The sequence below is a fragment of the Nostoc sp. genome, from assembly GCF_036917535.1.
In the GTDB taxonomy this organism is placed as follows: domain Bacteria; phylum Cyanobacteriota; class Cyanobacteriia; order Cyanobacteriales; family Nostocaceae; genus Nostoc.
The window spans coordinates 57672-115342 of the sequence record NZ_JBALDA010000068.1 but is presented as its reverse complement, the minus strand read 5'-3'; the positions used below and the strand labels follow the sequence as shown (position 1 = coordinate 115342).

Annotated in this window: 47 protein-coding genes and 3 pseudogenes (2 of these 50 cut by a window edge); 38 read left to right on the top strand and 12 right to left on the bottom strand. The window is 41.4% G+C overall.

Annotation, left to right across the window (positions count from 1 at the left end; all coding sequences use genetic code 11):
• From V7K56_RS22740 to V7K56_RS22645, 20 genes and pseudogenes are all read left to right on the top strand, one after another.
• Nucleotides 1–409: the 3' end of a nif11-class peptide radical SAM maturase 3 gene (locus V7K56_RS22740; protein WP_334913814.1), read on the top strand. Its footprint begins 854 nt before the window's first position; only the last 409 of its 1263 coding nucleotides appear in the window; its start codon lies off the left edge, out of view; the stop codon is at nt 407–409.
• Nucleotides 410–415: 6 nt separating this feature from the next.
• Complete coding sequence (locus tag V7K56_RS22735; protein WP_334913812.1) at nt 416–592, top strand: hypothetical protein; 177 nt, start codon at nt 416–418, stop codon at nt 590–592.
• A 105-nt stretch (nt 593–697) separates the two neighbouring features.
• Nucleotides 698–1942, top strand: a complete 1245-nt coding sequence (locus V7K56_RS22730) for a calcium-binding protein (protein WP_334913810.1) — start codon at nt 698–700, stop codon at nt 1940–1942.
• Between the two features lie 425 nt (nt 1943–2367).
• Complete coding sequence (locus V7K56_RS22725) at nt 2368–4377, top strand: tetratricopeptide repeat protein (RefSeq protein WP_334913808.1); 2010 nt, start codon at nt 2368–2370, stop codon at nt 4375–4377.
• 227 nt (nt 4378–4604) lie between these two features.
• Nucleotides 4605–6590, top strand: a complete 1986-nt coding sequence (locus V7K56_RS22720) for a tetratricopeptide repeat protein (protein ID WP_334913806.1) — start codon at nt 4605–4607, stop codon at nt 6588–6590.
• Between the two features lie 3 nt (nt 6591–6593).
• Entirely contained in the window at nt 6594–7622 is a 1029-nt protein-coding gene (locus V7K56_RS22715) for an NAD-dependent epimerase/dehydratase family protein (protein ID WP_334913804.1), read from the top strand.
• A 10-nt stretch (nt 7623–7632) separates the two neighbouring features.
• Nucleotides 7633–8898: a class I SAM-dependent methyltransferase gene (locus V7K56_RS22710; protein ID WP_334913802.1), complete on the top strand. Its 1266-nt coding sequence runs from the start codon at nt 7633–7635 to the stop codon at nt 8896–8898.
• 39 nt (nt 8899–8937) lie between these two features.
• Nucleotides 8938–9735 (top strand): sugar phosphate nucleotidyltransferase, encoded by a 798-nt coding sequence (locus tag V7K56_RS22705; RefSeq protein WP_334913800.1) that lies wholly within the window; start codon nt 8938–8940, stop codon nt 9733–9735.
• Complete coding sequence (locus V7K56_RS22700; protein WP_334913798.1) at nt 9732–10385, top strand: PIG-L deacetylase family protein; 654 nt, start codon at nt 9732–9734, stop codon at nt 10383–10385. Before V7K56_RS22705 ends, V7K56_RS22700 begins: the two co-directional genes overlap by 4 nt.
• Before the next feature lie 39 nt (nt 10386–10424).
• Nucleotides 10425–10964, top strand: coding sequence for a dTDP-4-dehydrorhamnose 3,5-epimerase (gene rfbC, locus V7K56_RS22695; protein WP_334913797.1), 540 nt, complete (start codon nt 10425–10427; stop codon nt 10962–10964).
• Nucleotides 10965–11146: 182 nt separating this feature from the next.
• Nucleotides 11147–12031, top strand: a complete 885-nt coding sequence (locus V7K56_RS22690; RefSeq protein ID WP_334913795.1) for a hypothetical protein — start codon at nt 11147–11149, stop codon at nt 12029–12031.
• A 40-nt stretch (nt 12032–12071) separates the two neighbouring features.
• The gene (locus V7K56_RS22685; protein WP_334913793.1) at nt 12072–13010 is read left to right on the top strand and encodes an NAD-dependent epimerase/dehydratase family protein; all 939 of its coding nucleotides are present in this window, start codon (nt 12072–12074) and stop codon (nt 13008–13010) included.
• 14 nt (nt 13011–13024) lie between these two features.
• Nucleotides 13025–14365 (top strand): DUF4910 domain-containing protein, encoded by a 1341-nt coding sequence (locus V7K56_RS22680; RefSeq protein ID WP_334913791.1) that lies wholly within the window; start codon nt 13025–13027, stop codon nt 14363–14365.
• Between the two features lie 644 nt (nt 14366–15009).
• Entirely contained in the window at nt 15010–15177 is a 168-nt protein-coding gene (locus V7K56_RS22675) for a CopG family transcriptional regulator (RefSeq protein WP_094348841.1), read from the top strand.
• A gap of 622 nt (nt 15178–15799) precedes the next feature.
• Nucleotides 15800–16002: pseudogene (locus V7K56_RS22670) on the top strand (ShlB/FhaC/HecB family hemolysin secretion/activation protein); the annotation flags it as partial.
• 82 nt (nt 16003–16084) lie between these two features.
• Entirely contained in the window at nt 16085–18559 is a 2475-nt protein-coding gene (locus tag V7K56_RS22665) for an S-layer family protein (RefSeq protein WP_334913789.1), read from the top strand.
• A gap of 77 nt (nt 18560–18636) precedes the next feature.
• A complete protein-coding gene (locus V7K56_RS22660) occupies nt 18637–21192 on the top strand; it encodes a CHAT domain-containing protein (protein WP_334913787.1) in 2556 nt (851 codons plus the stop codon).
• Nucleotides 21193–21385: 193 nt separating this feature from the next.
• The gene (locus V7K56_RS22655; protein ID WP_334913785.1) at nt 21386–22240 is read left to right on the top strand and encodes a DUF928 domain-containing protein; all 855 of its coding nucleotides are present in this window, start codon (nt 21386–21388) and stop codon (nt 22238–22240) included.
• A 130-nt stretch (nt 22241–22370) separates the two neighbouring features.
• Nucleotides 22371–25130 (top strand): CHASE2 domain-containing protein, encoded by a 2760-nt coding sequence (locus tag V7K56_RS22650; protein WP_334913783.1) that lies wholly within the window; start codon nt 22371–22373, stop codon nt 25128–25130.
• Nucleotides 25127–26428 (top strand): hybrid sensor histidine kinase/response regulator, encoded by a 1302-nt coding sequence (locus V7K56_RS22645; RefSeq protein ID WP_334913781.1) that lies wholly within the window; start codon nt 25127–25129, stop codon nt 26426–26428. The genes V7K56_RS22650 and V7K56_RS22645 overlap by 4 nt, the downstream gene beginning before the upstream one ends.
• A gap of 60 nt (nt 26429–26488) precedes the next feature.
• On the opposite strand, the gene V7K56_RS22640 is transcribed toward V7K56_RS22645, so the two are convergent.
• Together V7K56_RS22640 and V7K56_RS22635 are read right to left on the bottom strand one after the other, a co-directional pair.
• Nucleotides 26489–26722: a hypothetical protein gene (locus V7K56_RS22640; RefSeq protein WP_334913779.1), complete on the bottom strand. Its 234-nt coding sequence runs from the start codon at nt 26720–26722 to the stop codon at nt 26489–26491.
• A gap of 78 nt (nt 26723–26800) precedes the next feature.
• Entirely contained in the window at nt 26801–27388 is a 588-nt protein-coding gene (locus tag V7K56_RS22635) for a hypothetical protein (protein ID WP_334913777.1), read from the bottom strand.
• A 61-nt stretch (nt 27389–27449) separates the two neighbouring features.
• Here V7K56_RS22635 and V7K56_RS22630 point away from each other — a divergent pair.
• Nucleotides 27450–27646: pseudogene (locus tag V7K56_RS22630) on the top strand (IS1 family transposase); the annotation flags it as partial.
• A 228-nt stretch (nt 27647–27874) separates the two neighbouring features.
• Here V7K56_RS22630 and V7K56_RS22625 read toward each other — a convergent pair.
• A complete protein-coding gene (locus V7K56_RS22625) occupies nt 27875–29527 on the bottom strand; it encodes a mechanosensitive ion channel (protein WP_334913775.1) in 1653 nt (550 codons plus the stop codon).
• Between the two features lie 367 nt (nt 29528–29894).
• Here V7K56_RS22625 and V7K56_RS22620 point away from each other — a divergent pair, with 367 nt between their 5' ends.
• Complete coding sequence (locus V7K56_RS22620; protein ID WP_334913773.1) at nt 29895–30347, top strand: SRPBCC family protein; 453 nt, start codon at nt 29895–29897, stop codon at nt 30345–30347.
• 164 nt (nt 30348–30511) lie between these two features.
• Here the strand turns inward: V7K56_RS22620 and V7K56_RS22615 are convergent, their stop codons facing one another.
• From V7K56_RS22615 to V7K56_RS22605, 3 genes are all read right to left on the bottom strand, one after another.
• The gene (locus V7K56_RS22615) at nt 30512–31333 is read right to left on the bottom strand and encodes a SirB1 family protein (RefSeq protein WP_334913771.1); all 822 of its coding nucleotides are present in this window, start codon (nt 31331–31333) and stop codon (nt 30512–30514) included.
• Between the two features lie 361 nt (nt 31334–31694).
• Nucleotides 31695–32573 (bottom strand): hypothetical protein, encoded by an 879-nt coding sequence (locus tag V7K56_RS22610; RefSeq protein ID WP_334913769.1) that lies wholly within the window; start codon nt 32571–32573, stop codon nt 31695–31697.
• Between the two features lie 406 nt (nt 32574–32979).
• On the bottom strand, nt 32980–33393 hold the full coding sequence (locus tag V7K56_RS22605; protein ID WP_334913767.1) for a heavy metal-responsive transcriptional regulator: 414 nt from the start codon (nt 33391–33393) through the stop codon (nt 32980–32982).
• A gap of 654 nt (nt 33394–34047) precedes the next feature.
• Between V7K56_RS22605 and V7K56_RS22600 the strand changes: the two genes are divergently transcribed.
• From V7K56_RS22600 to V7K56_RS22570, 7 genes are all read left to right on the top strand, one after another.
• Nucleotides 34048–34872: an SDR family NAD(P)-dependent oxidoreductase gene (locus tag V7K56_RS22600; protein WP_334913765.1), complete on the top strand. Its 825-nt coding sequence runs from the start codon at nt 34048–34050 to the stop codon at nt 34870–34872.
• A complete protein-coding gene (locus V7K56_RS22595) occupies nt 34856–36220 on the top strand; it encodes a flavin-containing monooxygenase (RefSeq protein ID WP_334913763.1) in 1365 nt (454 codons plus the stop codon). Before V7K56_RS22600 ends, V7K56_RS22595 begins: the two co-directional genes overlap by 17 nt.
• 206 nt (nt 36221–36426) lie before the next feature.
• Complete coding sequence (locus V7K56_RS22590; RefSeq protein WP_334913761.1) at nt 36427–36585, top strand: hypothetical protein; 159 nt, start codon at nt 36427–36429, stop codon at nt 36583–36585.
• Nucleotides 36586–37136: 551 nt separating this feature from the next.
• Nucleotides 37137–38585, top strand: a complete 1449-nt coding sequence (gene atpD, locus V7K56_RS22585; protein WP_334913759.1) for a F0F1 ATP synthase subunit beta — start codon at nt 37137–37139, stop codon at nt 38583–38585.
• A gap of 238 nt (nt 38586–38823) precedes the next feature.
• Nucleotides 38824–39243: an ATP synthase F1 subunit epsilon gene (atpC, locus tag V7K56_RS22580; RefSeq protein ID WP_334913758.1), complete on the top strand. Its 420-nt coding sequence runs from the start codon at nt 38824–38826 to the stop codon at nt 39241–39243.
• 148 nt (nt 39244–39391) lie between these two features.
• Nucleotides 39392–41503 (top strand): SPFH domain-containing protein, encoded by a 2112-nt coding sequence (locus V7K56_RS22575; RefSeq protein WP_334913756.1) that lies wholly within the window; start codon nt 39392–39394, stop codon nt 41501–41503.
• A gap of 306 nt (nt 41504–41809) precedes the next feature.
• A complete protein-coding gene (locus V7K56_RS22570; RefSeq protein WP_334913754.1) occupies nt 41810–43588 on the top strand; it encodes a serine/threonine-protein kinase in 1779 nt (592 codons plus the stop codon).
• Nucleotides 43589–43598: 10 nt separating this feature from the next.
• Here the strand turns inward: V7K56_RS22570 and V7K56_RS22565 are convergent, their stop codons facing one another.
• On the bottom strand, nt 43599–43898 hold the full coding sequence (locus V7K56_RS22565; RefSeq protein ID WP_069071048.1) for a 30S ribosomal protein PSRP-3: 300 nt from the start codon (nt 43896–43898) through the stop codon (nt 43599–43601).
• Nucleotides 43899–44115: 217 nt separating this feature from the next.
• On the opposite strand from V7K56_RS22565, the gene V7K56_RS22560 reads away from it, so the two are divergent.
• Nucleotides 44116–44385 carry a DUF29 domain-containing protein gene (locus tag V7K56_RS22560; RefSeq protein ID WP_334913752.1) on the top strand — a complete coding sequence of 90 codons (270 nt, stop codon included), beginning with the start codon at nt 44116–44118 and terminating at the stop codon, nt 44383–44385.
• A 90-nt stretch (nt 44386–44475) separates the two neighbouring features.
• Here the strand turns inward: V7K56_RS22560 and V7K56_RS22555 are convergent, their stop codons facing one another.
• Nucleotides 44476–45552, bottom strand: a complete 1077-nt coding sequence (locus V7K56_RS22555) for a WD40 repeat domain-containing protein (protein ID WP_334913750.1) — start codon at nt 45550–45552, stop codon at nt 44476–44478.
• Between the two features lie 305 nt (nt 45553–45857).
• Between V7K56_RS22555 and V7K56_RS22550 the strand changes: the two are divergent.
• From V7K56_RS22550 to V7K56_RS22520, 6 genes and pseudogenes are all read left to right on the top strand, one after another.
• Nucleotides 45858–45965, top strand: a pseudogene (locus V7K56_RS22550) (hypothetical protein); the annotation flags it as partial.
• A gap of 41 nt (nt 45966–46006) precedes the next feature.
• Entirely contained in the window at nt 46007–46822 is an 816-nt protein-coding gene (locus tag V7K56_RS22545; protein ID WP_334913748.1) for a TIGR01548 family HAD-type hydrolase, read from the top strand.
• 74 nt (nt 46823–46896) lie between these two features.
• The gene (locus V7K56_RS22540; protein ID WP_334913746.1) at nt 46897–48288 is read left to right on the top strand and encodes a cytochrome P450; all 1392 of its coding nucleotides are present in this window, start codon (nt 46897–46899) and stop codon (nt 48286–48288) included.
• A 431-nt stretch (nt 48289–48719) separates the two neighbouring features.
• Nucleotides 48720–50108 carry a cytochrome P450 gene (locus V7K56_RS22530; protein ID WP_334913744.1) on the top strand — a complete coding sequence of 463 codons (1389 nt, stop codon included), beginning with the start codon at nt 48720–48722 and terminating at the stop codon, nt 50106–50108.
• Between the two features lie 144 nt (nt 50109–50252).
• Entirely contained in the window at nt 50253–51167 is a 915-nt protein-coding gene (locus V7K56_RS22525; protein WP_334913742.1) for a hypothetical protein, read from the top strand.
• A gap of 91 nt (nt 51168–51258) precedes the next feature.
• Nucleotides 51259–52398, top strand: a complete 1140-nt coding sequence (locus tag V7K56_RS22520) for a sulfotransferase family protein (RefSeq protein WP_334913740.1) — start codon at nt 51259–51261, stop codon at nt 52396–52398.
• 38 nt (nt 52399–52436) lie between these two features.
• Here the strand turns inward: V7K56_RS22520 and cysC are convergent, their stop codons facing one another.
• The 4 genes from cysC to ruvB all read right to left on the bottom strand — a co-directional run bounded on the left by cysC (nt 52437) and on the right by ruvB (nt 56487).
• Entirely contained in the window at nt 52437–52970 is a 534-nt protein-coding gene (cysC, locus tag V7K56_RS22515) for an adenylyl-sulfate kinase (RefSeq protein WP_334913737.1), read from the bottom strand.
• A gap of 51 nt (nt 52971–53021) precedes the next feature.
• Nucleotides 53022–54299, bottom strand: coding sequence for a glycosyltransferase (locus V7K56_RS22510; RefSeq protein WP_334913735.1), 1278 nt, complete (start codon nt 54297–54299; stop codon nt 53022–53024).
• Nucleotides 54300–54388: 89 nt separating this feature from the next.
• Entirely contained in the window at nt 54389–55192 is an 804-nt protein-coding gene (locus V7K56_RS22505) for a tetratricopeptide repeat protein (protein WP_334913733.1), read from the bottom strand.
• 194 nt (nt 55193–55386) lie between these two features.
• A complete protein-coding gene (gene ruvB, locus V7K56_RS22500) occupies nt 55387–56487 on the bottom strand; it encodes a Holliday junction branch migration DNA helicase RuvB (protein WP_334913731.1) in 1101 nt (366 codons plus the stop codon).
• A 206-nt stretch (nt 56488–56693) separates the two neighbouring features.
• On the opposite strand from ruvB, the gene hisF reads away from it, so the two are divergent.
• Both hisF and V7K56_RS22490 read left to right on the top strand, forming a co-directional pair.
• Nucleotides 56694–57467 carry an imidazole glycerol phosphate synthase subunit HisF gene (hisF, locus tag V7K56_RS22495; RefSeq protein ID WP_334913729.1) on the top strand — a complete coding sequence of 258 codons (774 nt, stop codon included), beginning with the start codon at nt 56694–56696 and terminating at the stop codon, nt 57465–57467.
• A gap of 99 nt (nt 57468–57566) precedes the next feature.
• Nucleotides 57567–57671: the 5' portion of a hypothetical protein gene (locus V7K56_RS22490; protein ID WP_094348875.1), read on the top strand. Its footprint extends 87 nt past the window's final position; only the first 105 of its 192 coding nucleotides appear in the window; it begins with the start codon at nt 57567–57569; its stop codon lies off the right edge, out of view.

Sequence of the window (57671 nt, the reverse complement as noted above, 5' to 3'; positions counted from 1 at the left end):
GACCTTGCATGATATTATTGAAGGTGCAGAAGAACTACGCTTCAATCTGGGAGCAGGAACACCTGAAGGCACAAAACACCTCTGGGGTTTCTGTAAAACCTGCGAATATGCGGAACTTTGTCGTGGGGGTTGCAGTTGGACTGCCCATGTTTTCTTTAATCAGAGAGGTAATAATCCTTATTGTCATCATCGCGCTCTTGTTCATGCCAAACAAGGTATGAGAGAGCGTGTAGTTCCCAAAGTAAAGGCGCAAGGATTGCCATTTGATAATGGCGAATTTGAGCTAATTGTCGAGTCTACAGATACTTTATTGCCAGCAAACGACCGATTACACTTTACTGCTGACAGCATTCAGTGGTCAGAAAGTTGGCAACAAAAACCTGAATTTCACCACTCTATTGTCAGATAATAAATCATGGCAGAAAATTCAGAAATTATCACAATTTCAAAGAACAAAACTAACCTTGAGCTTGAGTCATTACCATCTCAAGAAGTAGAGAAAATCCCACTACTTCCACGTTCAGCTTGGAATAGTCAATTAAGCTATTTAAAAGTGCTGTTAAAAGCAAAGCAAGTCCTAGATAAAAGCTGATAGATTCATTAGAGATATCAAGAGATTTAAGTCGTAATTTAGGAGAGAATTACTCACCTATTTACGCGCAAATTTGTTAATTCACAAAATCAACACAGGTTTTTTATGGCATCAAGAATAAGTCTAAGACTGACACCTCAAAAATTACTTTCTTTCAATGGTAGAGTTAATCTCAATAATAGACCCGATCCTAAGCCTGATCCTAGTCCTAATTTTGCTACCGCTCAAGGGGATTCTACTTTTTCTAACTATAGTGAAGATCCTTCAAGCATTTTAACTGCTACCCAGACAGACGCGTTAGTTCAAGGTGGCGTGGCTGCTGCTATTGCTGATGCTCAAGCAAGTTTTGACCCAACTTTTTCATCACTTTTCACTCAAGCTGCTGTCGTTGGATTAGATGGTCAATTTGAAGGTACTTCCAACAGCGAAGCAAAGGTACTTGCTAGTTTTGCGGTTGGCAGTAATGAAGATTTCTCTTTTGATTTTTCAGCAAATTTAGAACTGACAGCTAAAGAAATTGAAAATCCTGACGTTGAATATAACAAGGGTCAGTCTACAACCACTTTTTTGGTATTAGATACCACAAATCCTAACAAGGCTGAAATTTTAGATTATTTTGGCATCCAGGGTAAATTAATCACGTCCAAGCAAATCGGCAATCTAACATTTGGTCGTAGTCGCAATGTCACAATCGACAGTCGTGATAAAGATTCTGATATTGATGGCGACAATGGTACTGACTTCCTGAATGGTAATGCTGTTGGTACTTATGAACGGAATTTTAATAGCGATACCAATCTAACCATAGTCAAAATTAATACTAGTTCTGTTGAATTGGCAGGAGATACTTTAATCGGCAACCTGGGTAGAGATGTTATCTATGGCACCATTCGGAAGGATAATCTCAGGGGAACCAACGGGGCAGACAAACTTTATGCCAGCTTAGGGGATGATAAGCTATCTGGAAACAGAGGTAATGATGTTCTCGACGCCGGTCAAGGTAATGATTCGCTAAATGGTGGTGATGGAAATGATACACTATATGGCGGTTTAGGCAATGATACACTATATGGCGGTTTAGGCAATGATGTCTTAGTTGGTGGCGATGGTAATGACACATTTACTTTCAAACGTACCGATACCTTGTTTAAAAAAGACTTTGATGTCATTCAAGATTTCAAGGTTGGTATTGATAAGCTTGTATTAGATGGCTGGGTAAATCTAGGTAATGTTACAGATACCACAGATGGCGCTCTCCTCACCTTAAATTCTTTTTCTTTCTTGAATAGTCCTCAACAAAGCATACTATTTTCAGGTGTGAGTGCCAGTGACATAAACTCGGTAATATAATTTGCTTAAGACTAATTACTCTCTAAGAAAACTACTCTGATTTTGAATAATTCTCACCTAAAAAAGTAGAGCTATTTCGTTCTCTAAAAGATTAGAATTTACAAGCATATTAGTCCAAACAATCAATCAGGTGAGTAAAAAATATGATTGAACAATAAAATGTTAATAGCTTTTCTAGGAGAGACTTTGCCAATAATAACCCCTATGGTGTATGTACCGAAATTTACTTAAATTGGTAATTTTAAAATTACTAATTTAAGGCTATTTTCTCGTACATACTGTTGACAAAATCTCTCCTTTTTATAATGAAATAGTCATACTTGATTAACAGGTAAAATATTTATTTTATTAATAATTATTATCTAATTTCTGAAGCTATACTAAAATCTATAACAATAACAATCTAATATCAAACTAATCAAGTTATGGATACTACAAATATTTCAGAATCTAAAGTTAAATCTCTTATTCAAATTGCGATCCAGAAACATCAGTCAGGTCAAAAGGATGATGCTGAATCGCTAGATAAAATAGAAGTAGCTGAAATCCTCGAATTAGCAATTCAACAGCAACGAGACAATCGTTTAATGGAAGCAGAACTGCTATATATTCAAGTTCTGGAAAAACAACCTGGCAACCCTGAAGCTTTATATGGTTTAGGGTTGTTGGCGCAGCAGATGGGGCAATACCAAACTGCTGAACAGTGGCTAAGTGCGGCTTTGCAAGTTCAACCAAATTCTGTTAATACTTGGTTCAGTTTAGGTAATTTGCGTTTAGTTCAGGAACAGTTTTCAGAAGCAGAGAAAGCTTATAAGCAAGCTTTAGTTTTGTTACCTAACTCATTGCCAATTTACAATAACTTGGGCTATACTCTGCAACAACAAGGATTATTTGAAGAAGCAATTAATTATTATCAAAAAGCTCTAGAGTTAAAGCCAGATTTTATAGAAGCAGAGATTAGTTTGGGTAATGCGTTACACTCTCAAGGCAAGCTATCCAGCAATCAAAAAATGCACTATGCACAATTAAATAATCAATTGGGTGTTGCCCGGAAAAAAGCTCTTGATTTTAAAAATGCTGTTACTTGTCACAAGCAAGCGATCGCACTACAACCAAATTTGCTAGAAGCTCATTATAACTTGGCTTTGGCACTGCAAGAACAAGGGGAACTAGAAGAGGCGATCGCATCCTATCAACGAACCTTAGAACTTAATCCCAACTATGGAGAAGTCTACCTCAACTTAGGCAAAATTTACCAACAGCAGAATAATTTAACAGAGGCGATTTCTGCTTATCAACAAGGGTTAAAGCTGATTAATCCCCATTATGCCAAAGCATTAGCAGCTAACCAAGCACTTGAGAACACAGATGAAATACTAGTAACTCCTTTGTATATTAAAGGAGAAGTGCAAATAGGTAAGTATTACTTTCCACTAATCCCTCCAGTATCAGAAACAAAAGACAAGCGACCTTTTTGGAGTGTGGTTATTCCTGCATATCAACGTACTGACTATCTGCTAGAATGTTTGGTCAGCGTCCTTGCTCAATGGTCAGGTATTGAGGAAATGGAAATTCTTGTAATTGATGATGCAAGTACACCACCTCTGTATCAACTAGTAAATGCGATCGGGCGAGGAATAGTACGCTATTACCGCAATCCGCAAAATCTTAGACAGCAAGGAACTTGGAATGCTGGAGTTAGTAATAGTCGAGGATTTTGGATTCATTTACTTCATGATGATGACTATGTATTGCCAGGTTTTTATACTCGGCTCAAGCAAAGTCTAGAAGGTTGTCCAGATTCCGTTGGAGCAGCTTTTACAGGTTATGAAAATATCAATGAGAAAAGAGAAATTACTTTCCGCCAACAATTGTACGGGCAAAATAGAGGTATAGTTTCAGATTTCTTGCAATTTATTGGTGTAGCAAATCCATTGAATCCGCCTGCTGTTGTGATTCGTCGAACAACTTATGAACGGCTAGGTGGATATCATCCAGAATTAACTTCTACTCTCGACTGGGAACTTTATAAACGGATTACCAGCTTCTATGATTGGTGGTACGAGTCAGAAATTTTAGTTCATTATCGCGTGCATTCCCAAAGTATGAGAACTGAACTTTCCTTATCTGGAGATCGGGTAGCATCTATCCGTCGTTCTATTGAGATATCTGAGAGCTATCTTCCAGCCGATATTTGTGCAGAAATTACAGCACAATCACGTAAACATTACTTCATTAATTGTTTAGCAGATACAGAAGTTCCTCTTGAGGCTGGTCATTTGACTGGCGCTTTTCGCACCCTTGAAGAGATTCTCAAAATTGATCGGTCTGCTGAGTCACTAGCACAATTATTTGCTTGGCTGAGAACAGATATTGCCAGTCCCCTGAGAAATGAGATCGCCTTCAGGTTGACCTCTCTGACTTTAAATAATTAAATGTCAAAACCTTAACTGAAATACTGGGAGTTCGTCGATTTTTTTAAGTTAGAGAAACTGGTAAATCACGGAAAAATAAGGATTTGGGAAAACTTAGGTTTTTGGATAATAGCGATCGCAATCTGGGACAAACACTATAACCCTTACTTTTTCGTTACCTCTTTTTTAGAACTGCCTAGAAAATAAGCGAACCGGGAATAAATACTAATACAAAAATAATTAATAAAATGACAACAATTACTGAATCTCTGCAAATAGCATCGAAATATCATAGAGCCAATGATTTAATCAAAGCTGAACAAGTGTACCATCAAATTTTGGAAAAACAACCTAACCATCCAGAAGCTTTATATGGGTTAAGCATGCTGTCACAGCAGGTCGGTCAGTTTCAAAATGCTGAACAGTTGTTGAATACACTCCTCCAGATTCAGCCTAAATCCGTTAAGGCTTGGTTCAGTCTAGGTAATTTACATCAAGCCCAAGGTCAGTTACCAGCAGCCGTGGAAGCATATCAGCAAGCTATATCGCTACAGACAGATTCAGCGCCACTTTATAATAACCTTGGCTATACCTTGCAACTACAAGGCAACTTGGAAGAGGCAGTTGCTTGCTATCAAAAAGCCTTAGAGTTACAGCCCAACTGTAGTGAGGCTGACTCGAATTTGGGCAACGCACTGCACGCTCAAGGAAAACTCTCTTGCCAACAACAGGCTGAATACGCGGCATTAAACAATGAATTGGGCAGAAGCCGAAAACAAGCGAGAGATTTAAAGACTGCTGTGGCTTACTATCGAGCTGCGATTGCTTTACAGCCTGATTTTCTTGATGCTCACTATAACTTGGGAGTGGCGCTTCAACAACAAGGTGATTTTGAAGAGGCTGTAGCCTCTTATCAAAAAGCATTGGAACTCAATCCTCACAAAGCAGAAGTTTACTTCAAACTAGGCCAAATTTACCAAGTTCAAAACAAATTACCAGAGGCAATATCTGCCTATCAACAAGGGTTGAAGCTGATCAATCCCCATTATCTCAAAGCATTTATCACCGATCCAGGAACCGAAAAAACTGAGGAAGTACCTATTACACCCGAGCTTCCCCAAGGAGAGGTAATTGTGGGAAACTATAAGTTTCCTAAGATTCCAGCAGTCGCGGTTAGTGAAAAGAAGAGGCCATTCTGGAGTGTGGTAATTCCTGCATATAAACGTACTGATTATCTTTTCGAATGTCTGACCAGTGTTTTAGCACAATGGACTGGAGAAGAAGAGATGGAAATTCTGGTAATAGACAATGCCAGTACGCCACCACTGTTTGATCTAGTGAATGCTATTGGTAGAGGTATAGTAAAGTACTACTGTAATTCGCAAAATCTTGGCTTGGTGGGAAACCATAATACAGGTATTGCCCTCAGTCGAGGTCAATGGATTCACATACTTCACGATGATGATTATGTTCTCCCTGGTTTTTATTCCCAACTCAAACAGAGTCTGGAAGATTCTTTAGATTCTGTTGGAGCAGCTTTCACAGGTTATGAGAATATTAACGAAAGAGGGACGTTTATTTCCAAAGGTGATATTTTTGACTGGTGTGGAGAGCACAGAGGTATTATTCAAAATTGGCTTGAGCAGATTGGAGTGGGAAATCCGTTAAGACCTTCGGCAATAGTTATTCGTCGGGAAACCTATGAAAGATTAGGAGGATATTGCCCTGAGTTAACCGATCTTACCGGGTGGGAACTGTGTAAACGTATTGCTACTTTTTATGATTGTTGGTATGAACCGGAAATTTTGGCTTGTTATCGCGTAGATACAAGTTGGTACACTAATAAAATGTCGAATGAGCTTTTTTTGACAGGAAATCACGCAGTATTTCTTCGCCGTGCTATCGAGATTACAGAGAGCTATCTTCCTGCAGATCTTTGTACAGAGATTACAGCAAAAGCCCGTAGCTATAACTTTGAATATCTTCTAGAAAGCAAGGTAATCATTCCTCTAAAAGCCGGTAGTCTGACTGGTGCTTTGCGTATGCTCCAAGAAGCTTTAAAAATAGATCGCTCTCCGGAAGCGGTAGCAAAGTTATTCGCTTGGTTAACTCAAGATGAAGCTGCTCCCCTACGAGAAGAAATCATTGCTAAGTTGCTACCACTACCTATAGATAATACCCAAGACAATATTCTTACTGAATTAAAACCCCCACAAACTGCGATCATAGCTTAGGATATGAAAATACTTGTAACTGGAACTGAAGGTTATATTGGCTCATTATTAGCTCCTCTGTTGATTCAAGAAGGTCATGAAGTTATTGGTTTAGATACTGGCTTCTATAAAGTAGGTTGGCTATATAACGGCACCAAGGTAACTGCCAAAACCCTCAACAAAGACATCCGCCACATTACAACAGAAGACCTGCAAGGCGTAGAAGCAATAGTTCACATGGCAGAACTCTCTAACGACCCTTTAGGTCAGTTAGCCCCTGATATCACCTACGATATCAACCACAAAGGCTCAGTACATATAGCGAAACTGGCGAAAGCAGCTGGAATCCAACGCTTTGTCTACACTTCATCATGCAGTGTCTATGGTTTTGCCACTGAAGACTACGTTAGCGAAGAGTCTACCATCAATCCCCAAACAGCTTATGCCAAATGCAAAGCACTTGTCGAACAGGATGTGAAACTCCTTGCTGATGATAGCTTTTCTCCCACCTTTCTCCGAAATGCTACAGCCTATGGAGCCTCTCCAAGAATGCGTTTTGATATTGTCTTAAACAATCTAGCAGGTTGGGCATGGACAATTAAAGAAATCAAGATGAACAGCGACGGTACACCTTGGCGTCCCTTAGTGCATTTATTGGATATCTGCAAAGCAATTATCTGTACCTTAGAAGCTCCGCGTGATGTAATTCACAACCAAATTTTCAATGTCGGCGATACAAATAGCAACTATCAAGTCAAACAAATTGCTCAAATAGTTGCAGAAGTTTTTACAGATTGTAAATTGAGCTTTGGTAAACACGATCCTGATAATCGCAGCTATCGGGTTTTATTTCATAAAATTAACCAAAATTTACCAGGATTCAAATGTGAATGGGACGCCCAGCGCGGTGCCCAACAACTATATAATGTCTTCCAGCAAATTGATATGAGTAGAGGAACATTTGAATTTAGAGGCTTTACTCGCCTGAAACAACTGGAATACCTTATTCGCACTCAGCAAATCAATCGAGATTTCTTTTGGCAGACTGTTTAAAATATAAGTTATGAATTTACTACAGCCAAAAAATAATCAACTAATAACTGGTAACTGTCTATTCTGTGGAACAAGGTTACACCATACCTTCGTAGATTTAGGTATGTCTCCTCCCTGCGAAAGTTATCGTAGTCTCAAACAACTCAATGAAGCAGAGCCATTTTATCCTCTGCATGTCTATGTTTGTGAGAAGTGTTTTTTAGTTCAACTTCAAGAATACATTAGTCCAGAAAATATTTTTAGCGACTATGCTTATTTCTCTTCATACTCTGATAGCTGGTTACAACACGCCAAAAAATACGTTGATTTGGTAGTAGAACGTTTCCAATTAAACCAGGAAAGTCAGGTAATAGAAATTGCTAGTAATGATGGCTACTTGCTGCAATACTTTGTTGCCAAAAGCATCCCGGCGCTGGGAATAGAGCCAGCAGCAAATGTTGCTGAGGTAGCAATTAAAAAAGGTATTCCTACAGTTATCAAATTTTTTGGTCAGGAGACAGCAAAAGAACAGGTTGCTAAGGGCAAACAGGCAGATTTATTACTCGGAAATAATGTCCTTGCTCATACACCATATCTCAATGATTTTGTCAAAGGAATGAAAATTATCCTCAAACCGCATGGTGTAATTACTATGGAATTTCCCCACCTAATGCGGTTAATCGAAGAAAATCAGTTTGATACTATTTACCACGAGCATTTCTCTTATTTTTCATTTCTTACAGTAGACAAGATTTTTGCTGCTCACGGTTTGACAATTTTTGATGTAGAAGAATTAACTACTCATGGTGGTTCTTTGAGAATTTATGCGCGCCATAATGGAGATTATTCTAAACCTATTAGCGACCAAGTATTAGAACTGAAAAATAGAGAAGAAGCGGCTGGTTTTACGCAATTAGAATACTATTTTTCTTTTGGAGAACAAGTTAAAGAAACTAAACGCAACTTATTAGATTTTTTGATCGAAGTTAAGCGGGAGGGAAAATCGATTGTTGGTTACGGTGCTCCAGGTAAGGGAAATACTCTCTTAAACTATTGCGGTATCCGCACAGATTTTCTTGACTATACAGTAGACCGTAATCCTTATAAACAGAATCAATTTTTACCAGGAACTCATATTCCAATTTTTCATCCAGACAAAATTGCCGAAACCAAGCCTGACTATATACTAATTTTGCCCTGGAATCTGAAAAATGAAATTATGACACAAATAGCTTACATTCGGGATTGGGGCGGTCAATTTGTTGTACCAATTCCTGAAGTTAATGTCTACTCTTAAGTATTTAATATTTTTACTTGTAAAAAAGGGGTAATTGAAATGAAAGTAGTTTTATTTTGTGGTGGTTTAGGAGCGAGAATGAGAGAGTATTCAGAAAGTATTCCTAAGCCAATGGTGAATATTGGTTATAGACCAATATTATGGCATATCATGAAATACTATGCTCATTATGGGCACAAAGATTTTATCTTATGTCTTGGTTACAAGGCTGACCTAATTAAAAGCTATTTTTTGAATTACAATGAATGGCTTTCTAATAACTTTAGCCTTTCTAATGGAAGCAAAATTGAGTTGTTTAATCGGGATATTCAAGATTGGAATATCACATTTGTAGATACAGGGTTAACTGCCAATATTGGACAAAGATTCAAGGCAGTAGAAAAATATTTAGAAGGAGAAGAAGTATTTTTAGCTAACTACAGTGACGGCTTGACAGACTTACATTTACCAACTTATATTAATAATTTTTATCAGCGTGATAAAATCGGTAGTTTTTTGTGTGTTAGACCAAGCCAAACTTTTCACCTAGTTGATATGAACGAGGATGGTTTGGTAGAAAATATTCAAGATGTAAAACAATGCGATATTTGGATTAATGGAGGATATTTTATCTTTAAAAAAGAGATTTTTAACTATATAAATTATGGTGAAGAACTTGTCCTTGAGCCTTTTCAAAGATTGATTGCCAAAGAAGAGCTTTTTGCGTATAAATACACTGGCTTTTTCGGAGTAATGGATACGTTTAAAGAGAAACAACAGTTGGATGATATGTATGCTCAAGGTAAAAGACCTTGGGAGGTTTGGGGAGATCAACAACTAAAAGTCGACCATGTATGATCCAACTTAGGTTGAATAAGACAGAAGAATCTGAGTACAAAATTCTTTGTCTCGGTTCTCATTGTGATGATATCGAGATTGGTTGTGGAGGCACAATCTTAAAGCTGATAGAGAATTACCAACATGTTGTTATCTATTGGGTTGTCTTTAGTTCCAATGACCAAAGAGCAGAGGAAGCAACCACAAGCGCTAGTCTCTTCTTAAAAGAAATTCCAGTCAAGAAAATTATCATTAAAAATTTTCGAGATGGCTTTCTACCTTTTCAAGGGATAGAGGTGAAGGAATGCTTTGAACAGTTGAAGCAAGAATTTTCACCAGATATAATCTTTACTCATCATCGAGATGATCGCCATCAAGATCATCGCTTAATTTCTGACTTGACTTGGAATACCTTTAGAAATCATTTAATTTTAGAATATGAAATACCCAAATATGATGGTGATTTGGGTATTCCTAATTTCTTTGTCCACTTAAATGAAACACTCTGTCGTCGAAAAATTCAATATATTTTGGATGCGTTTGCTACCCAGAATAATAAGCAATGGTTTACAGAAGAGACTTTTCGTTCAATTCTCAGAATTCGCGGGATTGAATCAAATTCACCGAGTAAATATGCGGAAGCATTTTATTGCCGAAAGATATTTTTCTAAAACATTAGAATTTGAATTTAATCTCAGGTTTATAAATTTATGATATTTACGGAAACTAAAATAAAAGAAGCATTTATTGTTGATTTAGAACTGCACCGAGATATTCGGGGCTTTTTTGCTCGGAGTTTCTGTACTCAGGAATTTCAAGATCGTGGCTTAAAACCTACTATTGCCCAATGCAATTTATCTTTTAACTATAAAAAAGGAACATTGCGGGGTATGCATTATCAAATGTCTCCTTCTCAGGAAACAAAATTGGTGCGTTGTATCAGGGGGGCTATTTATGATGTAATTATCGATTTGCGTCCAGATTCTCCTAGCTATTTATCTCATATAGGTATAGAGTTAACTGCTGAAAATCGTCTTGCTCTCTATATCCCAGATAGGTGTGCTCACGGTTTTCAAACTCTGAGCGATGAGACGGAGGTGATGTATCAAATGGGTGACTTTTATGCACCAGAATGTGCTGGCGGGTATCGCTATGATGATCCAGCTTTTGGTATTGAATGGCCTCTATCTGTGACTGAAATTTCGGATAAAGATCGGGCTTGGAGTTTATTTGAATCGAAAAAATTGTAACGCCTACGGTAATGTAAGACTTTTAAGATCAATTTAAAAATATATAATATAGTTGCTGAGTAAATATAGGATTAGGAGCGCACAGAGGCGCACAGACACAGAAAATCAGAATTTGAAAAATTAAATTTTGAGTTTCATACTTAACACTGTGTTCAAACTTTGTTACAGCAGATGAGGGCGAAGTGAATACAATTTATTTTGATTCGATTTTTAGTGATGAAATCAGACGCAAGTATCTTTATAATGGACAAGTGTTTGTCTTTTCTCCTTGCGCCAGTGCGATCGCTCTATGTAATTTTGCTCGCGGTATGCTTGAAGAAGCATTTGCCCCTTTAGATCCCAGAGAAGCACAACATAGCCTGCCTGTAGAGAAATATGTAGAGATTTTAGCACAACTCAAGCCAGCTTTTATCCATCACCCTGAATCTAAACAACTGATTCAAGGTATCTTGAAAGAAAGTGGATGTGACTTGAACAAAACCTATTTCGATGTACCTCGCCTGAGAACAGCAACCAGCGATCGCTATCTGACTGCTGGTATTGCTTACGCTTTCCATCCTCATCGTGACACCTGGTACTCTGCTCCTCAGTGCCAGATCAACTGGTGGATTCCTGTCTACGATATTACCCCAGAGAATGCGATGGCATTCCATCCGCGCTACTGGAGTCAAGCAGTTAAGAATAGCTCAAGAGATTATAACTACGCTCAGTGGATTAAAGAAAGTCGCAAAAATGCAGCACAGCACATTAAAACAGATACGCGCAAGCAACCCCATGCGGAAGAAACTTTAGAAATGGAGCCGCAATTGCGCTTAATTACACAAGTCGGTGGCATGATTCTCTTTTCAGGAGCGCAGATGCACTCAACTATTCCCAACACATCAGGCTATACCCGTTTCAGTATTGACTTTAGAACCGTACATTTTGATGATGTCATAGCTCAAAAGGGTGCGCCAAATATTGATTCAGCTTGTACAGGAAGTTCTTTAGGCGACTTCTTACGAGGCACTGACTTCTACCCAATTACTGACACATTGTTGTTGTCTACAACAAACAATCTCCTGTAAAATAACTTTTGTTTTCCAAACTCCAGTGTGTGAGCAATAAATGGTGAACTATGTTGAAAAATTGTCTGGACGAACAATACTGATTACAGGTGCTAGCGGATTTCTCGGATCTCATTTAGTCCGTCATTTATGCCACAATGGTGCAGAAGTACATGCTGTTTCTCGCAGTTTTCATACTTCTGATATCAGCTGCTTGCGATGGTGGCACGGTGACATGGAAGACATTAAGTTTGTTCAAAATCTTTTCCACAGTATTAAGCCTGACGTAATCTTCCATCTATCCGGTCTTGTGACAGCAGTTCCTAATCTAGAATTTATATTGCCTACCTTTCACAGTTTACTGACTAGTACTATTAACTTACTGACGGTAGCTGCCGAAATTGGCTGTAGTCGCATTGTGTTAATAGCTTCTTTAGAGGAACCAGAACAAGATCGTCCTGAAGTAGTTCCTTCTTCTCCTTACGCTATTGCTAAATTTGCTAGTAGTACTTATGGTCGGATGTTCCATCGACTCTATCAGACACCTGTAGTTCTTGTTAGACCCTTTATGACCTATGGGCCAGGGCAAAATGTGTATAAGATCGTTCCTTCTGTTATTCTTTCCTTGTTGCAAGGGCAAGCTCCAAAACTTAGTAGTGGAAAACGTCAAGTTGATTGGATTTATATCGATGATGTGATTGCAGGACTTCTCGCTGCAATACAAGTTCCTAATATAGAAGGTTGTACATTCGACTTAGGTTCGGGAGAACTAGTACCCATTCATGCAGTTGTGTCCCAGCTTGTTAATCTGGTCAACCCTCAAATCCAGCCACTATTTGGTGCTTTACCTGAGCGGCCGATGGAAAGAATAAGAGTAGCTGATACAGCTTATACATACGATAAACTCGGTTGGCAACCTTCAATTCCTTTAAAGAAGGGCTTAGAATTGACTGTAAATTGGTATACAAAATATCAACAAAAGATTGAATACACCAGTTAACAAGGATTCTACTTATGGTTGCAGATAGACTTCAGAATAGTAATTTAGTTGAACTAAAAAGTTCTCTTAATTTAAAGGATATCAGTCGAGAAATTTACCAACTAATTACTGATTTATATCCCATTTGCCGTAGTATTACAGGTAATGGTTTTCGAGAAACTTTAAAAGTTCTCCAGCAGTATATTCCTTTATCAGTTCATGAAGTGCCGACAGGAACAGAGGTATTTGATTGGACAGTCCCTAATGAATGGAATATTAAAGATGCCTATATTAAAAACTCTCAAGGCGAAAAAATTGTAGATTTTACTAATTCAAACTTGCACGTTGTTAACTATAGTATTCCCATACATCAAAAATTATCTCTTCAAGAACTTAAATCACATCTATTTACACTTATCGATTATCCTAATTGGATTCCTTATCGAACTTCATATTACAAGGAAAGTTGGGGTTTTTGCCTGACTCACAATCAGTATTTGCAACTAGAAGATGAAGAATATGAAGTATGTATTGATTCTTCTCTAAAACCAGGTTATTTGAGTTATGGTGAGTATTATATTCCAGGGGACAGTACTGATGAAGTCTTAATTTCTTGCCATGCCTGTCATCCTTCACTGTGTAATGATAATCTTTCGGGAATTGCGATCGCTACTTTTATCGCTAAATATTTAAGTCAAACTACACCAAGATATTCCTATCGATTTCTCTGGATTCCTGGAACCATTGGCTCAATTACATGGTTGGCTCTCAATGAAGCTAAAGTCAATAACATTAAACATGGCTTGGTATTAACTTGTTTAGGAGATTCAGGCAACTTTACTTACAAAAAAAGCCGTAGAGGTGACACTGAAATCGATAAAGTTGCTGCTTATGTACTCAAAAACTCAAAACAAGATCACAAAATTATAGATTTCTTCCCTTATGGCTATGATGAGCGACAATATTGCTCACCTGGATTTAATTTAGCTGTAGGTTGCTTCATGCGATCGCCTCATGGTAGTTTTCCTGAGTACCACACCTCAGCAGATGATTTAAATTTCGTTCAACCCCAATATCTTGCCGAGTCATTCTCTCAATGTAATTCGATATTGTATATCCTCAACAATAACAAAATCTACTACAACAAAAATCCCAAATGTGAGCCACAGTTAGGAAAAAGAGGAATATATCGGACAGTTGGTGGTAACAAAGATAGCGGGCTAAATGAAATGGCAATCTTGTGGGTTTTAAATTTATCTGACGGTCAGCATACTCTATTAGATATTGCAGAAAGGTCGGGAATGTCATTTGATGTGATTAAATCTGCTGCCGATACATTATCAACACATGACTTATTAACAATTAAAACCAACTAAGTTTGAAAAATATTGGGGTAATGAAATTCGCTACGACACAATCGTAGGCAAGTTCTTCTTACCAGGTAGTCTAAAAGAAAATCCAAGGTTTAAAACCCAATAGGCTTGGCTTTGTGAAAAATTGTAGGTTGCGTTAAGCAAAGCGCAACCCAACAAAGGCTCGAAAATATTGGGTTTTCTTCCTCAAACGTTACTTGCTAAGAAAGCGGGAACGCTAAAAGCGAACAAGTCGGGAAACCGCAAGAGCACAGTGGCTTCCCAACCTACACAGTTTAAGGTTTTTAGCGCTAACTGAACTGTATTGGTTTAAAACCCTTGGAGGTGGGTTTGATGTCTGTAGCAGCAAATTCTATTTGCTAGGGCTGCCAACTTTTTCTATGTTATTATCCTCAATTTTTCTGTGATAATACTTATTGTATATTGATATATTTAATGTTATTTTTACATTTTACTTGTAATTACTGCCTGGAAAATAGCTTAACTTTATAATCTAGAATATACTTCAATTCTTCACTATTGCTTGGAAAAACATCCTATTTAACTTCATGATTACTTCAAATAAATGTCATTACTTATACCATTGTAAGAGCAGTTTAGATGATTGATATTAGAGAAGTAGTTTCAAAACATACCTTATCTAGTACATGAATAAAAAATGGGCTGTTAAACGACTTACAATTAATCTCACATCAGGTGAGGCACAGAAGCTTGAACAATACTGTTCAACAACGGGGAGACCAGCAACTGATGTAATTCGGGAGTTAATTCGCTCTCTTTATCCTAAAGATGAAAAAGCTTCTGAAACCTCGTGAATCAGACTGCAAAAAAATCAAACAGGATAGGTACATCTTAATTTGTCAGTGAAATATACTGCTTAACAGTTATCAGCTAACAGTGAATCCCTATAACTAAAGTTAGGGAATTTAAATAAGAATACTCTTTTACAAAGTTCAGAGCCAAGGAAATCTTCGCTCTGACTTTTGCTTTGGATATAAGTAGATGGGCGTAAATATTTATCGTTAGAATAAGGCAGGATAGCGCAGCGTAAAGGCTTCTCCTGACAGAGACGCTTTGCGAACGCCAACGGCATGGCTTCTCTACGAGACGCTACGCATAGCTTGCTTCTCCGAAGGGGTACGCTTAGAGCGAGTCCACGAGCATCGGCAGAAGGCAGTAGGCAGTCCCGATCAAAAAATTTCATCACCAAGCATGAAAATGCCAACCGAGATTTATCTATATAGATACTCATCGAAGAAGCATTTTCACGTCAGGAGGGAAGAGGGTTTTAGCCTCATTTCTGGTCGAGCGCATTGAAGTTTTGGGCAGTACAGTTTTTAAAGCAGAACAGTTTGCCGCTGTCACGGCGCCCTTTGTAGGACGAGAACTGACATTTGCACAGCGCCAGTTCAGCCAAACTGAGTTAGGTATTGATAAATTGACATTGGCAAAGGCTGGAATGTCAATGGCAAAAATCCATCACCAAGTACGCTTGTTAGTACTGGGTTGGGGCTGTTGTGGAAATAGAGCGATAAATTCTCAGCTAGGCTTGGGGCATTCCCCTGATATCAGTAGACGATGAAAAGCGATCGTTTCAGGAAAATGGACTGTATTTTTCAGTGAGTTATTCAGCGTTTTGAGGGAAGCGATCGCCGAGTTGATGGTTCAAGACCATACCGTTTTGGGCAACCTAATATACAAGGTATAAATAAAGGCTTGGCAATGACAACAACCTCCATTCGCTTGGGTCTATGCAGTAGAATAGTGCCGTTGATGGTAATGCCACTTTGGTGCAGCTCTGTGAGTGCTCAGGTAACTTCCGATGGCAGCTTGAATACTACTGTCTCCCAAAGCGGTAAAAACTTCACCATTACTAACGGTAGTGCCGCCAACAGTAACTTATTTCATAGTTTCCAGGAGTTTTCGGTTCCCACTGGCGGTTCAGCTACTTTTGATTTAGCGAATACGCCCAACATTTCCAACATCTTTAGCCGTGTTACTGGCGGTAATATCTCTAACATTGATGGCTTGATTCAGACGATTAACGCCAAAAACCCTGTTAGTCTCTTCTTGATCAACCCTAGTGGGATAATCTTTGGAGCCAATGCTCAACTGAACATTGGGAGTTCGTTTATTGGTACAACTGCCAGTAGTATTAAATTTGCCGATGGCGCTGAGTTTAATGTAATTAATTTTAAATCTGCCCCGTTGTTAAGTATTAATGTTCCTATTGGGTTGCAACTGGGTAACAATCCCGCACCCATCAACATTCAGGGCACAGGACACTCTTTAATTAATTTCAGTGGACCGGCTTTGGTTCCTCCGATTCCCAGTTCTACAAAACTCCAGGTACAGCTGGGAAACACCCTAGCTTTGGTGGGTGGCGACCTACATCTAAATGGGGCAATCCTGACCGCCGAAAGAGGACGAGTTGAATTGGGTAGTTTAAGCGGTGCAGGATTGGTCAATCTGATACCAACCCTACATGGCTATACACTGGGATATGGGGATGTGCAAAGCTTTGGCGATATTCAGCTAGCACAGCGATCGCTATTAGATATCAGCGGCGTGAATGCAGGTTCCGTTCAAATTCAGGGTAGGCAAATTCAATTCACCGATGGCTCTTTGGTACTGGCGCAAAATTTTGGCAATCTCCCTGGTGGTGACATTCGCCTCCAGGCTACAGAGTCCATCGATCTGATTGGCAAAACAGCTGATGGCACAATTCACAGCGGAGTGCGTAGTGTTGCTCTGGGTGTTGGAGCTAGTGGGAATATCAGCGTGATTACTCCCAGGCTTACCATCAATCGGGGAGCGGGGTTAAATAGCATAACTCTTGGAGCAGCTACCAGTGGCAATATTTACATCAATGCAACCGCCATTGAACTGTCAGGCTTTTCAGTCACTAATCCTGCTGACGTGACCACAATTAACACTACTACACTAGGCACCGGAAATGCTGGTGATGTTTTCGTCAATGGTAATAGTCTACTAATATCAAGCGGAGCCTCACTATCTTCGGCTACCTTTAGCAGTGGTTCTAGTGGAAAAGTGACGATTCGCAACGCCAACACCACGGTGATGGGAGAAAGTCCCTCTGGAATTTATAGCAACATTAGCTCAACTACATTTGCAACCGGAAGTGCCAAAACTTTGACCCTGGATACTGCTAAATTGCAAATTCTGGATGGGGGAGCAGTTGCCACTACCTCATTTTTTGCAGGTAATGGGGGAGATTTGAGCATCAACGCTACTGAATCGATCGTCATCAGTGGTCAAGGTCGGGCGACCAATAGTAGCATTAACGCTTCCAGTATCCGACTTGATCCGTCATTGCGGAAACGATTTGGTCTGCCAGATATGTTAACAGCGAATGCCGGCACTGTGAGCATTACCACACCGAACCTAACGCTGACAAATGGCGGGACAGTCAGTGTTACTAGTCAAGGTAGTGGAAATAGTGGCAATATTAATATCACAAGCGATCGCATCCAATTGCAAAATCAAGGCTTAATCCAAGCACAGACAGAATCTGGTAATGGTGGCAACATCAGCTTACAAGTTGGTAAATTGTTGCTGATGCGCGATCACAGCAATATTACTGCCACAGCAGGCGGTAATGGTAATGGGGGTAACATCAATATCAATGCACCGATCATCGCTGGATTAAAAAACAGCAACATTATTGCTAATGCCGTGAAAGGTCGGGGGGGTAATATTCAAATCGCCACACAAGGGCTTTTCGGACTGAAGTTTCGTCCTCAACTGACACCAGACAATGACATCACTGCTAGTTCCGAATTTGGGGTTAGCGGCACGGTTCAAGTCAATACTATTGGCGTCGATCCAAATTCTGGTTTAGTAGAACTGCCAGCAAATGTTACAGATCCATCTGAGCAAATTGCCACAGGTTGTTCGGATACTCAAGGCAGTCGCTTTGTGGCAACGGGACGGGGTGGTGTGCCGCAAAATCCCAATCAGCAAGTAACGAGCGACCGCACTTGGTCTGATATCCGCGACCTCAGAGCATACCGCAAAACTGGTAATGTCACTGCCCAAACGCCTACATCACCAGAGGTTATCGTCGAAGCCACTTCCTGGCATCACAACGCTAATGGCCAAATTGAGTTAGTTGCAGCACCATCTCCCGCAAATATACAGCCTCAATTAACTTGTGCTGTGGTTCCTAGAAGTTAATTTGCTCCAGGAATTTAAACATAGTAGCCATTGCAATTACTTTACTAAATAAACTCTTAAACCATCAGTAACTACCTGTGACTTTTCAAATTAAAAAATGTCGTTGGCTATATATTAGTTTGAGTATTTTGAGCTTGTGTTTGGCAGTGACAGTAACACCTGCAAAAGCATTTGTGCAAGTACCGACAACTTCTACCCTGAATGTGTCAGCATCTACTCAACCTAACAATTGGCTGGAACAGGGACGGAACCTCTACCGTTCAGGACGCTTTGCAGAAGCAGTGACGATTTGGCAAACGGCAGCACAACAGTATCATACCCAAGGTGATCGCCTGAACGAAGCTTTAAGTTTAAGTTACCTCTCACTGGCACAACAGGAACTTAATCAATGGCAAGCAGCCCAACAGTCTATTGAGCAAAGTCTGAAACTATTGCAAACCTCTTCTGCTGATGCAATTCTTTGGGCACAAGCACTTAATACCCAAGCAAATTTGCAATTGCACACTGGCAAAGCTGAAATCGCACTTGCAAGTTGGCAACAAGCTCAAAAATTTTATGACCAAGCAGGCGATAAAATGGGAAGCTTGGGTAGTCAAATCAACCAGGCACAAGCTTTACAAACTTTGGGATTTTACCGCCGTTCTAAACAACAGTTAGAGGTACTGACTCAAAAACTCCAAGGGATGCCGGATAATGAAATCAAAGTCAGTGGACTGCGATCACTTGGTTTAGCTCTGCAAATAACTGGTGACTCTAGTAAAAGTCAACAGATTTTAGAGCAAAGTTTAGCGATCGCTCGCCAAATTTCAGCCCAACCCCAGTTAAGTTCTATTTTGATCGGACTGGGCCAAACTGCTGTTGACTTGCAAGATCCAAAAGCTGCATTAGATTACTTTGAACAGGCTCAACTCTTAACAACTAACCCAAGCGATCGATTACAAGCGCGTTTAGCTCAGTTCAAACTTTTCCTCAATTACGACAAACTAGAGTTTGTTAACTCACTCGCACCTCAACTACTCCAAGAACTCCGGGAACTGTCCCCCAGTCACACCTCACTCTACGCAGCAATCAATTTTGTTGCTACCCTCAATTACCAGTCAAATTCTCACCCAATCCTACCCCTAAAAGATTTGGCGCAACTGATGGCAATCACAGTCAAATCTGCACAGCAAATCCAGGATACTCAAGCTGAAGCTCATGCACTACATCAGTGGGGAAAACTCTATCTTCGTACACAGCAGTTATCACAAGCACAAGAGTTAACTCAGAAATCCCTTAACATTGCCCGCCAACTCCAAGCTAACGATATCATTGCTCAATCTGCTCGGCAGGTGGGACAGTTGTATAAACAACAAGGCGATCGCTCAAAAGCAATTACCGCCTATACAGAAGCAGTCAATGCTTTAAAGGTACTGCGGGGAGATTTGGTAGCTATTAACCCTGATGTCCAGTTCTCTTTTCGCACCAGTGTGGAGCCGGTCTACCGGGAACTGGTTGATTTACTTTTAGAGGAGCGACCGAGTCAAGCAGAACTGATACAAGCTCGTGAATTGATTGAGGGACTGCAAATTGCGGAACTGGATAACTTTTTTCGGGAAGCCTGTTTAGATAGAACTCAACAGATTGATCAAATCGATCCCACTGCAACCGTCATTTATCCGATCGTCCTACCAGATCGTTTAACAGTAATTCTTTCCAAAGCAGGGCAACCACTCCGTTCCTATGTTATTCACAAATCTCAAGCTGAAATTGAGCAGACTCTAGACAATTTTTTGGTTGCTCTTAACCCTGTCTCAGATTCCAAAGACCGGGATCGATTGTCCCAACAGATTTATGATTGGTTAATTCGCCCAGAAGAAGCAGATCGAGCATTCATTGATACCAAGACATTGGTGTTTGTTTTAGATGGTCGATTGCGGAACATTCCCATAGCAGCTCTTTTTGATGGTAAGCAATATCTGATTGAGAAATATGCTGTGGCGCTCTCACCAGGATTGCAACTGATGGCAACGCGATCGCTTCATCAAAACCACATCAATGCGATCGTCGGTGGCATTAGCCAATCTCGCGCTGGTTTTAGTGCTTTACCCGCCGTGGAATCAGAAGTGAAACAAATCTCCAAGGCAGTATCTTCCTCTGTGTTGCTGAATCAGGAATTCACCAGTCAAGCCGTTGCTAAACGTGTGAAATCTAGTAGTGCAAGTATTGTTCACCTAGCAACCCACGGACAGTTTAGTTCCCGACTCGAAGACACCTTCTTGCTCACTTGGGATGGAGAAGTCAATGTTAAAGAGTTATCTGAACTCCTGAAAAATCGGGGTAGCGATCCATCAAAAGCGATCGAACTGTTGGTACTAAGTGCCTGCGATACAGCAGCAGGAGATGATCGCGCCGTCCTAGGACTAGCGGGTTTAGCTGTCAAATCCGGTGCTCGCTCAACTATCGCTACGCTATGGCCCGTCAAAGATCGGGCAGCTGCGATGCTAATGACTCGCTTCTATGACCAACTGCGACAACCCAAAATTACTAAAGCCGAAGCACTAAGACAAGCACAAATTAGCCTAATTCGCCAAACTGATTTCCACGAACCGTTCTTTTGGTCTGGCTTTGTTTTGATCGGCAACTGGATTTAGCTAAGTAATATAACGGAGTTAATCGCAGACAAATTAGGCTATTTTTTACATTGTTTTAACTCAAGCTCGCTTATACTGCAAGTAGAAGTTCTCTGACTTTACTATTACTTATACTTATTCTCTGAGCTTCTGACCATAGTCGAAAAAACGTATTTTGTTTGTATCACATTTCAATGACATAAGGAAAAACATCATGAAACGTCAATATTTAGCTAGTACATTGAGCGTTATCGCTCTGATCGCTAGCAATGCATGGACAAGTGCTCATGCTGTTACATTTACCCCACCCGCCAACAGTGGCTCTCCCAGACAGGCAACTGGAGGAGCTTCTCGCGGTAGTATGTTTACACCTACTGTCGGTAAAGGTACGCCCAGACAGGCGACTGGAGGAGCTTCTCGCGGCAACCTCTTTACTCCTGCCGCCGGCAAAGGCGCTCCCCAACAAGCAAGTGCGGGTGCTTCTCGCGTTGGTACTTACTACTTGAATCCAGCGACTACAAGTACAACACAACCAGCAGCGCTAATTGCCCTCTTGCCTCAAAACTTCTATGGCACAACAGTATCAGAACGTCCCACAATATTGGTGTATCTCCCGGCTTCCAATGCCCAGGAAGCAGTATTCAGCCTCAAGGATGAAGCTGGCAATATGCAATATCAGATGAACATTTCAGTTGCAGGGAGAACTGGGATAATCGCGATCAAATTACCAGCTAATGCCCCCGCTTTAGCTGTTGGTAAAAACTATCAATGGTTTCTAGCACTCAAAGTAGATGGGCAACTCAGTCCAAGTACGCCCTACGTCGATGGTTGGGTTCAGCGTATCCAGCCCAGCGCTGAGTTGGCAACAGCAATCCAAGAGCAAGACGCTCTGAAGCAGGCTACTGTTTTGGGTAAAAACGGTGTTTGGTATGACTGTGTGGCAACACTTGCATCGGTATACACCGCTCAACCTAACAATGCAACTCTCCGCAAACAATGGGAAGAACTTCTATCCTCAGTAAGTTTGAAGGAGATTGCAACAGCGAACTTATTAGCATCTACTAACTAATGGCAGTTTGGGCATTGGGCATTGGGTTAAGAGTAATTGTGCCCCTGTTCTTTCTTCCATCCAGTCCCCATTACCCCTTATTTTCAGAGGGAACGCCGAGTTCCATAATCCCCATTTATATAGTACAAATATGTGGCGCAAATTCCGGGCTTTTGTCCAACGCACTCGCAGCGTTTTGATTATTACTCCTAGCGTTGCCTTGATGGTTATGGTTGGGCAATCGTCGGGACTTTTCAATTTACCGGAATGGAAAATTCGTGATGAATGGGTTCGTCAGCGATCGCCTGTGGCGATCGCTGATGAAATTGTGATTGTCACAATCGATGAGCGCGATATCCAATCGGTGCGTAAATGGCCAGTTCCAGACTGGGCGCTAGCACAATTACTAGAAAAAATTCGAGCGCAGCAGCCTAGAGCCATTGGCTTGGATCTCTATCGAGATTTACCGGAAGGAAACGGACACGAGCAACTTGTTCAAGTTTTTCGCAACACTCCTAATTTGATCGGAGTTGAGAAAATTACTGGCGAACGCGTCAATCCCCCGCCGGAATTGAAAAAACAGGATCAAGTAGGATTAGCAGATTTAGTGTTAGATGGCGATCGCTTTGTACGTCGCGCCCTCCTGACAGCTGAAGATGCCAAAGAGAACAACACCATTAAAGCCGGACTAGCAACCCTTGTAGCCCTAAAGTACCTCGAATCTGAAAAAATTAGCTTAGAAAGCATTGACCCCCAAAAACAAAAGTTTCGGTTGGGTAAAGAAATTTACCTGCCACTGCAAAATCAAGAAGCAGGTTATACCGATGCCGATTTGGGAGGTTATCAAATTCTGCTCAATTGGCATGGAACAGATGCCGCATTTCGGACAGTTGCGATGCGCGATGTGTTAGCAGGTAGAATTCCAGCAGATTTGATGCGCGAGCGCATGGTATTTATTGGGTCAATTGCCTCCAGTACCAATGATTTCTTCAGCACACCCTTCTCTTCTTGGATATCTACTCAAAAACCGACTCCAGGTGTGGTTGTTCATGCCAATATTGCTCATCAATTAGTACGAGGAGCAAAAACAGGAAAAGCCAGTCTGCACGCTTTTTCTGGCATTTATTTATCACTTTGGATTGTATTGTGGTCTGTCATTGGTTCTACAGGTAGTTGGTTGTTATCCAGTAGTAAGCTGCGGATTCCCGGCGGCAAAATTCTTTGGGCAACAGTAGGCATCAGTGGAGCCTGTATATTGTGTGGGTATGGGATGTTTTTGTATGGTATTTTAATTCCGGTAACACCCGCCTTAGCCGCGTTTATTGGTAGTGTGATTGCAACAACCAATGCCTATAAACATCGGAAGTTAGAAGAAACAAATCGCCAACTGGAAATTGCCAACAGTAAACTATTAGATTATTCCAAAACCCTAGAGACGAAAGTCGAAGAACGAACTCATGAATTAGTTGAGGCAAAGCAAGCTGCCGATGCTGCCAATCAGGCCAAGAGTGAGTTTCTCGCCAATATGAGCCATGAACTACGCACACCTCTAAATGGCATTCTTGGTTTTGCCCAGCTATTAAAAGGAGCGCCAAACATGACAGCTAAAAACCTAGAAGGAGTCAGCATTATTTCTCAATGCGGCTCGCATCTTTTGATGCTGATCGATGACATTCTCGATCTCTCGAAGATAGAAGCGAGGAAATTGGATTTAGTTGTCACTAGCGTCCATCTGCCAAGTTTCTTACATGGTGTAACTGAGATTTGTGGTATCCGAGCTGAACAAAAAGGGATTGGATTTAATATCTTAATTAGCGATCGCCTACCACTTGCCATTGAAGTCGATGAAAAACGGCTGCGGCAAGTATTAATTAACTTACTGGGTAACGCGATCAAATTTACAGATAATGGGAGCGTAATTTTCCAAGTAGAGTTATTAGAGACTGAGCAAGAGTCTTCCCCATCTCCAATCGCCAAGATTCGTTTTCAGATTGAAGATACTGGTATTGGAATGTCACCACACCAATTGGAGAAAATCTTTTTGCCCTTTGAGCAAGTGGGTGAAGCAGGACAGCGATCTGAAGGTACTGGCTTGGGATTGGCGATTAGCCAAAGAATTGCGGCATTGATGGAGAGCCAAATTCAAGTGCAGAGTCATCTGGGCGAAGGAAGTCTGTTTTGGCTAGATTTGACAGTACCAGTACCACTCGATCATGACTGGTATAGAAAAGCAATTGTCCCAACACCCCAGAAAATTACCGGGATTCGGGGTAACGCGCCTCAGATTCTAATCGTCGATGATGATCACAACCACTGTTCTATGTTGACCAATCTACTGCAAGAAATTGGCTGTCGAACCCTAGAAGCAACCGATGGCAAACATGGGCTACAGGTGGCAATTGAACACAATCCAGATGTGATTCTGCTCGATTTAGCCATGCCCAATATGGATGGTTTTGAGTTAATGGTTCACCTGCAAGCGAATCCACAAACCTGTTCTATTCCAATTATCGTCTCTAGTGCCAGCGTCTTTGAGTCAAATCGTCAGCGGAGTTTAGAGGCAGGGGCAACAGCATTCCTACCCAAACCTCTCCAGATTGAGGAACTACTCAATAGACTGCGATCGCTGTTGGGAGTGGAATGGATGTATGCCGAATCTTCACCTCCTAAAGATGAGCAGATCGGTGCTAGTGAATGGGTACTACCATCCCAAGATGTTTTGCAACAACTCTATCATTTGGCAATGATGGGAGATATCTCGACGATTGAAGGAATGTTAAAAGAACTAATTGAGCAAAATAGTCAACTAGCTCCCTTTGCAGCAGAGTTAAGCAAACTCACTGCCAATTTCCAAACTGGAAAAATCCGTAAGTTACTCAAATCATTTGTCACAACGGAGTTACATCCATGATTGCTGTTCCTCTCTCGAAACCCATACATATTCTATTAGTGGATGACAATCCAAACAATCTCAAGGTGTTATCTGAAGCGATTCAGAGGTGTGGCTGGAAAGCCCTGATGGCAACAGATGGAGAGTCAGCGATTGAACAAACAGAATATGCTCATCCCGATCTGATTCTGTTGGATGTAATGATGGCAGGTATTGATGGATTTGAAACTTGTCGCAGACTGAAAACCAATCCCATTACTCAGAATATTCCAGTAATTTTCATGACTGCTCTATCCGATTCTACAGACAAGGTGGCCGGACTGGAAATAGGTGCGGTTGACTATATTACCAAACCTTTCCAACAGGAAGAAGTCATTGCCCGTTTAAAATTACACCTAAAAATTTCCCATCTCACCCGCACATTAGAAGAACGGGTGCAAGAACGCACTACAGAATTAACTCAATCTTTACAGGAGTTACAGCAAACTCAACTACAAATGATCCAGAGTGAGAAAATGTCCACTTTAGGGCAGATGGTTGCAGGTATTGGTCATGAAATTAATAATCCGGTTGGTTTTGTTGGCGGAAATTTATTTTATATTGAGGAATATGTAAATAATCTGCTTCGCCTGGTGAACCTGCAACGGCAGAAGCTACCGCAGCCAGACCCGGAAATTGAAAAGCTTGTTAAAGAAATCGACTTGGAGTATCTGGCAGAGGATCTACCGAAACTACTGGTATCAATGCACCAGGGAATTACCCGTCTTAAAGAGATCAGTCTCTCTCTAAGAACTTTTACTCGCGCAGATATTTCATCTCAGGTGGAGTTTCAGATTCACGAAGGAATAGATAGCACCTTAATGCTATTGAAACATCGACTCAAAGGCAATGGTGATCGCACTAAGATCCAGGTTGTCACACAATACGGTGAGTTACCTCCCATCAGTTGCTATCCCGGACAACTGAACCAGGTATTCATGAATATCATTGCCAATGCCATTGATGCATTTGATGAACTCCATCAAAATCATTCCGATCAAGAGATTGCTGCTTCTTTGAACATCATCACTATCACGACATCGGTTGATTCCCAACAACAAACCGTCACAATTTGCATCCAAGATAACGGCCCCGGTATGCTTACTGAGGTGCAATCTCGAATTTTTGAGCAATCTTTCACAACCAAGCCCGTAGGTAAGGGAACTGGGCTGGGATTAGCGATCAGCTACCAAATTATTGTTGACAAACACAACGGACAAGTCAACTGCTTGTCAGTACCTGGTGAAGGGACAAAATTTATTATTACTCTACCTATGTAATATAAAATACATTTTATTATCAAAAATTCCGCAACTCTACATAACTACACTCGATTTAGCCTATAACCTGAGTAAAACTTTACCTCCAAGCTTTGATGTGCCAGGAATTTTCTCAAAAAGCTTCATGACATCTGCGTCAGAGCGAGGTAAGTCTCCCACCCGAACACCAGCACGATATCTCAGTCTATTTGCAATCTTGGGCATTTCTTGGGCTAATTCGGCAGCTGTCTTTGGTAAATTTTGCAAAGCATCAGCCATAACTGTGTTCTTGATTCCATCAACTACCTCATTCATCCCGACTTGATATTTCGAGTTCCTACTCAAACTGCGAGTTTTTAAGCTCTAACTGATGATTCGGGAACAGAATGCCAATCAGTATGGAAATATTCCATGTCCTTCTGTTCTTTTATCACCACTGTATAAGCCATCCCACCACCTTTTGCCACCAGCAACAAAATTAGCCAATGGAATTTGATTACCATGCGGGTCTTTGATGATAAAGTCATCAAACCAAAGACAAATATCAAGGTGTTTATCATTTCCTTCTTGAAATAAAGTGATAGAATGGCTCAAACCTTCTGGCTCCCACAAGCAGTCTACACTTAAGCGATCAGCCCACCGTGAGAAATCCTTTTGATGAATATCGAAGAACTCCCAACCATAAATGGGCTGCCCTCTAAAATTCTGAACCACACGAAGCAATTGGTCAATGGTAAAGGGAACGACTTGAGCTGTGTCATCATCCCATCTCCCCAGTCTTAAAGAAGCTGCAATACGTCCTATAGGTGCAAATATAAACTGCACTCTCGAATCTTCTGGCGGATTGCCTTGTTCAGGAAGCGTTAGAACCTCAAATGTAGCTGCGGCTACTCTATGTTGGTCAGAGACTTCAAAACCAAGCACAGTTGCTTCATTCAATGCAACACTCAATCCATCGATGTCTTCTTGTGTCAATTTCATTGTTCTATAAAATATCTTTAATTGAAACGTTATGGGGATAATTATAAAGTGTTGAAAAAGTTATTTTTATATCACAAATGGATACCAAGTTTATCCATATTTTATTGATGATAGAGACTAGATTGTCAAGAAAACATATATGATACGGATTGAAGGAGAAAATACAAGATTAAGGCATTATCTGGTTCGTCTTCATCGTTAAGATATTATGTTATTCGCGCGTTAGAAGAAATGCTTAGGTTTTCAATTAAATGGTGATATTATTTATAACTCTTGAAACTTCGACTTCTGAACTCGAAGGCCAGAGCTTGGAACTCGAAACTTTGAGATGGGAACGTGAACTTTCAAGTTCTACACTCAAACACCGAGCTTCTAAGCTCTAACTTTCAACCTTTTAGGTAAAATTGCCGAGAGATTTTCTCCACTATTGATGCTTATGGCTGCACTTTTCCAGATTTACAGACGAAATTGCGCCTTGATCAATTTTTAGTTTCTACCTTTGAAAGAGTTTAGCCATTCTTGAACTTGCTCGCGGGCAATATCGCGCCCTCCAAGACCAAAAGCTAGGGCAATAGCAACTGCGATCGCACCTAGTAAAAGTCCAAAAGCTAAATTTACAATATCACTGGCAACTCCAATCTGTTGCAGTGCCATTGCCGAGACTAAGGCAATAATTGCAATCCGCGCCACTTGTCCCAAAATCTGGGCCTGACGTTCGCCGGAACTGGTAATGATATTAAAAGCTAGATTTGCTAGGAATAAGCCAATGGCAAAGATCACCAATCCTGCCAAAATCCGCCCGAATATAATCACAATACCAGACACTAATGCTGTCAGAGCTGGAATATTCAAGATATTCACCGCCGCCACTGTGGCAAACAGCATGATACCCACTAAGGCAATAATGCCTACAATTTCCGATGGAGTACGGGTTGGAGTAGGCTCAACTGTTGGTTCTGTTGAAATGACGATTCGTCTACTGGGTGTTGTCAGACCCAAAATAGTGAAAATGTTATTAAACCCTAAATTGGTGAGGATACTTGTAACCAAGTCCGCGATAAACCGCCCGACGAAATAGGCAACAATCAAAATTGCCACGGCTGTAAAGATGGCAGGTAGGGCGTTGAGAACCTGTTGCAGCATAGCGATCGCAGGTATTGATATCGCATCAATTCGCAAGGCATTCAGCGCTGCGATCGCTACAGTAATCAAAATCAAAACATAAACAATTGTGCCGATAATACTCGATAGAGGTTGCACTCCTGCACTTGCAGATAATCCCAACCGACTACCTAAATAGTCAAGACCAGTTGTTGCCAGCAAGTTCGTTACAATCCGCCGTACTACATTAGCGATAAACCAGCCAACTACAGCAATCAAGATCGCCGCTAAAATATTCGGCAGAATTAGCAGAACTTCTGTAATTAGAGCTTGTACTGGTTGTAGAGCCTGCCTGAGTCCGAGAGTGTCTAAAACTGGGGCGAGAAACAGTAAAAATATAAACCAATACAGAGCATTGCCTATCGTCTCACTCAAAGACAGCTGATTCAGGCTGGGTGCTCTGTCTTCTGGTTCTGGATTCAAACGCTCATCTAGATTAAATGCCTGTAATGAACGTATAGTGATAAGCTTCACAATGGTCGCCAAAAACCAGGCTGTTACTAAAAGGATTCCTGCACCAACCAACTTTGGCAAAAAGCCAATAAGTTGATTGAGAAAATTATTCAGGGGTTGAGAGGCTATTTCCAGATCCAACGTCTGTAAAACAGCTACCGCAGTTAACAGGATAATGCTCCAAAAAACTAAGCTGGAAATTAATTTCTCCACTTGAGGAACATCTTGACGACCCGTTATCCCAGAAGCAATGCGGTTATCTATGTTTGTGCGCTTGAGGATTCCTTGCGTCAGTGCCGCTGCGATCGCTGCAATCAGCCAACCTACTAGTAAGATTGCTACCGCCCCTAAAAGACGAGGCGTAAACAGAATCAACTGTTGTACAATTCCTTGCACATCAGCAATTCCTTGATTCACTGCTGGTTGTATTGGTTGCAGGCTGGGCGATTGTGCCAAAAATTCCTGCACTCTCGTGGACAAAGCAACTCCTATCACCTGGGTTACTCCTTGCCAAGTTGTATTCATGGTTTTCGGGAATTAAGCTTAAGTATTGGCCGCAAACACTAAGTCAGTGTTTTGCCTATCAATTTACCAGTAAAAACATACATATTTACTCATATTTGATTTAATATACGAGCACTGGCCAAACAGGGCATAGAGAAGAGATAAGGTAGATCAAGAAGAGGGGAAAGACAAGGAGAGAAGTCTGAGCGCCGGCTTCCGGCGTTGGCGTAGCCCGCCGTAGGCATCAGAACTTCGGAGAGAGACTTATTCAATAATTCCCCTTTGTCCCCCTTGTCCTCCTTGTCTCCTCTGCTTCCCTGCTCCCTCATCTCCCACTTTGCTGAATTTTGCGTTACTCTAATTGCAGCAACAGCACCAGAGATGTGGAATGTCCCAAGTTTTGTCACAATCGATTCAAATTGATGCTACAGCTACGGTGGTGGAGCGCTGTATTAGCGATTTAGCTCTCATGCATCGCTGGCTCAACCCCGTCCTGCGTTGCGAACCTGTGGGCAAAACTTGGAGTACCGATGTCGGTAGTGAAAGTCGTTTTATCATTCAAATTCCTCTACTCAAACCCACGTTGAATAGCGTAGTTGTAGAACGACAACCGGGTTTGGTAGTCTGGGAATTTCAAGGGTTTTTTCAAGGGCGCGATCGCTGGGAATGTCAACCCACAGAAAAGGGAACGCGCCTACTCAACTGCTTTGAGTACAATATCCCTAACCCTTTAGTTAGTTGGGGTTTTAACACCTTTGCTGCATCTTGGACAAAAGAAGATATGCAAGCCCAACTGCGCCGACTCAAACGAGTTGCAGAAGAACAACAACATAATTTGTAATTTGTAATTGGGCAAACAGGGCATGAAGAAGAGACAAGGTAGACAAGGAAGAGGGGGGAGACAAAGGAAGACTTGCTCAATAATTCCCCCTTGTCCTCCCTGCCCCTCTGCCCCCCTGCTCCCCCTGCCTCCCCTGCCTCTTCTGCTCCCTCATCCCTCACTCTCTACTCCCTATCCAATTCGGTAAGTAGCCGCCGAATCACAGATGCATCCTCGGCATCAGGAACTTTTGCTAAATAATTTTGTAAGTCGTCTAGGGCTTGGGGATAGTAACCGAGTTGATAGTAGATCAAACCGCGATCGCGTAATTCTAAAGTTAAACTAGGAAACAGCAACAAAATTCGTTCAACTGCTGCCAGCGTTTTTTCTAACTCTTGCTGTTTGAGGTAAATAAATTTTAAATTTGTCAACATCCGGGTCAAAAATTGCCGATTACTAACTACAGCTAAAAATTCTGGTTGTAGCGTTACAGGTTGCTGATAAAGTTGAGACAGTCGGTCTTCGCAATCTTGGGCAAAGATTATTTCACCGCCATTGAAAGCATCCACAAAAATCTCTATATCGGGAATATCTGGGCGGATCAAGAAATGCCCTGGCATCCCCACACCCACCATCGGGAAATCAATCCGTCTGGCAATTTCTAGGTAAACAAGTGCCAAGGTAATAGGAATCCCCAATCGGCGATCAATTACATCATTGAAAAAGCTGTTACGTGGGTCGTAATAGTCAATTTTATTACCAGAAAACTTTAAATCATCGTAGAGATATTGATTAATACTTTGAACTATCCGCAAAGGATATCGTGAGTCAGGCAGGCGTTCTTGAAGCTCCCACGCCATTGTATCAAGGGCATTGAGGTATTCCTCTGGGTCTAGGTTGGGATATTCTTCTTGTGCAATGTACAAAGCTGCCTTTGCTAGGTCAATGTGTTCGTCAGACTGCTGAATCTCCTGGTAAAAATATTGTCGTGCTGACGATAAATTCATAAGCTATTGCTCGGTGGAGGTGTGAAGATGAAGTGGGTAAACTTACACCAGTTTATTGTAACTATATTTATTTTAGCGCTGCATTAACACCATTTGACGGCAAAAGTTCCCAAACTTACGCAGCTTTGGATTTTTGATTTTTATCAACCCTATTATGGGTACAGGAGTAGTATAAAGCTGCTGTAAAAAACACCTCAGCTTTAAAAACTTTTGTTTAAGTATTTGCTAAAAAATATCTATGTAAGCCTGACTTTGGCTCAGTTTTTACTACTATTTAATTAAATTTCAGACTGAGAACGCTTGAAAAAGCGGTTACAGGAACCATCTGGGTTTCAAAGCTATGGTCAAATTCAACAATGGCTTAAATAGCATTGATCCAAAAATCAGCTGTGACGATATTGCCATTGCGATTAAACTGACCCCAGAGCTTATACTTTCCTGGTTGAGGAAAGCTAGTCATAAAATGAACCTGTCCAGCAGGGGTATTCTTTAGCGCGTGAGCATGAATATAATCTTCTGCTTTTAATGGGGTTGACTGGCGTAAGATGACTAAATGTCCTCTTTCTCCTAAGTATGGCCGCAAGTCTGTAAGCGGTTGATTATTACAAGCATCTTGTAATTTAAACATTAAAGCGACTTCTTTACCTGCTTTCACAGTAGGTTCAGAAACAGCGAGATTTACTTTAGTAACATTGAACGTTTTACTGCGATTTAGGTTAATTTCTGGGGCAGCAATACTATTTCCAGGAACTTGTGTTTTCAATACTGATACTTGTTCTGTTTGACCAGCAGGTTTGTAGTCACTAAAAAATGTGTAACTGCCTGCTTGTGGAAAACGTGCTGCAACTTCAAACTGCCCATTTTCTTTATATGTGGGATGAAGATGACTAAAAAACTGAAGATCATCACTGACAAGAATGAGGTGCATGAGCTTTTCTTGGAAAGTGTCAAAGTTGGCGATCGCTTTTCCATCTGAATCTTGAATGTCAATCACAATCGGAATACTTTTATTAGAGGTTATTTTACTAGTAACTTTGAGTTTTGCCTGAGTAAATGCTTTCTTCCCATCACCCGTGTCACTTATTGAATGTTCTCTATGATGGCTCCCACTCATTGAACGCTCCTCATGCTGATGTGTACTAATAGATATTGGCTTTTCTTCAGATTTAGGTAATAATGAGCAACTTTGAGCTAGTAACAAAGTGGTAGTTATCGCAATTGCATTTAGAAAATTATTCATTGCTTTTACTCCGTTATTTTTAATAACTTAAGTTCTAAACAACACTCAATTTTACTAGTGATACTATGCAAAAATTATCATTTGTGGTTGCTATAATCCAAGAACTTCATTTTTGGTGATAGTATCCGTACAAGCAAAAAAGCCAGTTTGGGAACCGTTAGTTGCAGCGTCATAGTGTTAAATTCCTTATTGGGAATAACTAATCTTCGGAAAATCATTGAGTATATATACAATTAATTTAATCAACTAAAATTAGTTTAATTTCTCCATCTGACTGGAGAGTCAAGAGGTATTTAAAAAATAATTAATTTATTTGTAAATGATTGATATTAATAGAAAATTAGCATATCAACATATTAAACTATGTTGATATGCTAATAAAAAATAAAATGAAAAGCTTGGTTGTTTAATTTCTTTCAATAATAGGACAAATTGTTTGTTCAGGATTTTCAGGTATTGTTTCCCAACTAGAAACTAATCCTGATAATTCTTGTCTCAAAATGAGTAATTGCTGAATTTGTTCATCAATGGCTGTTATCTTATCTTGCAGTTTAGCTTTTATATGTACGCAAGGTAATTCACCTCCGTCGTGAACATTCAAAAAATCTTTAATTTCTGATAAAGTCAATCCCAGACTTTGGGCACGTTTGATAAAATTCAAGCGAGCCAAAACATCAGAGTTAAATAATCTAAATCCACCCTCGGTTCTCCCTAATGACTTAAGTAGACCAAGTTCTTCATAATAGCGAATAGTTTTAATTGGTACACCACTAGACTTAGCAACATTACCAATGAGTTTTGGCGCTTCTTGGACTAACATAATTAGCTGCTCTCATGCTAGATAAATTTATTTACTTTATCTTAAACTCTCCAGTTAACTGGAGAGTCAAGTGAGAACAGAATCATCTTGCTAATTATTTGCTACTGGATTATGTAGCAGGCTTTACTTCCATAACACCACGATACATTAAGCTGCTATGAAAGCCTAAATTTCTTCCACCGTCATTTTGATACCTGCTGCGCCTGATACTAATAGGACGTGAGTTCTATGGGTTGAAAAAGTGACAAAAAAAAGGCTGAGATTATAAGAAAGGAGTTTTACACTCAAAACGACAATAATGATGGGATGACGCTTTCTACGTCATTAAGAGTGCGATGGCGTACCCACTCGCCTTCTGGCGATCGCCAAGGTGAGGCTTTCCTGCGGAATGCTATTATACGCAGGTATTCCTGCCGCTAAATTTCATGCGATCGCGCCTCGAAGGGCGGGCGCATGTTGTGATTATAGCCAAAGGCGCAGCGTCTTCGGCTCCGCTTCTGAATTCTGTTTTATTAAGTTACCAAAAATTGATAATTTATAAATATCGTTTTTTGTTAAATACTTTTAGATGCGTTTACCTCGTATTTTCAATTCATAATAACCATGAAACAAGATATTCGCACCAATATTAATTAATAATTTGGAAAAGAGATTATGACCCAGCTAGACAAAACGGTTGTACTGATCACTGGTGCTGCTGGTGGGTTTGGACAGGAACTGACGCGACAGTTGTTAGAGGCTGGTAGCCGACTGATTTTAACGGATCTAAATGAAGTTGTGCTGCGTGAACGAGTTGAATTGATTCAGCGCCAAGTCGCAACTGGTCAAGTACTAGCTTACCTAGCTATTGATCTTTCTACCAGTGAGGGATGTGAAAACCTGTATCGTCAAGTCAAAGCACTCAATATTCCTGTCGATATTTTGATTAACAATGCTGGTATTGCGGTCTTTGGTCGCATGGATGAAATTCCAAGTGAGAAATGGGAACGTCTCATGCAGATAAATCTATTAACACCGATGCGGTTAAGCGCCCTATTTGCTGCTGATATGATTGCTCGTCAACGAGGTCATATTGTCAATATTTCATCGTTAGCAGGTTGGTGGGCATCGCCTGGATTAACTCATTACGCAGCTAGCAAATTTGGTTTGCGTGGATTTAGTGAAGGATTTTTCCATGAAGTAAAAGACTACAATGTAAAGGTTACAGTTGTCTATCCCTTTTTTAGCCGTACCCCAATTCTCCAGTGTGAACGGTTTGGAAGTTTTGCCAAGAGTAACGACGACTTTCTAGAACATGTAGCAACCGACCCAGCCCAGGTAATGCGCGCCACAATTAAAGGAATTATTCACAATAAATTGCATGTCTTTCCCGATGCCACAGCTAAAAAAGCCCATCTTCTCAAACGATATTTTCCTCAGATAGTGAACTCGATTAATGATATATTTCTTAGGAGGTTGAAAGTTGGTAAAGGAAAGTAGTAAAACTCAGAAGATTTTTGATAGGACTCACAAACAGCTGATTATCGGGGCTGGTTTTGTTGGATTAGGTATGGCTTGGGCACTTAAGGCTGCCGATATTCCTTACGACCAAGTTGATGCTAGTGATGATGTTGGCGGAAATTGGTATCACGGCGTTTACGAAACCGCCCACATTATTTCGTCACGCAAAATTACCCAATTTAGCCATTTCCCCATGCCTGATAATTATCCCGATTTTCCCAGCGCGCAGAACATGTGGGATTATTTAAACGCTTTTACAGATTATTTTGATTTACGTGCACAGATTGAACTGAATCGTACAGTTAATTACGTCCGCCCAGTTGAAAACAATTTTTGGGAAGTGACCTTTGCTGATGGAGAACAGCGAATCTATAAAGGGGTGGTGATGTGCAACGGGCATCACTGGTGTAAACGTTTTCCTAAATTTCAGGGAGAATTCCACGGTAACATTATCCATTCTAAAGATTACAAGCATCCAGATCAGTTGCGTGGTCAGCGAGTTTTGGTGATTGGAGGTGGAAACTCAGCTTGCGATGTGGCCGCAGAAGCAGCCCGCGTCAGTGCTAAGTCTGTTCTGAGTATGCGCGAATCAGTGTGGTTTATCCCAAAGTCTTTTGCGGGAGTCCCAGTTGCTGACTTAATAAAATGGTGGATGCCACAATGGTTTCAGCGGCTTATGGCTCACGGAATTATCCGCCTGAGCTTCGGGACGCACGAAAATTATGGTTTATCCAAACCCAAGTATCGAGTTTTTGACAAGCACCCAACTCTGAATAATGAAGTGCCCTACTACATTAAACATGGACGAATTATTCCTAAACCTGCGGTGCGTCAGCTTGATGGTTGGGAAGTTGAATTTGTTGATGGTAGTCGAGAGGCATTTGACCTCATTGTTTGTGCAACAGGTTACTACGTTGCTTATCCTTTCCTACCCCCAGAACTTCAGCGTCTTGAAGGAGCAGTAGTTAAATGCTATGGCGGTTCTTTTTTCGATGATTACAAGGGACTCTATTTTATTGGCTGGGGACAGGCGCGAGGCGGAGTTGGTTCGCTAATTGCAGCTTACGGTTCGCTGTTCACGCGCTATTTGAAACTCCAAGATGAAATCAATGTGCCTCTTGGTCTAGTTTTCAAGGAAATAGGACAACAATTGCCAAAAACCCATCTTGCAGATCCCCAACAGATTTTTAGACAATTAAAGCTTGCTAATCTTTTATTTAGCTGGCTTGTGAAAAAAGCACATCAGGTTGATAACCAATATCCCAACTTTAGTAATAGCCCACTACCTCCCTTGCAAAGTATTCAGCTTCAACCGGTAGTCCGCTAAAATGCTACGGCGATGGTAACGATCAGCTCTTGGGCGGTAATGGTGACGATTTATTTTTATTAATTGGTAGTTTGGGTTCCGATACTCTCCACAGCGGGAATGGTAAGCTGTTAAGTACTTAATTTACACATTGAAACCGCAGGGGAGCAGAGGAGCAGGGGAGAGGGTTTGAAGTTCTTACCCACAATTTAAATTGTGCAATTTGTATGCACAACAGCTTAATGATCGCTTTATCTATAAATACCCTGAGCGATCGCATTTTGGGTAAACTGATTCCAGAACCAAAACCCGGTGGTCGCAAGCGTGAAGTTGATATATGGGAAGTCCTTAACAGAATTTTTTATGTCCTGTTAGTTGGAGATTGAGTAGTTTACCAAATTATATTAAGAAAAAATATCAGCAATTCTAAATTTAAGAATTGACAAGGAATTCAACTGACTTTTCACGGGATGTGGAAAAGGAGGAGTGGTCTGTTGTGGCTTTGTTGGCGACTGAGGATAATCTGGTTTTTTAGTTCCGTCGAACTTACGTTAATAGGCACAGCAGTTTTCATTTTGACTAAGAATTTTAGACTTTTTTGGTTTATGATTCGTATCCTCATGATCTTTTTCAATCCCAAAGACACTCAGGGCGAACGCAAACAGCGTGTCGCAGACAGACGCTCTTGCTAGCTTGCTTCTCTGTGAGAATACGTGGACTCACTAACGCGATGCTATCGGCAATCCAAAATCCAAAATTGCTTGACTGACTTGAACAGTTTTACAAGCAAGCCTACCTTGGATGCTCAGACACCAGTCTTAAGGATCAATTTAAGGCGAAGGTAGGGTCGTTCAGTGCTAATCTGAAAGGTGACATTGCTTAATTTTATGTCTTCTCCGACCTTATCTGAAATCTAGCTTCACTCATTAGGCGCAGCATGGTAACAACCGCAGAAAAAACAAACATTGGTTACATTACCCAAATCATTGGTCCAGTTGTAGACGTTAAATTTCCCAGCGGGAAATTGCCACAAATCTTCAACGCTTTGAAAATCGTTGGCACCAACGAAGCTGGACAGGAAATCAACATCACCGTTGAAGTACAGCAACTGCTGGGCGACAACCAGGTGCGGACTGTTGCGATGAGTTCTACCGAAGGCTTAGTCCGCGGTTTTGAAGTCACCGATACAGGCGCTCCCATCAACGTACCAGTTGGGAAAGCCACTTTGGGCCGGATTTTCAACGTTCTTGGGGAACCTGTGGACAACCAGGGCCCTGTAAATGCTGAGGCAAGTTTACCCATCCACCGCTCTGCTCCCAAGTTCACTGACCTGGAAACCAAGCCTTCCGTGTTTGAGACTGGGATTAAAGTTGTTGACCTTCTGACTCCCTATCGACGCGGCGGTAAGATTGGTCTATTCGGCGGTGCTGGTGTTGGTAAGACCGTGATCATGATGGAGTTGATCAACAACATCGCGACTCAGCATGGTGGAGTGTCGGTTTTTGCTGGCGTGGGTGAACGCACCCGTGAAGGCAATGACCTTTACAACGAAATGATTGAATCTGGGGTTATTAACAAAGACAACCTCAACGAATCAAAAATTGCTCTAGTTTACGGTCAAATGAACGAGCCACCTGGAGCTAGAATGCGGGTTGGTCTATCGGGATTGACAGTAGCAGAATACTTCCGGGATGTAAACAAGCAGGATGTGCTGCTGTTTATTGATAACATTTTCCGGTTTGTACAAGCAGGTTCAGAAGTGTCGGCGCTACTGGGTCGGATGCCCTCTGCGGTAGGATATCAGCCCACATTGGGAACCGATGTAGGTGAACTACAAGAGCGGATTACCTCGACTACCGAGGGTTCGATTACCTCCATTCAAGCAGTGTACGTACCTGCGGATGACCTCACCGACCCTGCACCTGCTACCACCTTCGCCCACTTGGACGGAACCACAGTGCTGTCTCGCGGTTTAGCAGCTAAAGGAATTTATCCCGCAGTTGACCCCCTTGGTTCAACTTCCACCATGCTACAACCAAATATTGTTGGTGACGAACACTACAATACTGCGCGGGCGGTGCAATCAACTCTGCAACGTTATAAAGAACTCCAAGACATTATCGCCATTCTCGGTCTAGATGAATTGTCTGAAGAAGACCGTCTGATCGTGGCGCGGGCGCGGAAAGTTGAGCGTTTCTTGTCTCAGCCGTTCTTTGTAGCAGAAGTATTTACTGGTTCTCCTGGTAAGTATGTGAAGTTGGAAGATACCATCAAAGGCTTCCAAAAAATTCTGTCTGGTGAGTTGGATGCTCTCCCCGAACAGGCTTTCTACTTGGTTGGCGATATTAACGAAGCGATCGCTAAAGCTGAAAAAGTCAAAGGTTAGTCATTAGTCATTGGACCTCTTGCAAAAATCCTTGAATCACCCCTCCCCAACCCTCCCCTTGTCAAGGGGAGGGGGCAAGATTTCAAGTTTCCCCCAATATATCGAGGGGATAAAGGGGGGGCTATTCGACTTATGCAAGAGGTCTATTGGTCATTAGTCATTAGTCATTAGTGCGATCGCTAATGACTAGTGGCAAAGGACAAAGGACAAAGGATAAAGGACAAAGGACAAAAGACAAATGACATTAACCGTTCGTGTAATTTCCCCAGATAAAACAGTCTGGGATGCTCCAGCTGAAGAAGTCGTTTTGCCTAGCACTACTGGTCAACTAGGTATCCTAACTGGACACGCACCACTTTTGACTGCTCTAGATACTGGTGTCATGCGAGTTCGTGGCGCAAAAAATCAGAATTGGGAAGCGATCGCTCTTTTGGGTGGCTTTGCCGAAGTCGAAGAAAATGAAGTGACAATTCTGGTTAACGGCGCTGAACGTGGCGACAAAATTAACCTTGATGAAGCTCGTACTGCTTATAATCAAGCAGAAGCACGTCTAAGTCAAGTTTCCGCAGACGATCGCCAAGCCCAAATTCAGGCAACTCAAGCCTTCAAACGCGCCCGCGCTCGGTTTCAAGCGGCTGGCGGTTCGGTCTCAATTTAACTTTCTATTTCAACTTTGTAGGTTGGACATTCCCCAACCTACAAATTATTTATTAAATTTTAAAAAAATTACATCAAGTTTAAGAAATTGAGGCAAGCCTTAGTGAAGTGTTAATTTAGCTAATTAGTTGCCCAGATGGGCACAGATTATGAAAAGGTTTTCATCTTTACTTGGTACTCGTAAACAAAATAAGCTAGCTCGCTTTGCAGCATCTGTCGTAGCAACCTTAGCGATCGCTGCACCAGTCTCTTTGACGAACGCTGGAAGTATTCACTCTGCTAATGCGGCTCTTGTAAAAACAACCACTGCATCAGTCCAGCTAAATCAGACCAAACCAAATATTGCCCAGTTACAAATTAGCAGGACTCAATATCAAGCTGCTGGAATTGATCCTTTTGTATTAATCCCCATCGTCCTTGTCGGGGGTTTAGTTATATTTGTCCCCCTATTCTTTGGTGGGCTTGTAGTAATTGGCGAGCGTGAAGTCGGTATTATAGTTAGGAAATTTACCCTTTCCGGGCGCGGACTTCCCGCCGGCAGTTTGATTGCCCTCAACGGCGAAGCTGGCTTGCAGGCAGATACTTTAGCTCCTGGTTGGCATTGGGGCTATTGGCCTTGGCAGTATTCTGTAAAGAAAGAACCGGTAATTGTCGTTTCCCAAGGGGAAATCGCTTTGATTGTGGCAGCAGATGGTCAACCCAACCCACCAGAGCGGATTTTGGGTAAAATTGTCAGTTGTGACAACTTCCAAGATGCTCGGAAATTCCTCGCCCAAGGTGGAGAAAAAGGGCGGCAAATGGGTTTTCTCACGGCTGGTACGTACCGGATTAATACCGCCTTGTTTAAAGTGATCATGGCAGCAAATGCCAGCGCTCATGGCATGACTCCAGAACAATTGCGGGTGTATAGTCTGGCATCTGACAAAGTTGGCATTGTCACTACTTTAGATGGTGTGCCAATTTCTGCAGGTGAACTCGCAGGCGCGATAATTGACGGACACGACAACTTCCAAAATGGTCAAAAATTTATTGATGGCGGTGGACGGCGAGGTTTACAAGAACAGATATTGCTTTCTGGTTCTTGGAACTTGAATCCTTGGTTTGTCCAGGTTGAGCAAGTGCCGATGACGGAAATTCCCATTGGGTATGTAGGTGTGGTGATTTCTTTCGTAGGAAAGGCACATCAAGACGTCAGTGGTGCAGCTTTCACCCACGGTAATTTGGTTAATCCTGGACATAAGGGCGTATGGATCGAACCGCTGTATCCTGGCAAGCACCCAATTAATTCCCGGATTATGAAGATGGAACTGGTGCCAACGACCAACATTGTATTAAATTGGTCAGACCGCACCGAACGCCACAGCTATGATGCTCAACTAGCTTCTTTGACAGTGCGATCGCGTGATGGGTTTGCCTTTGATTTGGAAGTAGCGCAAATTATCCATGTGGGTGCTTTAGATGCTCCAAAGGTAATTTCTCGCGTTGGTGCAATGCAAAATCTGGTAGACCATGTATTAGAACCAACTATCGGGAATTATTTCCGCAACTCAGCCCAAGATTATACTGTACTAGACTTTCTGACTGCTCGGAGCGAACGGCAATCTGAGGCTGCTGAGTATATTAAAACAGCATTACGGGCTTATGACGTGCAAGCGATCGACACCCTCATTGGTGATATTCAGCCACCAGCGTCGTTAATGCAGACACAGACAGACCGGAAAATTGCTGAAGAAGAACGCAAGACTTATGAAGTCCAGCAGATGGCGCAAACCCAACGGCAGCAACTTGTCCGGGAAACGGCACTGGCTAATATCCAGCAAGAAATGGTGAAATCGGAGCAGAGTGTGCATATTGCTGACCTAAAAGCCCAAGCCCAAATCAAAGAGGCGAACGGTGAAGCTGAGGGGACAAAACTCCGGACAATTGCTGAGGCAGAAGGTATTCGAGCCACAGGTAATGCTAAAGCTGAAACTTACCGCGCTGGTGTGGAAGCCTTGGGGCCACAAGGTTATACAGCAATGCAACTGATGCAGATTATCGGCGATCGCAATGTCCGTTTGATTCCAGATGTCTTAGTTGGCAGCAATGGTAGCAATAATGGCTTAGTGGATGGGCTACTATCCTTGATTTTATGGAATCAAACTGGTAAAGGTGAATTGACACCAACACCTTTGCATCCACAACCAGTAGTTACCCAAGGACAACCAACCACAGAAAACGGTTATCCACCTATAGTTGTGAATTTTCCGGGGGATAAGTAACATTAGGAACATCCGGTAGGGGCGCACAGCCGTCAACATAATTCGTAATTGCAATTAGTGGGGGCTTGAACCCACCACTAATTGTAGACCGCTAAATATTCACTTTTAGGGGGCTTGTACCCTCTTTAATTACGAATTACAAATTAGTAATTATTTGGTCATTGGTGTCAACCCTAGAACGCTTTCTCTTACCTAACTTTTACCTTAATTTGATACGTATGCACCCCTACGATAAACGCAATTTAAAACGATATTTTATTGTAGGGTAAGCCGCAAAGCCTACCCTGTAACTCTGGTGGAGAAATTTTGCTTTTACAAGAACGTTATCGTTTATTCAAGCAGATTGGTAAAAGGGGATTCTGCAAAACTTTCCTCGCTGTAGATGAAGGCCAGTTTCCTCCAGTTCCTTGCGTCGTTCAAGAATTATCGCTGGAAAACGAAACATTTAAAAATTTTCAGCAGAAGGCGCAACAGCTAGAAGAATTAGGAAAGCATCCACAAATTCCCGCCTTATTAAATTATTTTCAGCATAACGGGCATTTTTATTTAGTGCAAGAGTTTATTGCAGGCACTAATTTAGCTCAGGTGGTTGAAGAAGAAGGCGCTTTTAATGAAACTCAGATTTGGCAACTTTTAGAAAATTTATTGCCAGTTTTTCAGTTTATTAGCGATCGCAACATCATTCATCGCGATATTAAACCCCAAAACATCATCCGTAGATCCCCAATTACCAAGAAGGGGGATTTCGTCATAGTTGATTTTAGTACTGCGAAAATCTTCACAGAAATCGATCGGCTAACATCTGAAACCAGTATCGGTAGTCCAGAATATGCTGCACCAGAACAAACGAAGGGAAAAGCCGTTTTTGCTAGTGATTTATATAGCTTGGGTATAAGCTGTATTTATTTACTTACCCAGATTTCTCCTTTTGATTTATTTGATATTGCAAATGATTGCTGGGTTTGGCAACAATATCTTACTGATGTCTGCCGACAAGACTCAAAGAGTCTACGTTTGGCGCAAATCCTCAATAAACTGCTGCAAAATGCTGTTTACCAACGCTTTCAATCGGCTGATGAAGTTATGCAAGCAATGGGTATGGAAGGTAAACCTCAAAATTTTAAATTACCAACTCCTCCTTGGCGATGTTTGCATACCCTAACTGGTCATTCTGGGACATTGAGTAGTGTGAATGCCCTTGCCATCAGTCCTGACGGTTACACTTTAGCTAGTGGTAGCGATCGCAAAAATATCAATTTGTGGGATTTAAATACCAAAAAAGTCCTAGCTAGCTTATCAGGACATTCCCAAGCTGTAAAATCAGTTATTTTCAGTCCAAATGGTCAAATTCTGGCAACTGCTAGCGATGATAAAACTATCAAATTGTGGCAGATTGAGACATTAGAAGAAATCTGCACTCTCTTGGGACACGCACACGCTGTAAAATCAGTTGCTTTCAGTCCAGATGGGCAGATTCTCGCTAGTGGTAGCTGGGATAAGACAATCAAACTCTGGGATGTCAATACTGGCAAAGAAATTTGCACCATAGCTGGACACCAATTAAAGGTAAATTCAGTGGCATTTAGTCCCCAAGGACAGCTTTTAGCCAGCGCTAGTTATGACAGAACAATTCGCCTATGGCAGATACCTGCATTAGAAGGTTCCCAGAGAGAATTTGAAAACCGCCCATGCTATAGCTTGTTAGCCACCCTTTCGGGTCATGCATGGGCGGTTTTGACAGTCGCTTTTAGTCCTGATGGTCAAATTTTAGCGACGGGTAGTGATGATAACACTATTAAATTGTGGGAGGTAAACACTGGTCAGCTAATTTGCACACTTGTAGGCCATTCTTGGCCTGTGGTGGCTGTGGCTTTTACTGCCGATGGCGAAACTCTCCTAAGTGCAAGTTGCGACAAAACAGTTAAACTTTGGAGGGTAAGCACAGCAGAAGAGATTGTTACTCTCTCTGGTCATGTAGACTCAGTATCTGCTGTAGCTGTAAGCAAAGTTACACAATTAATTGCAAGCGGCAGCCGGGACAAGACTATCAAACTGTGGCAGGTTGTACAACAGGACAATAGCTAATTTTGTAATATCAAGCGCTACCTGTGAAGGCAACTTCTGGAAATTTCAATTGAGCTTCTGCCATTGGACGGTTTCTACCTTCCTCTTGCCAATAGTTAATCACTTCTGTCGCTTTGTTAAGCAACTCGACACGATCCACGTCAGTAATCCAATGTTTGGACTCTAATTCCTTTTTTAACTCTTCCCAGGCATCATTTCTGGGCCAAAAAAAGTACTTAGTCAAGGGACTTGTGCCTTTGCCGACAATTTGATCGACTGCTAGAGCAACGTTTTCGTCTAACCACAGAATTTTCAAAATAAACTTGGTCAATCACACCTCCGGGATTTCCGGGCATTACTAGGATAGCGATCGCTTATTTTAACGCAATACCCTATCAAATGACCAAACAGTGATTAGATTGGGCTAGCATAAGGTGTAGTCGGCGTTAACGAAAAATGTTTGTGACCGAAACAGACTTATGATAGTGAGCAAGTAAATTCGTTAGGACTTACGCACAGGTAACGGAAAACAAACCACAGAGAAGCCAGTGCGTCCTTGCGGTTCCCCGACTTGTACCCCTCCGGGGAAGCAAGCTAGCAAGAGCGTATCCCCTTGGGAGCATCGCAGACGCCTCAGACAAGCTCTAGAAGAAAGTCCTAGCCTCAAACCCTATTTTTATGAGGTTTTCGGGCTGTGTTATGAGGATGCTAAACTCTTGGCTGCTGATGAAACTGAATTGGAGGTGGCTACCTTCCCCGAACAAGCTCCCTTTACCCCAGAACAAGCCCTCAACCCCGATTTTTTACCTAAGTCATAATGTGGAACAGCTTATCAGTCTGGACAAGTAGTACCGCCAGGGCGAACGCATCTTAATTTTTATACTAAATTTATAGAGAACATTAATAAACTACGGTTTGATCTGCCAAACTTTAATAGATTTATCACCACTACCGCTATATAAAATCTTGCCATCACTACTTAACGCCAGTCCATAAATTCCACCTGCATGTCCGGCAAGTTTCATCACTGATTTCGCTGTTTTGATATCGTACAATAGAATTTCGCTACCTAAACCACCAGTAATAAATGTCTTGCTATCAGGACTTATAATTAACGCATTAATAGTACTTAACCAAAAATTATGCACTAGCTTTCCTGTGTTCAAGTCCCAAGCTTTGAAACTTTTACCATCTGTGCTTATGAATGGATCAGATTGAAAGCTATCATCATATGCACCACTAAGAAGCATTTTATCATCGTTACTAATAGCAAGGGTAATCGGGGCTGCTGCTTGCTTTGAACCGTTAATCAGGTTTTCTTTTTTCGGTAGTGGTGGGGTAAAGCTGCGTAGTTGTTTACCTGTTACCATACTCCAAACACGAATTTTTCCTCCATTTTCACCTCCACTGTAGAGAGTTTTACCATCATGACTAATTACAAGTGCTGTTGTCTCTACTTTTAATATCCGATCAATTTTTCGAGTTTTTAGATTCCGAAATTTAATAGTATGATCGCCACTACCACTAATTAAAGTTTGTCCATCTGGGGTCAACAACATTGCTGTGATGCCTGTTTTTTCGACAATTGTGCGAATTTCATTTCCTGTTTGCGTATTCCAAAATTTAATAGTATTATCGAAACTTGTACTAATTAGAGTTTGATTATCTGAAGTAATCAATATTGATTTAATCCGCTCCCGATGTCCAGTTAAAGTGCGAAGCAATACACCTGTAGTCGGATTCCATAATTTGATTGTTTTATCATCGCTACCACTAGCAAGAACTTGATCGTTGAGGGAAAGAGTTAATGCACGGACAGGTCCAGTGTGTCCTGATAAAGTTAATTTCAACCGATTTGGTTGTTCTGTATCTGTAAGAGTATTAAGTGTATTTGCTATACCTGGACGAGTGGCAATCATGCTAAAGGGTATAAGTAAAAACAAACTAAGTAATTCTAATGTTTTAAATAAGACAAGTGATTTCATAGTAAGTTGTTAAAACTGCAAGTAGTCAAGCTAATAAACCTTACTTTCCTGAGATTAAACAGATAAAAATGGGCTTGATAGCTCCCATCGACTCAACCTAGATTCGGCATTTTTATCTTAAGTAATATTTCGTCAACTGTATCCCTATCTCGGCGACCACCCCAACTGAAAGCTGTTGCCATCAAAATTTTATAAAGAGTTACTTTATTTCATTATTTCAGATTAACGTTGTCTATACACTGTGTATATTTAAAACTCTTATTAATTTTCAAGTGGAATTCATGCTATAAGAAAAGACATATTTAGAACTTTCCGAAGCTAACGGAAGCTCTCACAAGTTTTATGAAGTCCCAGTGCAAGATCGGCAGTTAACTATACACTACGGTCGCTTGTTTCTGGAAAGCGACATATAGCAAGATGACTATTAAATATAAAACTCTTTTGCTCCCTACTCATGACTCAACAAACTTCTGCAAAAGCAATCGTTGTTTTCGATATTGATGGCGTTGTGCGCGATGTTGGCGGTTCTTATCGTCGTGCGATCGCAGATACCGTAGAATATTTTACTACCCAAGCATATCGTCCAACCCCACTGGATATTGACCAACTCAAGTCTGAAGGTGTGTGGAATAACGATTGGGAAGCATCACAGGAATTAATTTACCGCTATTTTGAAACCCAAGGACAGAGCCGCGAGCAACTGCAACTAGATTACAATGCGATCGTTGCCTTTTTTCAATCGCGTTATCGAGGGACAGACCCAAATAATTTTACTGGGTATATCTGTAATGAACCTTTATTATTACAACCTAGCTATTTAGAACAACTTACCCAAGCGGGGATTGCTTGGGGATTTTTTAGCGGTGCGACTCGTGCTTCTGTTAACTATGTCTTAGAAAAACGTCTGGGCTTGGAATCTCCGGTGTTGATTGCGATGGAAGATGCACCAGGTAAACCCGACCCCACTGGACTTTTTGCGACAGTTCGTGAATTAGAAAATGAAATTGAGCAAAAATCAGCGATCATCTATGTGGGAGATACGGTAGCAGATATGTATACCGTCGAGAAAGCACGAAGTCTAGATTCTTCTCGCCCTTGGATTGGTGTAGGGGTTTTACCGCCCCATGTACAAGAGACAGCAGCCCGTAGTGATGCATACAGTGAGACACTAATAACAGCAGGAGCAGCTGTAGTTTTACGTAATGTGCAAGAATTGACTCCAAGCCAGATTCGAGAATTGATAAGTTCATCTGCCCAATCTATGATCTAAGCTTAATCAAGCTAGAGGTGCATGTATGACTGGCTGATAACGATCTTGTTTTAATTATTGGGAGATTAATAAAAATGTCTGTACTTAAACTGCCTAACAGTCCTCAAACTCACCCTTGGGTACAGACCTATCAGTGGCTGACTAATCCCTTAGAATACATGGAAACCTGTGCTAAACGCTATGGTGATATCTTCACTCTTCGGATTGGCCCTGTTTTTACTCCCCAAGTGTTCATTAGTAATCCCCAGGCGATTCAACAGATTTTTACCACAGATCCAAAACAGTTGGACTCTGGTGAACAAGCAGGTATTAGATCGCCTTTATTAGGACAGCAATCACTAATAGCTCTAGAAGGTAAACCTCACCAGCGCCAACGAAAGTTGTTGACACCCCCTTTTCATGGAGAAAGAATGCTGGCTTATGGTCAGTTAACCCTTGACATCACTGAGCAAGTAATTAGTCAATGGCAAGTTGGGGAATCCTTTTCAGTGTTGCCATCTATGCAAGAAATCTCCTTACAGGTAATTTTAAAAGCTGTATTTGGTCTAGCAGATGGCCCACGTTCTGACAAACTTAAGGAAGTGCTGCTGGAAATCCTGAATCCACAGCAACCTTTTGTTACGGCAATGATGCTTATTTTTCCATCACTGCAACGAGATTTAGGTTCTTGGAGTCCTTGGGGAAAATTTCTGCGTTTACGAGAGCAAGTAGATGAACTCATATATTCTGAGATTCGCGATCGCAAAGAGCAACCTGACCCATCAAGGACTGATATCCTATCTTTAATGATGGCAGCTCGTGATCAAGAGGGGCAGCCGATGACTGATGTAGAGTTACGCGATGAGTTAATTACCCTCTTAGCGGCAGGTCACGAAACTACTGCAACTTCCTTAGCATGGGCTTTGTACTGGATTCACCATATGCCAGAGGTGCGTGTAAAACTACTGCAAGAACTAAATAGGCTGGGCAAAAACCCCGATGATCCAAATGCTATTGTGCGATCGCCTTATTTAAGTGCTGTTTGTTCAGAAACTCTGCGCCTTTATCCAGTGGTAATGTTGGCATTAAATCGCTTGGTAAAATCTCCCTTAGAAATCATGGGTTATCAGTTGAATCCTGGTACTTTGGTGATTCCTTGCATTTATCTGACTCATCATCGAGAAGATTTATATCCTCAGTCAAAGCAATTTAAGCCAGAACGTTTTCTGGAACGGCAGTTTACCTCTTGTGAGTATTTGCCCTTTGGTGGCGGGAACCGTCGCTGTATTGGGATGGCGTTTGCGCTGTTTGAAATGAAGGTGATTTTGGCAACAGTGCTGTCTCGCTGGCAAATGGAACTGGCTGATAGCAAACCAGTGCAGCCAGTGCGTAAGGGTTTCCTACTTAGTCCAGCAGATGGTGTGCAGATGGTGGTGACTGGGAGGCGTGAACAAAATCAGCGACTACTTGAGACAACTGTAATGTAGAAAGTCTGAAATGATATGAGATCCGGTAGGAGTGATCGCACATAACCTCTTAGGCTCGACTAGATAAAACAGGTTTAGAACCACAAAATTTGCATCCGCACCGCCCTTAGATTGGTGTAGGCGTTTTATCACCTCATGTACAAGAAACAGCAATGCGTCGTGATACTTATACTGAAACACTAAAAAAAGCGGGAGCGGTAATAGTTTTGAGTAATGTACAGAAATTGACAGCAGAGCAAATTCAGGAATTGGTAAGCTGATTACTTCGATCCGTGTTTTAATATCCTAGTACAGCACGGCGTAAATAAACATACTATTTCAAATGGCGCAAAAGCCCGGAATACATTCTTTTGACTTTTGACTTCCGCCTTGTGTACTAGTGCAAACTGGCTAATACAAATCTTGCCCTAATTATTGGGAGATGAATCAAAATGCCTGCTCATAAACTGCCTGATGGTCCTGAAAATGCGCCATTGCTACAGAAACTCAAATGGCTCACTAAGCCATTGGAAGTTCTGGAAACCTATTCCCAACGTTATGGCGACATCTTCACCGCCTATGTTGGTATAGGGAAAAAGCCCATAGTATTAATTAGCAATCCCCAAGCAATTCAGGAGGTTTTTACTACCGATCCCAAATATTTGGATTCGGGTGAGGTGGCTGGGATTAAACCGCCTTTTATCGGTCAACAATCATTGATTGCGCTTTCAGGCGATCGCCACAAACGACAACGCAAGCTTTTAACACCACCGTTTCACGGCGAAAGGATGCTGGCTTATGGCAAAATCATCCAAGACATGACTGAGCAAGTGACTAGCCAATGGGCGATTGGATCGCCCTTTTCAGTCCGTTCTGCTATGCAGAGAATTACTTTTGGGGTAATTTTGAAAGCGGTATTTGGTCTAGAAGATGGTACTCGTTATGAACAACTACAGCAACTGCTTACTACCCGACTAGAGGGAACGAAATCTATCTTTAGAGCCATATTGCTGCTTTTCCCTTTCTTACAAAAGGATTGGGGTCTCTTGAGTCCTTGGGGACGGTTGATGGAAAACGAGCGCCAAATTGACAAACTCATCTACGCAGAGATTCAGGAAAGACGAGAAAACCCCGATTTATCTCGGACGGATATACTCTCTTTGATGATGGCGGCTCGTGATGAAGCGGGTGAGCCAATGACGGATTTAGAATTGCGAGATGAGTTGATCACCTTGTTGGTTGCAGGTCACGAAACCACTGCAACTTCCTTATCATGGGCATTTTATTGGATTCACCATCTGCCCCAGGTGCGGGAAAAACTGCTGCAAGAATTGGATACTCTCGGTGAAAATCCCGATCCCAATACGATTTTTCGATTACCCTATTTGGATGCTGTTTACAAAGAAACGCTGCGGATTTACCCAGTAGCAATGATGGCATTTCAGCGCATGGTGCTATCACCGCTAGAAATCGCAGGCTACCACTTTGAGCCTGGTGATATAATTGCTCCTTGTATTTATCTAACCCATCATCGGGAAGATTTATATCCTGAGCCAAAACAGTTTAAGCCAGAGCGATTTCTGGAACGGCAATTTTCGATCTATGAGTATTTACCCTTTGGTGGTGGCAATCGTCGCTGTATTGGTATGGCATTTGCTCAGTTTGAGATGAAACTGATTCTAGTAACAGTGCTATCCCGTTGGCAGTTAGAACTAACTAAAAGCAAACCAATGTTGCCAGTACGTAGGGGTTTGCTTTTAGCACCACCAAATGATTTTCGGATAGTAGCAACGAGGATACGCCCTCGGAATCAGCAAATTCTCCAAACTAGCTTTATGTAAGTGGAAAGAATGTCTGGCTGCCTAGTACAGCACAACAGAAATAAGTCACCGATTTCAAATCAACGAAACACTTACGTGGCATTGAATTGTTCTCAAAACTGAAAAACTACTACTCAATCTACGTATTTTTTAAGATATTTTTCCATGACAAAATACCAAAAAGATCACAAAAATGAAAAAATTTGCTTCGTTTTTATTTGCCAAAGTGGTGAACTTGAAGCAAAAGCCGTATTACTGGCGACATCATTACGTCATTTTTTAACAAAAGATCACGATATTGTTGCGGCTATACCAATCCCAGAAAGGCGTTGGGGTAGATTATCGGAAGTAACCTTAGAAGCATTAAAATTACTAAACGTTAGAACAATCAAATTGCAAAACGAAATCTCTGAAGATTATCCAATTGGGAACAAACTTGGTTGTCTGGCGGTAGAAACAAACTGTGAAAATATAGTATTTATTGACAGCGATGTAATTATGATGCGCTGTTTCGATGAGCAGAAGTATTTTGAGTCTTCTATCAGTGCGGTTCCGGCAAGTTATACACATATAACCTTTGAAGTTTGGAAAGAATTATATGCACAATTCGGTCTTCCTATACCTATACAAAGAATGCACACTGAAATTTCTAAAGAAGAATCATTACCCTATGTTAATACTGGTTTTATCGCAACTAAGCAAACTCCAGATTTAGCATCAAAATGGATTAATTGCACCAAAGCAATTTACGAATATCCGGGTATTCCTCAAGCTATTAAATATCGTTTTCTAGATCAAATATCTTTTCCTATTGCTGTGGCATTAAGCGATATGACAATAGATTTTATCGGTAGAGATTGGAATTTTCCTAGCTGGAGTCTGAAAATTGGATCAGATTCAATGCCAATATTTTTTCACTATCAGAGTGCAAAACGACTTTTACGAGAGTACTGTACCGCCGCACTGCTACTGAAATTTTGTCAGCAAAATCCAATATATAAAGCGGCAATCACGCAACATCAATCCTTTAATCTGGCGCTTTCCCAAATCCAGTGTTTTGAGAATAAGCTCCAAGTTTAAACTAAATTGCTATTATGCCTAAATAGTTCAGTTGTGATACTTACAGTATTAAATACCAAAACTATTTCACCTACAAATTAGTTTTTACTTAATGATGAATACCAAAATTTTAAAAATTCAAACCAAAAATAGGACTCCTGCTAGTATCATCGCCAATTTGCAAGATTTTAGCTATGAAATAGGAGAGGCTATTGACCCAAAAATTATTGTTGAGAATCCCCATATCACTTTATATTGCCTCGATATCGAAAATCAACAAGCCATTTTTGTAGAAACGCCTTCAGATATTGATATTTACGATGCTCCTTTTCTTTACCAAGCACAGTATGAATATGCCCAACGCTTAATTGCAGTCCCTTATCAAGAATTGCACCAACTGGCAGCGAATATAAGAGATTCAGTTGGACAAATTGCCATGATTTACTCCGTTGGACGCTGTGGCTCTACTTTGCTAAGTAAAGTGTTTAGTCAAGTTGATAAAGTCCTCAGTTTATCAGAGCCAGATGTTTTTAGCCAGATAGTAGGCATCCGCAACCCCGATGGTAGCAATGATGATGCACTAGCAGAACTACTAAAAAGTTGTATTTATCTTCTCTGTAAACCTACTTTAAAAGGAAAACCTTCATTTTATGCGATCAAATTGCGTAGTTTTGGCATTGAATTGGCAGACTTAATATATCGCGTCTTGCCTGATACCAAGCTGATTTTTATGTATCGCAATGCGGAAGATGTAGTCAAATCATCTATCCGTACTTTTGTGAATTTTAGTCAAATGCTGCCGATAATAGGACAGAATATACAAACGTACAATCAATTTATTCCTTTACTTAAAGAGTATGCCCGTGATATAGATTTCACTGACTCTAATGCAACTGATTTTTATACAACTATGTGGCTATCTGTGATGCACCGTTACCTATTACTTTGCCAGCAAGGTATTCCTACCTGTGCCATTCGCTATGAAGATTTAGTTGCAGATCCCAAAAAGATAATCACTGGTATTTTTGATTATTGTAACTTGCCAATTTCTGAAGTTTCTCACGCCTGCAAAGTATTTGAAAAAGATTCTCAAAGTGGTTCAAGTTTTTCTCAGGATAATGTGCGTAATAATAACAATAAACTACCAGATATTTTAGAGATTCGGCAAAAAGTTGCTCAATTATTGCTGAAACATCCACAGATTCAAACAGCAGATTTTATTGTTTCTGGTACTTTAGGAGTTTCTAAATAAAAAACGTTTTAGTAAAGGCTAACTATTTTGCATCAGCACTAAAGATAGCCTAGCTCTGCCAATTTTGCCAAAACCTTACTTGCGCTTTCTTCAACGGTTTCGTTGTCTGTTCTGCATTCTACTTCTGGGTTCAGTGGTGGCTCATAAGGGTCATCAATCCCGGTAAAATGCTTGATATTCCCATTTCGCACTTTTTTGTATAGACCTTTTACATCACGTTCCTCACAAATTTCTAATGGTGAATTGACGTAAACCTCCACAAAATTTCCAATGCGTTGCCGTACCTCTTCACGAACTTCGCGGTAGGGTGAGATAGCTGAAACGAGAACAATCACATTATTCCTCGTCAGCAGATGAGCTACAAAACCAATGCGGCGGATGTTTTCATCGCGGTCTGCCTTACTGAAGCCCAAACCATTACATAGATTTTGGCGCACTATGTCACTATCAAGGACTTCAACCTGATATCCAAGCGATCGCAACTTTGTTTCTACGACTCGGTTAATACTAGTTTTTCCAGCACCACTTAGACCAGTAAACCAAATTGTAATACCATATTGCTTTAGTTTCACCTAACCTCCAGTGTCGTACAATGCAATCTATGATATTTACAGATGTCTACACTATTTTTCTGCTAACACAGGTTTGCCTGTAGCAACAACCTGTTCAACAATATCAATGGCTCGACTCACCCCACCTGCTTGTTGAATCGCCGCTTGCAATTTCAAAGCATTCTGTTTATAAAAATCTTCTCTCAATACCTTTTGTATAGCCTTTCGCAGCTTGGGAACGTTTACACGACTCAGTGATATAGCTTCACCAGCACCAGCCCAAGCTACACGTGCAGCTATTCCTGGTTGATCATTAGTAACGGGAATGGCAACCATTGGTACTCCATTATTCAAGGACTCCAAAGTAGTATTCATGCCCCCATGGGTAATGGTAAGAGTCGCTTTTTGCAGCAATTCCAATTGGGGTGCATAACCAACAATTAGCGGATTTCCGGGCAAACTTCCCAGAGATTCTGGAGTTGCAGAACCACCTAATGAAATCACTAATTGGGCATCCAAATCATTACAAGCTTCGGCAATAGATTTGAAAATTCTCAACAGGCGATTTTGTATAGTTCCCATTGAAGCATAAATCAATGGTTGTCCGGTCAATTTTTCATAAGGAAAATCAGGAATTTCCCGACCAGTTGAACTATGATAAGGGCCTGTGAAATGGAAACACTGCGGCAAATATTGCCTGGGGAATTCCAATTGGGCAGGCTGTTGACTAATTTGAGCTAGTGGGGAATAGTTTTGATTAGCGTTGAAGTGTAGGGGTAACTTCCACTCTCGGCGATAGTCAGCTATTACCTCTCTAATTGGTTTGCCGATGCGATCCAACAACTTATAACCCACTCTGTTACGTAGTTGTGCCCACCAAGCTTGGTTATAGCCCCAGTTTGTCATAAATGGGGGAACACTTTCTTCTCGATTAAGTACCACAGCACTGCAAATGGTAATAAAGGGAAGTCCTAAAAATTCTGCAACAGTTCCTCCCTCTGACGTAACTTGGTCTACTAAAAGTGCCTCCACACCCGCTTCTTTAATTGCTGGTGGTGCATCCCTGAGCATAACATCTGCCCCTTCCTTGATCAGATTGATGGTATATTGAAATGCAGCAAGTCCGTTCATTTCCCCCAACCTAACCAAGGATTCTGCCGTCAACCCACGGGGAAACTGAGATTCGCCAATCGCCCTAAATTCTAATCCCGCGGCTAGTGTCTTCGATTCAGCATCGGAAAAGCCGAATAGGGTAACATGATGACCCCGATTTTGTAGTTCTTTTCCTAAAGGAAGCATAGTGTTGAGATGACCAGTTGATGCTGGACAAATCAGTCCATAATGAGTCATAGTTCTTGCTTCTATTTATTTACAATGATGTATACCAGAAAACAGGTACATAGGAGCAAAGAAAAAAATTTTTGTTGAGTTGAACTTGCCTACTGGAGTTTCAAGAACTTATCTAAAGCTGATACCATACTGGGCGGCCAACGACGGATATTTGTTACCCAGTTAATGTCTTTATAACGGCTATCCAGTCCATAAGCAGCCACCCAGTTACTTTCAGCTTCGCCTTGTTCTCCATTTACCCAGTAGGCAGCTGTGAGAGCGGCACGCATATCAGCAAACTTGGGATATTTACGGACAATATTCCGCATTTCACGGATTGCTTGGTCTATTTGACCAGTTTCATAAAGAGCGAGGGCGTAATTAGCACGGGCAAAGGCAAAATTCGGAGCAATCTCATTAGATTTTTTGTAGTCAGCGATCGCCAAATCCCATTTTCCCAAACCTGCTGTGGCATTACCGCGATTGTTATACGCCATTGCATCGTTAGGATCGAGTTCTAGAACATGATTATAATCTGCGATCGCTAAATCCCATTTTCCCATTCCTTCCAACGCCGCGCCCCGATTCAAGTAAGGATCGGTAACATTCGGCGCTAGTTCTATGGCTTTGTTATAGTCTGCCAATGCCTCTTGTAACTTATTCTGACTCACCCGCGAATTTCCCCGGTTACTCCACGCCCCCGCATTCGTGGGAAATTGCTCAATAATCTTTGTCCAGTAAGTTTCAGCCGTCGCAAAATCACCTTGATTGGTCGCTATAAACGCTTGATTTGCCCACTCATCGCCTTGTTTTAACTGTTCTTGAGTAATGGGCGGTTGAGATTGTGCCATAACTGGTGTACCCCAGCCAAACACAAGTAACAGACTCAGAAAAATACTAATCAACTTGATCATCTAGGTTTACCTAATTTGTCATTTGTCATTTGTCATTTGTCATTTGTAATTGAGCATGGGGCAGAGGAATGGAGTTCAAAGACTTATGAATGGAGTTTAAAGACTCATTAATGGAGTTCAAAGACTCATTTAGGAGTAATCAATGCCCAATGCCCAATCCCCAATGCCCAATCCCCAATGCCCAATCCCCATAATTACAATAATGACAACTGTTCATTAGGCGGCGTGAATCCTAAATGCTTATATGCTGCCTTTGTCGCCATCCTACCGCGATGAGTCCGAGTTAAATATCCAATCTGCATCAGGTAAGGTTCGTATACTTCTTCAATTGTTTGAGTATCTTCACCCGTTGCTGCTGCCATTGTTTCTAATCCCACTGGCCCGCCGTTAAATTGCTCAATTATTACACTCAGCATCTGGCGATCTGTCCAATCTAAACCGCAAGGATCTACTTGAAATAGTTGCAATGCCTCGGATGCAATGTTTTCATTAATATTCCCAGATATTTTTACTTCCGCATAATCACGTACCCGTTTTAGTAACCTATTAGCGATACGTGGTGTTCCGCGTGAACGACGGGCAATTTCTGTGGCACCATCTTCTGTGATGGGAGTTTTGAGTAATTGAGCGGTTCGCAGTACAATTTTAGTCAGTTCGTCAACTTCGTAAAATCGGAGTTTTTGAATCAAACCAAAGCGATCGCGCAATGGTGAAGTTAAAGCACCCACACGAGTTGTAGCCCCTACTAAGGTAAACTTTGACAGCGGCAAACTTCTGATGCGAGCGCTGGAACCCTTACCAATAGTAATATCTAAACGATAATCTTCCATTGCTGGATAGAGAATTTCCTCCGTCATCCGCGAGAGGCGATGAATTTCATCCACAAATAAGATATCCCCTGGCTTGAGATTTACCAATAGCCCAACAATATCTCGTGGACGTTCTAAAGCTGGCGCACTAGTAATTTTGTAATTTACCCCCATTTCCGACGCTAAAATCATTGCCATTGTGGTTTTGCCCAATCCCGGCGGCCCATACAGCAGCAAGTGATCCAGTACCTCACCACGAGACTTAGCTGCTTTAATGGCAATATCTAGCACATCCTTTAAATCTTTTTGCCCAATGTAATCAGCAAATCGGTGTGGTCGAATACCTTCTTCTTGCTGTTCTTGCTCATCAATAGCAGCTTCAGGCTGCAAAATATTATCTGCCGAAGGTGTCCTTGCCGACTCTCGACGCTGCTTTGGTTCTTTGTTGGGTTCTGGAGGCTGTTTTTTCGAGGAGATTATCGCCATAATTCAGCTATCTACTTTTAAGGGACTAGGGAGTGGGGAGTGGGAGAGGCAGTTCTTAAGCAGGGGAGGCAGGGGAGGCAAGGGAAGAAAGAAAAACCAATGCCCCATGCCCAATGCCCAATACCCGTGAAAATTTTCGTTTGAGAATACCCGCGCCAATTTAAAATTTAAATTTCGGTCAATTACCCAGAAGTACAAAAGTTATTATGTTATCTAAAAGAATCTTACCGTGCCTAGATGTGAAGGCGGGACGGGTTGTAAAAGGAGTTAACTTTGTCAATCTCCAAGATGCAGGCGATCCGGTAGAACTGGCCAAGGTTTACAACGAAGCCGGTGCTGATGAGTTAGTATTTCTGGATATTACAGCCACTCATGAAGACCGAGCTACAATTTTAGATGTGGTCTACCGCACTGCTGAACAGGTCTTTATTCCATTGACTGTAGGTGGTGGCATTCAATCCTTAGAAAATGTTAAAGCTTTGTTACGAGCGGGCGCAGATAAGGTTAGTATTAATTCTGCGGCAGTGCGGGAACCAGACTTGATTAATCGGGCAAGCGATCGCTTTGGTAATCAGTGCATAGTTGTTGCTATTGATGCCAAGCGCAGAAATAACCCGGAGAATCCAGGCTGGGATGTGTATGTGCGGGGTGGCAGAGAAAATACAGGTTTAGATGCCCTATTGTGGGCACAAGAAGTTGAAAAACGGGGTGCCGGAGAACTACTAGTTACAGGTATGGATGCTGATGGAACCCGAGCTGGGTATGACATTGAAATTACACGGGCAATTGCCGATGCTGTAGAAATTCCAGTTATTGCTTCTGGCGGTGCAGGTAATTGTGAACATATTTACACTGCCCTAACTGAAGGCAAAGCTGAAGCTGCATTACTCGCGTCAGTGTTGCATTACGGACAATTAAGCGTAGCAGAAATTAAAAGTTACTTGCGCGATCACAACGTGCCAGTCAGAACATTCTGTTGATCCACCATTTTCCATTTAATGACATCCATCTAAGGTTAGACACACTTCCTGAAAAGGGTGTTAATATTATTTTACAAGTATTAACAAATATTAAGAAATATGTTGCTTCCTATTTTACTTTTTGATGTAGCTCTAGTAGCGTGGTCGCTGCACTTAATGGAAAAAGCTTACGAGAGTAAAGAATTTTCTCTAATGTTGGCTGGT

Coding starts and splice junctions, on each gene's coding strand:
- V7K56_RS22735 (WP_334913812.1), top strand. CDS start 416: ATGGCAGAAAATTCAGAAATTATCACAATTTCAAAGAACAAAACTAAC.
- V7K56_RS22730 (WP_334913810.1), top strand. CDS start 698: ATGGCATCAAGAATAAGTCTAAGACTGACACCTCAAAAATTACTTTCT.
- V7K56_RS22725 (WP_334913808.1), top strand. CDS start 2,368: ATGGATACTACAAATATTTCAGAATCTAAAGTTAAATCTCTTATTCAA.
- V7K56_RS22720 (WP_334913806.1), top strand. CDS start 4,605: ATGACAACAATTACTGAATCTCTGCAAATAGCATCGAAATATCATAGA.
- V7K56_RS22715 (WP_334913804.1), top strand. CDS start 6,594: ATGAAAATACTTGTAACTGGAACTGAAGGTTATATTGGCTCATTATTA.
- V7K56_RS22710 (WP_334913802.1), top strand. CDS start 7,633: ATGAATTTACTACAGCCAAAAAATAATCAACTAATAACTGGTAACTGT.
- V7K56_RS22705 (WP_334913800.1), top strand. CDS start 8,938: ATGAAAGTAGTTTTATTTTGTGGTGGTTTAGGAGCGAGAATGAGAGAG.
- V7K56_RS22700 (WP_334913798.1), top strand. CDS start 9,732: ATGATCCAACTTAGGTTGAATAAGACAGAAGAATCTGAGTACAAAATT.
- rfbC (WP_334913797.1), top strand. CDS start 10,425: ATGATATTTACGGAAACTAAAATAAAAGAAGCATTTATTGTTGATTTA.
- V7K56_RS22685 (WP_334913793.1), top strand. CDS start 12,072: ATGGTGAACTATGTTGAAAAATTGTCTGGACGAACAATACTGATTACA.
- V7K56_RS22680 (WP_334913791.1), top strand. CDS start 13,025: ATGGTTGCAGATAGACTTCAGAATAGTAATTTAGTTGAACTAAAAAGT.
- V7K56_RS22675 (WP_094348841.1), top strand. CDS start 15,010: ATGAATAAAAAATGGGCTGTTAAACGACTTACAATTAATCTCACATCA.
- V7K56_RS22665 (WP_334913789.1), top strand. CDS start 16,085: ATGACAACAACCTCCATTCGCTTGGGTCTATGCAGTAGAATAGTGCCG.
- V7K56_RS22655 (WP_334913785.1), top strand. CDS start 21,386: ATGAAACGTCAATATTTAGCTAGTACATTGAGCGTTATCGCTCTGATC.
- V7K56_RS22650 (WP_334913783.1), top strand. CDS start 22,371: ATGTGGCGCAAATTCCGGGCTTTTGTCCAACGCACTCGCAGCGTTTTG.
- V7K56_RS22645 (WP_334913781.1), top strand. CDS start 25,127: ATGATTGCTGTTCCTCTCTCGAAACCCATACATATTCTATTAGTGGAT.
- V7K56_RS22640 (WP_334913779.1), bottom strand. CDS start 26,722: ATGAATGAGGTAGTTGATGGAATCAAGAACACAGTTATGGCTGATGCT.
- V7K56_RS22635 (WP_334913777.1), bottom strand. CDS start 27,388: ATGAAATTGACACAAGAAGACATCGATGGATTGAGTGTTGCATTGAAT.
- V7K56_RS22625 (WP_334913775.1), bottom strand. CDS start 29,527: ATGAATACAACTTGGCAAGGAGTAACCCAGGTGATAGGAGTTGCTTTG.
- V7K56_RS22620 (WP_334913773.1), top strand. CDS start 29,895: ATGTCCCAAGTTTTGTCACAATCGATTCAAATTGATGCTACAGCTACG.
- V7K56_RS22615 (WP_334913771.1), bottom strand. CDS start 31,333: ATGAATTTATCGTCAGCACGACAATATTTTTACCAGGAGATTCAGCAG.
- V7K56_RS22610 (WP_334913769.1), bottom strand. CDS start 32,573: ATGAATAATTTTCTAAATGCAATTGCGATAACTACCACTTTGTTACTA.
- V7K56_RS22605 (WP_334913767.1), bottom strand. CDS start 33,393: ATGTTAGTCCAAGAAGCGCCAAAACTCATTGGTAATGTTGCTAAGTCT.
- V7K56_RS22600 (WP_334913765.1), top strand. CDS start 34,048: ATGACCCAGCTAGACAAAACGGTTGTACTGATCACTGGTGCTGCTGGT.
- V7K56_RS22590 (WP_334913761.1), top strand. CDS start 36,427: ATGCACAACAGCTTAATGATCGCTTTATCTATAAATACCCTGAGCGAT.
- atpD (WP_334913759.1), top strand. CDS start 37,137: ATGGTAACAACCGCAGAAAAAACAAACATTGGTTACATTACCCAAATC.
- atpC (WP_334913758.1), top strand. CDS start 38,824: ATGACATTAACCGTTCGTGTAATTTCCCCAGATAAAACAGTCTGGGAT.
- V7K56_RS22575 (WP_334913756.1), top strand. CDS start 39,392: ATGAAAAGGTTTTCATCTTTACTTGGTACTCGTAAACAAAATAAGCTA.
- V7K56_RS22555 (WP_334913750.1), bottom strand. CDS start 45,552: ATGAAATCACTTGTCTTATTTAAAACATTAGAATTACTTAGTTTGTTT.
- V7K56_RS22545 (WP_334913748.1), top strand. CDS start 46,007: ATGACTCAACAAACTTCTGCAAAAGCAATCGTTGTTTTCGATATTGAT.
- V7K56_RS22540 (WP_334913746.1), top strand. CDS start 46,897: ATGTCTGTACTTAAACTGCCTAACAGTCCTCAAACTCACCCTTGGGTA.
- V7K56_RS22530 (WP_334913744.1), top strand. CDS start 48,720: ATGCCTGCTCATAAACTGCCTGATGGTCCTGAAAATGCGCCATTGCTA.
- V7K56_RS22525 (WP_334913742.1), top strand. CDS start 50,253: ATGACAAAATACCAAAAAGATCACAAAAATGAAAAAATTTGCTTCGTT.
- V7K56_RS22520 (WP_334913740.1), top strand. CDS start 51,259: ATGATGAATACCAAAATTTTAAAAATTCAAACCAAAAATAGGACTCCT.
- V7K56_RS22510 (WP_334913735.1), bottom strand. CDS start 54,299: ATGACTCATTATGGACTGATTTGTCCAGCATCAACTGGTCATCTCAAC.
- V7K56_RS22505 (WP_334913733.1), bottom strand. CDS start 55,192: ATGATCAAGTTGATTAGTATTTTTCTGAGTCTGTTACTTGTGTTTGGC.
- ruvB (WP_334913731.1), bottom strand. CDS start 56,487: ATGGCGATAATCTCCTCGAAAAAACAGCCTCCAGAACCCAACAAAGAA.
- hisF (WP_334913729.1), top strand. CDS start 56,694: ATGTTATCTAAAAGAATCTTACCGTGCCTAGATGTGAAGGCGGGACGG.